Raw genomic sequence first — 57671 nt, 5'->3', positions numbered from 1 at the left:
TGTACCGTACCACGGAGGTCCGGGTGGAGCAGGGCCCGGGCGGCACGCTGCCCATGCTCATGGCCGACGGCGAGGAGATCTGCCGGGCGCCCGCCACGATCCGCCTCCTGCCCAAGGCGTTGAGGCTGGTCATATGATCTTAGAGAACTTCGTGGACCGCTACCGGACGCGTGGCATCGTCCTTGACGACTTCCAGTTGGATGCGATCGAGGCGCTCGAGTCCCGGGACGTACTGGTCAGCGCTCCGACGGGCGCGGGCAAGACCGTGGTGGCCGAGTACGCGGTGGAACTCGCGCTGGCCCGCTCGAAGCGCTGCATCTACACCGCGCCGATCAAGGCCCTATCCAACCAGAAGTACCGCGACCTGGCGGGCGAGATCGGCGAAGACTACGTCGGCCTGCTCACCGGCGATCAGACAATCAACCGCGACGCCCCGATCCTGGTGGTCACCACCGAGGTGCTACGTAACATGCTCTTCCAGCGCGATGAGATCGTGGCCGACATCGGCTACGTGGTGCTGGACGAGGTGCATTACCTCAGCGACGAGTTCCGCGGCCCGGTCTGGGAGGAGATCATCCTCCAGTTGCCCGCCCACGCCCGCCTCGTCTCCCTTTCCGCCACGATTTCGAACGTGGAGGAGTTCGCTAGCTGGCTACGCTCGGTGCGCGGGGTCACGGAGGTGGTGGTCTCCCGGGAGCGCCCGGTGCCGCTCGTGCAGCACGTGGCGATTTCGCGCCGGCTCGAGCCTCTGTTCGCGGGTGGTGAGATCAACCAGCGCCTCGTTCAGGCCGACGCCTCGCTTTCTTCCGGCCGACGACGCCGCCCCACCAGCTTCGCCCGCCGTAAGCGGGTGCTGAACCAGCTCCAGGACGCTGACCTACTGCCCGCGATCGAGTTCATCTTCTCTCGCAAGGGTTGTGACCGCGCGGTGGGGGAGCTCCTCGATTCGGGGATCACCCTCAATTCGGCTATGCAGCAACGCGAGGTGCGGGCGCGGTTGCGCGAGCTGCGCGCGGACCTCAGCGAGGAAGACCAGCGCGCGGTCCGCTTTGGGTTTTGGGCCAAGGCGATGACGCGGGGCTTTTGCGCTCACCACGCCGGCATGTTCCCGGCCCTCAAGGAGCTGGCGGAGGACCTCATGGAGGATGGCCTGCTCAAGCTCGTCTACGCCACGGGCACGCTCGCTCTCGGCATCGACATGCCGGTGCGCACGGTGGTCCTCGAGGAACTCCAGCGTTGGAACGGTGCCGACTTCGTGCCCCTCACCGCTACCGAATACACCCAGCTCATCGGGCGAGCCGGCCGGCGCGGGAAGGACAAGGTGGGCCACGCCGTCGTCATGCACACCGACGAGCTCGACATCCAGGAGCTCGCCGACGTCGGCTCGGGGCGCGTGGAGCCGCTCCAGTCGGCGTTCTTTCCCTCCTATAACTCGGTGGTCAATCTCCTCGCTTTTCATCCGTACGAGGACGCGCGGGCGATTATGGGCACCTCGTTCGCGCAATACCAGCGCAACGCTGAGCTGGGCGAGGTGCGCGGCCGGATTGCGCGCGTTCGCGCCCGGCTCGAGGAGGTCGAGGCCGAGCTCGCGGGGGAATGCCGGGACGGGAGCCTGCCCGACTACCTGCGCCTGCGGCGCACGGCCAAGCGCGCTAGCAAGGCCGAGCGCAAGCGCGCCAAACGCGAGTACCGCAAGCACATCGCGGATTCGTGGGACGTGGCCGCCACCGGCCGGCTGTACGCCTTCGCGCGCGGCGGGGAGCTGGACTACGGTGTAGTGCTGTCGGTGGGGCCGAAGTTGCGGCTCGTGGACCTCAACGGCGACATGGCGTGGCTGCGTGAGGAGGAGCTGTCCTCCGAGCTGCGCGACCTGGGCACGATTCCCATGCCCTTCGGACTGTCCCCGAGGAAGGTCGAGGTCAGGACCGATATTGCGGACGCGATGTGGGAGGCCGTTGGGGAGCGGATTGAGCTGGGCACCGACCGGGATCTCACCGGCTCGTGGGACCGCTTCGCCGTCACTTCCTCCGACGAGCTTGACGCCCACCCCGTCCACCACTGCCCGGACCTGACCGAGCACATTCGCACGGGCAGCGAGTTCACCTCGCTGCTGGACAACCTCGAGCAGCTCGAGGCGGACTCGGAGGCCTACGACGATTCGGTGGCCAAGGAGTTCGACGCCACCGCCGGCGTGCTCGCCCGGCTCGGCTACCTCCAGCCCGGGGCCGAGGGGCTCCGCACCGGGATGGTCAAGCTCGCGACCGGCGCTGCCATGCTGCGCGGGATCCACAACGAGGCCGACCTCCTCATTGTCCAGAGCCTTGCCGAGGCCGCTTTCGCCGAGCTCACGCCGGAGGAGTTCGCAGGCGCGTGTTCGGCCTTCCTGTGCGACCGACGGCTCGGGACCGATCGACCCACAGGCGGGGCGCTGCGCGCATCCTGGCAAGCGATCGAGCGTAACGTTGAGTTCCTGCACCGCGTGGAGGAGAGCTTCGGCATCGTCCGCACCCCGGAGCCGTTCTCGGGCGGCATCGACGCCTTCGCCGCGTGGGCCAGCAGGGCCGACCTGGAGTCTGTGCTCGCCATGGGCAACCTGGTGGTGGGGGACTTCATCTCCGCCAACCGGCGCCTCATTGACTTGCTCGGTCAGATCGAGCAGGTCGCGCCCGCGGAGGATCTGCGCGACCTGGCGGGCCAGGCGGTCAGGCTCATACGCCGCTGGCAGTGGCTCTAGCGGAGCTTCGAGCCGGGGCCACCGCCATCGTCGAGCGTAGTGAGCGAGCTCATGGCGGGTGAGCGGGCGATTCGGCAAACCGAGTTGCCGGCCGGCTCGAGCCGCCCTACCCTGTAAGGAGCAGGAAGGTGTCAGTGCAGGCCCTGTTCGATAGAAAACGATCCCCGATCGGTCCGAGGAACAGCGGCCTGCACTTTATTATGTCGTAAGATCTGAACGTGATCGGAATCCTTTTCGCAGTTCTTGGCGGCGTGGCACTGTGGTTTGCCACCTCCTCCGGGCTGTGGATCCTGGGATTCTTCTCGATCTCGCTGCTGTGGCTGGCCGTCCGGGGCAGAGGAGTGGCCGTCGGGTTTGGCCTTGGCTGGTTGTGGGGCATCGCCTTCTTCCTGCCGCTTGTTCGGTGGGCGGCCGTCTCCACTGGGCTTGTTGCGGCGCAGGTTGCGCTCGCCGCGGTCGAGGGCCTGTACCTCGGCGTCGTGGGGGCAATGTGGGCGCTGCTGGCGAAAGAGGAGAGGCTCGCACGACCCTGGTTGCGCGCCCTGGCGGCGGCCGCCGTTTTCCTCGCGGTCGAACAGATCCGGGGAATGTGGCCCTACGGCGGCCTGCCATGGGGAACCCTCGCCTTCACGTTCACGAACTCGCCGCTGGTCAACTACGCCCCCTATGGCTCCACGGCGCTGGTGGGGGCGGTCGCCGTCGTCGTCGGTGTGATTGCTGCGATGTTGCTGCGAATGAGCTACCTCCAGGCCGCGACCTCGGCGGTGGTGGTGCTCGCGCTCGTCATCGCACCGGTGGTCTTCCCGGTGGGGGCGCGCTCGTCGGGGAGCCTCAACGTGGCCGTGGTCCAGGGCAACGTGCCGCCCGCTGGCACGGATAACCGGGCGCTAGTGGTGACCGAGAATCACGTGCGCGCCACGCGCGAGCTGGTCGAATCCGCCGAAACGACGCCCGACCTGATCCTGTGGCCCGAATCTTCTTCCGACCGCGACATCCGTGCCGACGACGCGGCGGGTAGCCTCGTCTTTGACATGGTGGCCGACCTCGGCATCCCGCTCGTCATGGGTACGCAGGAGTATGTGGAGGGCGGGCGCTACAACGACGTTTTGGTCATTTCCCCGGACGGGATCGTGGGCCGCTACTCGAAGCAGCACCCCGTCCCGTTCGGCGAATACATCCCGCACCGCGAGCTTATCCGTAGTTTTACGGACGTCGTGGACCAGGTCGTCACCGACATGCTTGCGGGCACGGGGGAGGCGCGCGTGAATGTGCCCTCGCTTGGCGTGAAGGTGGCGGTGCCGATCTGCTTCGAGGTGGCCTACACGCAGATCGTGGCGGAGGCCGTGCGGGGGAGTCATTTGCTCGTCATTCCTACGAACAACGCCTCCTTCGGCACGAGCGAGCTGTCCGCCCAGCAGTTCGCGATGACCACCTTCCGCGCGGTGGAGACCGGGCGCACGGCGATCCAGGTATCGACGTCGGGCATTACGGGCGTGGCGGACCCGCGCGGTGTGGTCTATGAGACGGACCTGTTCACGCGGGACGCGCGGGTGGTCAAGGTGGCGCTGCACGAGCAGACGACGTTCGCTACTCGCACGGCCGAGCAGCGCGCGATCCTCGTCTTCGTGCTCGGCGCGTTGGGCGCTATCCTAGCGATAGGAATGTCGAGGCAAGGACGGTCATGAAGGTAGTCATCTGTATCCCCACCTACAACGAGCGCGAGTCGCTTCCGGGCCTCCTGGATCGCACGCGCGCGGCGGTTCCGGAGGCGGACATCCTCGTCATCGACGACAGCTCGCCGGACGGCACGGGCGCCTACGCCGACGAGCGGGCGAAGGCCGACCCGCAGATCCACGTCATGCATCGCACGGCCAAGGAGGGCCTCGGCAGGGCCTACCTGGCCGGTTTTGAGTGGGCGATCGAGCACGGGTACAGCCACGTGTGCGAGATGGACGCCGACGGCTCACACAGGCCCGAACAGCTACCCGACCTCCTTGCGCGAGCCGACAAATCGGACAAGCCCGAGCTGGTGATCGGCTCGAGGTGGACCGACGGTGGGGAAGTGGTGAACTGGCCCAAGCATCGGGAAGTGCTCTCCCGGGCCGGAAATCTCTACATCAAGATGTGGCTCAACCTGCCGGCAAAGGATGCCACCGCCGGGTTCCGTGTCTATCGCGCCGACGCCCTCAAGCGGCTCGACTTTGCGGCCGTGGAGTCCAGGGGGTACTTCTTCCAGGTGGACATGACATTGAAGATGGCCGACGTCGGCGCGCGCATCGCGGAGGTGCCGATCTCGTTCGTCGAGCGCGAGGCCGGCACGTCGAAGATGAGCGGCAACATCATCCAGGAAGCTTTCCTGCGCGCCACGAAGCTCGGCATGGAGCGACGCGGCGCGCAGCTGAAGGCACTTCGGCGCAGGGTCTAAGCAGACCGAGCGCTAGCGGATTAGTGCAGGCGCTTGTACAGCTTGCCCTGACGAAGAAGCTCCAGGCGCTCGTCGAGCAACACCTGCAGTTCCTCAACCGAGCGGCGCTCGAGGAGCATGTCCCAGTGGGTGCGCTGCGGCTTGGCCGGCTTCTCGTCATCCTCGCCGTCAGCTCCGCCGATGAGCTCGGCGCGCTTGCCACACTTGCATTCCCACACGGCGGGCGCCTCGGCGTCCTCGGCGAAGGTGACGGTGAAAGTATGCCCGTCCTCGCAACGGTAGCTTTCTTCGCGGCGCGCCACGAAGGCGACTCCGGCGTCGGACTCGAGCGAGTGTGCGCCGATCTTCATGCCGCGCAGTGAACGTTCTGCCATGTGTCTCTCCTTCGTTTACGTCTATTCTAATGCCGACGTGCGGCCGCCCATTCCGGGCTGGCGGAAGGGGCGAGATAGCGCGGAAAGCGGCGGTTCGAGATCTGTCGCAAATCCTAGCGCCAATCCGATAATGTACATTATGTCAAAATAGCGGAGAGAAGCTCATAAAGCGTGCGGTTCTGCTTTTCTGATGTTCGCGACCCTACTCGGGGCCACTCTCCCGCGCTGAAGCTCTGGCCAGCTTTGATCGGAACGGCTTTCGCGGAAACTCCGGCTGGCGCACCGACGCCCCTGGTTGAGGTTCTCGCTTCTTAGATCGCGTTACGCTTGGCGGCACGACGTGCGGCGAGCTCGTCAATCGGCTCGTCCTGCGCGCGCTCGGTGGGAAGCTCGGACAGCTCGCCCTCAACTTCGCGCCACACCTTGCCCACGGCGATGCCGAACACGCCCTGGCCGCCCTGGATGAGGTCGATGACCTCGTCGTTCGACGTGCACAGGTAAACGGACGCACCGTCGCTCATGAGCGTCACAGCCGAAAGATCCTCCACCCCGTACTCGGTGAGCTGGGCAATCGCCACGCGGATCTGCTGGAGGGACACGCCCGTATCGAGCAGGCGCTTAACCACCTTGAGCACCAGGACGTCACGAAAGGCATACAGGCGCTGGGAGCCAGAACCCTTCGCCGACCGGATCGAGGGCGAGACCAGGCCAATGCGATCCCAGTAGTCGAGCTGACGGTAGGTGATGCCCAGCGCGCGGCACACGGCCGGCCCGCGGTAGCCGGTCTCCGTGTCAAGATCCGGCAACTGGCCCCCAAAGAGCATTCCCTGTGCGAGCTGCGGGTGTGCGCCATGTGCGGTTGCGTCACTCACGTCAGCCTCCTTCGAATTGTTACTCCTAGCGTAAACCGGAAGTGGGGCGATCTCAACGAAGCTGGTTGAAACACGCACGGCGTGTCTTTGTGCCGTGTCTCAAGTTCAACTTGAAGGTTTGCTCCCCCTACCTCAGCTGGACATCGATGTTCTCCGTCAACAGCGCCCGGTACAGATTCGTCAGCATCGTGGCCAGTTCCGCCGACTCGTTAACCACCCGCTCCTTGGCCAGCGGCGTGTTGCGCGCCCGCTCGGTTGCAAGATGGCTGGCCACGTTGGCGGCGTGGGCGTGGGCGGAATTCTTCACCTGGCGAAGGCTGCGCAGGTCCATCCCAGCCTCCCCCAGCATCTTCGAATACCGCACGATGTCCACGGCGTGCGCTGTGAGCCGGCCGCGGGCGTCGGGAATGATCATGCCGGCATCCACCAGCTGTTCGATTTCGGACAGCGCCGTGCCGGTCAGGGCTGCGAGCTCCTCCTTGCGGATGCGGATGCCCGGTGTGGGGCGCACGTCCGGCTCAGAACTCAGCGCACGCAGCTTGCCCGGGTGCTCCTGGGTGGCCCTCCCGGAGTCGAGTTGGGCGAGCATCTCCTTGATCTGCGGCAACGGCACGTAGCGGTCGCGCTGCTCGACCAGGATGAAGCGCAGGCGCTCCACGTCGGCAAGCGAAAAAATGCGCTGATTGGAGTCCGTGCGGTACGGGTCAATCAGCCCCTGCGACTCGAAGTAGCGGATCTTCGAGGCCGCGAGAAACGGGAACTCCTGGCGCAGGTGCGAGGTGACCTCACCGATCTTCAGCGTGGGTTCGTGCGACAGATCGTGTGGCCAGGAGCTGGGAAGAGACTCCTCCCCCGCGCGCCGTGGCAGGGGGTTCATTCTGCCTGCCGGGACGCGTAGAAGGTCAGCTGGAACTTGCCGATGCGCACCTCGTCGCCGTCGTTCAGCTTGGCCTCCTCCACCTGCTGGAGGTTGACGTACGTACCGTTGAGCGAGCCGATGTCGCGCACGTAGAAATCGCGCCCGTTACGCAGGAAGAAGGCGTGCTTACGCGACACCGTGACGTCATCAAGGAAGATGTCCGACTTCGGGTGACGCCCCACCGTGGTCGAGTCCGCATTGAGCAGGAAGCGGGCCCCGGCGTTTGCGCCGGTTTGCGCGATGAGCAGAGCGGAGGTGGGCGGCAGCGCGTTGATCGTGGCAGAATCCTCCGGGTCGAGCCCCCGCACCACGGGTGCAGCCTCCACGGCGTCGTTGATCGCCGTAAAACGCGACGTCGACGTGGGGTCAATCCCCTGCGGGTTTACCTCGAAATCTGCCATCACTTCCCCTTCCATTATTCACTCAACTTTATCTCACCGGTGCAGGCGTGTCATGGCTGGTCGGCAACTGGGCACTAGCTCACGCCGCCTGCGCGCGTAGCATCCGCAGGTGCTCGTCGCGGCAGTCGAGGATGACCTTGCGCAGCGCCCCGGGCGCCTCCGGGTTGGCCTCCAGCCACGCGCCTGCCGCCACGACGTCCGGGTGCTCCTCCGGGCTCGCCGCCTCGCCCAGGTCACCCATCGGGTAAAGGCCATAGATGATGCGCTCGGCGATCTCCTGCGAGCGCGAGGACCAGATCTCAGTCAGCTGAGCGAAGTAATCCCCGATTGCGACCGCCTTCTCCTCGGCGCGTAACGGCTGGCCCAGGCCGTCAATGAGGGCCTGGACGTGGTCGTTCGACAGCCCGCCGGCCAACACCTTGGCCAGCGTCTCCGCAGCGGCCCCCGGCATCGACGCACACGCACACATATGTTCCACGACGTCAGCCGCCGTGCCAGTGTTCTCAAGCTCGGCATCCAGCTCGTCCCGGCTTGCGTTCCCGGTGGCTGCCCGAGCGGTGAGGTACATCCAGCGCAGGTCCTGATCCGTGGTCTGCTCGAGCAGGCTCACGAGGGCGTCGTCCCGGCTCGGCAGTGACTGCCCGGCTCGTGCCGCGGCGCGGGACCAGATGAGTCGGGTGTCGTCGTCGCCGGAAATATTGGCCACGGCGTCGTCGAAGAAGCGCTCGAGCTCGGCCTCGCGCGCCTCCGCCGTCGTGTAGGAGCGCAGGGCGGCAATAGAGTTGAGCGTGCGCGCGGCGAGCAGGCTCGAGCTGGTGCCCTCGGCCGAGCGGGCGGTGAAGCGGGCGTAATCGGCGGCGGGGAGTAGGCCATCGCGGACCATCTCCCACAGCGCGGAGCTGACCACCGACTGGGCGAGCGGCTCGTCGAGCTCGTGGGCGAGCGCGGAGGCGAGTGAGCGCTCGTCGAAGGAAATCTTGATGTAGGAAAGGGCAGAGTCGTTGGGCAGGATGAGGTCCGCGTCCGGACCGATCTCATCCCAGGCCACGGTCACCTGGTCAGTGAGCTCGACGTCAGTGGCGCCCGTGCGGGCCAGCCGGTCGCCGTCGAGCCTCCAGCCGGACACGCGCAGGTGATGCGGGCGGGTGATCGGCGCGCCGTTAGGATCGGTGCCAACCTGGCGAAGCGTGACGCCGCCGGGCCCACGCTCGATCGTCACCGAGGACACCCTGGCGGTCTCCAGCCACTGCCTCGCCCACGCGCGCACGTCCTTGCCCGACGCCGCCTCGAGCGCCTCGAGCAGGTCGGCGAGGGTTGCGTTAGCAAAAGCCTTGTCCTTGAACAGCTGGGCGGCGCCGGCGAAGAACTCCTTCTCCCCCACCCACGCCACGAGCTGGCGCAGCACGGCCGCGCCCTTGGCGTAGGTGATGCCGTCAAAGGCCTGGTCGGCGGCCTCGAGGTCCACGATGTCAGCCACGATCGGGTGCGTGGTCGGGTACTGGTCGTTGCGCAGTGCCCAGGACACGCGCGCCCCGGCGAAATTCTCCCACGCCTCCGTGTACTGGGTGGCCGCCACCATACTCCAGGCACCCATGAACTCGGCGAAGGACTCCTTCAGCCACAGGTCGTCCCACCACACGGGCGTGACCAGGTCTCCAAACCACATGTGGCTCATCTCGTGCAAGATCGTGTTGGCGCGGCCGGCGCGCTGAGATCGGGTGGACTGGCCGCGGTAGATGTAGGCGTCCTCGGAGAAGGTGACGCATCCCGGGTTTTCCATCGCGCCCAGGTTGTATTCGGGCACGAAGACCGAATCGTACTTGCCCCACGGGTAGGGGAAGTTGAAGACCTTCGGCAGCAAGGCCAGGCCCTGCTTGGTCACGGTTGAGATGTCCTCCAGGTCGAAGTGTTCCTTGAGTGAGTCGCGGCAGTAAAAGCCGAGCGTGATCTTCTGCCCATCTACCTCTGCGACGTCAGTGAAGGCGTGGTAGGGGCCACCGATGAACGCCGTGAGGTAGGTCGACATACGCTTTGTGGTGGCAAACTGCGTGCGGCTCGTGGCCTCGCCCCGGCTGTTCGTGCCCGCATCGGCGCTTTTCGTGGCCTCGCCGTTCGAGAGCACCACCCACGTGGCAGGCGCCGTGATCGAAATCGTGAACGTGGCCTTGAGGTCGGGCTGTTCAAAGTTCGGGAAGACGCGGCGAGCGTCAGCGGGCTCGAACTGGGTGTACAGGTAGGTCTGGCCGTCCACAGGGTCACGGAAGCGGTGCAGCCCCTCCCCCGTGGTCGAATACGTGCCGCGGCCTGCAACCTCCACCACGTGCCGTCCCTGCGGAATCTCCACGGACACGCGCGCGCCATCGAACGTAAACGGCACCGCGGCGTCGTCGATACTGACGCTGGAGACCTCGACGCCAATGAAGTCGAGGAAAGTCGAGGCGCTCTCCCCCGCCGTCAGCTCGATGCGGGAGACCACGCCGAACGTGGCGGTGTCGGCGGTTGCCTCGGAGACGTCGAGGTCGATGGTGTAGCCGTCCAAGCTCAACAGCTCGGCACGGCGGCGGGCTTCTTCACGCTTCAGATTCTCAGTCACTGCTCAATTCTCACCCCTGCACATGGTACTGACAAGTCCGCGCGGCGCGCTGACCGGCTAGTCTAGGGCTATGAACCTTGACTATGTGCTTGTACGCCGTCCCTCTCCCCTCATGGCGCGTGGCCAGCTGACCCACCTTCAGCCCACGGCGATGAGTTACGAACTCGCGCTCAAACAGTGGCAGGACTACTGCGAGGTGCTCTCCCGCTACACCGACGTGGTGGAGGTAGAGCCGACGCCCGAGCTGCCGGACTCAATCTTCGTGGAGGACACCGTCTTCACCTACGGTAACGTGGCCGTACGCACGAACATGCACCCCACGCGCATCGCCGAACAGGACAGCCTGGTCGCCGTGCTCGAGGGGCGCGGATTCAACGTCGTCGACCTGCCGGCCGAGGCCCGACTCGAGGGCGGCGACGTGCTGAAGTTCGGCGGCAAGGTGTGGGTGGGCCTGTCCACGCGCACAAACGACGCCGGGCTGGCGGCCCTGCGGGAGATCCTCGTGCCCCAGGGTGTGGAGGTCGTGGGCGTGCCGGTCGAGCACGCGCTGCACCTGAAGTCGTGCCTGACCGCGCTGCCGGACGGCACCTTCATCTCTCACAAGGGCTACGCGCCGCCCGCCGAGTACTTCCCCGGGCTGCGCTACGTTCCCGAGTTCCTCGGCACGCAGGTGGTGCTGCTCGGCGGGGACAGCCTGCTGATCTCAGCCTCCGCACCAAAGACCGCCGACTACCTGCGCGGGCTCGGCTACGACGTGGTTGAGTGCGAACTGACCGAGATTGAGAAGATGGAAGGATCGTGCACCTGCCTGTCCGTGCGAATCCGGCAGTAGTCAGGCACTGTGGTGAGCCGCACCACCTCGGCCCAGATTTGGTAAAATGGCTGAGCTTTCGGCTAAGATCTATACGTCCAACGCGACACGGGCTATAGCGCAGTTTGGTAGCGCACTTGACTGGGGGTCAAGGGGTCGTGGGTTCAAATCCCGCTAGCCCGACCAGTAGCCCCGGCGCACAGCGCCGGGGCTTTTGTTTTCCCAGGGGGCGGGGCCGAAACCCGATATTTGCGGCACAATTTCGACTTCATTTGCACATATATTCAGACCTGGCTCAGATCGTCCCGCAGATTCTGGCCTACCATGACGTATGTGTGAACAACAGTTAGGTGGCAGCTCGCCGTCGCGAGCTGCCACCTACACGATCCAGTGAATGAAAATTCGGCGTGGCCATCTGGCCTGTCGGCGACTTGGCCTAGTCACCCATCGCCGTGCCGACCTCCCGGGCCGCTTCGATCCACTCGTGATCAGTGGGGACGTACTTGACCTTGCCGGCCACCGACTCGAGGTCCACCAACTCGGTGCCGTGCCCACGGTCGGCCACCATCACGTTAAAGTGACCCTCGGCGACCGCAGCCGCGCCCGCCACACCGAGGCGGGTGCCGAGCAGGCGATCCGCTCCGTTCGGGGTGCCACCGCGCTGGACGTGGCCGAGGATCGTCACACGCGCCTCCAGGCCCGTCAGCGCCTCGAGCTCCTGGGCGAGTGCGAGTGAGGTGCCTCGGTGCGAGCTCTCGATCGCCTTCACCGACTGCTTCGCGATCGCCTTCGCCTCCGGCGTGGAAGCATCCTTGACGAGGGCACGCGCGTACTCGAGCTGCCTGGCCTCCTCGATCGGCATGGCGCCCTCAGCGACGGCGACCACCGAGAAGCTCAGACCGTTCGCCCGGCGTCGTTCGATCTTCGCGGCGATCGCCTCCACCGAGTACGGGATTTCTGGAATAAGGATGACGTCGGCGCCGCCGGCGATACCCGCGCCGAGCGCGAGCCAGCCCGCGCGGTGGCCCATGAGTTCCACCACGATGATGCGGTGATGCGAGTGAGCCGTGGAATGTAGGCGGTCAATCGCCTCGGTGGCGATCTCGAGCGCCGTGGAGAAGCCGAAGGAAGAATCCGTGTAAAGGATGTCGTTGTCGATCGTCTTCGGCAGGTGAATGACGTTGAGCCCGGCCTCGGCAAGCCGGTGAGCGTTCTTCGCCGTTCCACCGCCGCCGAGGCAGACGAGCGCGTCGAGCCCGGCGGCGTCGTAGTTGTTCACGATGGTAGGGATCATGTCCTTGCGCTCGCCGTCGACCATCATGCGGTGGACCTTGTCACGCGAGGTGCCAAGGATCGTGCCGCCCGTGGTGAGGATGCCCGAGAGCTCCTTGGCCTCAAGCTCCACGTAGCGGTTCTCCGCGAGCCCGCGCATGCCATCGCGGAAACCGACGAGATCCCAGCCGTAGTTGCTGATCGCGGCCTTGCCAAAGCCTCGGATCGCCGCGTTCAAACCGGGCGCGTCGCCGCCCGCGGTCAAGATTCCAATTCTCTTAGTCATACCTCAATTATGGCCCATGGCCGCACAACATGTGGGCGATCAGTCCGCGTGAGCGGGCGCCCACACCCGCGCCAGGCTACTTCCGCTGGCGCCGCTCGCGCACCCGCACCGAAATCTCCACGGGCGAACCGAGGAAATCGAAGGTCTCGCGCAGGCGGCGTTCGATGAAGCGCCGGTAGCCATGGTCGAGGAATCCCGTGGTGAAGAGCACGAAGCGTGGCGGCTGGGCCGCCACCTGGGTGGCGAACAGGATGCGCGGTTGGCGTCCGCCCCGGACGGGGTGCGGGTTCGCGGCCACCAGCTCCCCGAGCGTCGAATTAAGCTTGGAGGTGGTAACGCGCTTGTCCCACGAATCGAGCGCCTTCACCATCGCGCGTGTCAGCCGGTTCGTATGCCAGCCCGTCTTGGCGGAGATGTTGATGCGCTCCACCCACGGCATCTGCACAAGCTCGCGCTCGATGTCGCGGTCAAGCTGGGCCCGCCGGTCGTCGTCCACCAGGTCCCACTTGTTGCACACGAGCACCATGGCGCGCCCGGCGTCGATCACCTGCTGCATGATGCGCACATCCTGCTCGGTCAGCTCCTGCGAGGCGTCGATAAGCATGAGCGCGAGTTCGGCCTTGTCGATCGCGCGCTGCGTGCGGAGCGAAGCGTAGTAGTCGGCCCCGGACTGCATGTGCACACGACGCCGAATGCCCGCGGTGTCCACGAAGGTCCAGGTACGTCCGTCGAGCTCCACGATCTCGTCCACAGGGTCGCGCGTGGTGCCCGCCAGGTCGTCGACCACCACGCGGTTCTCCCCCGCCAGCTGGTTGAGCAGGGAGGACTTGCCGACGTTCGGCTTGCCCACCAGTGCCACGCTGCGCGGCCCCTTGCCCGGCCGCTCCCGGCGCACGCCCGACACCTTCGGCAGGACGCGCATCGCCTCGTCCAGCAGCTCCCCCGATCCGCGCCCGTGCAGGGCCGAGACCGGGAACGGCTCCCCCAGCCCGAGCGACCACAGGTAGGCCACGTCCGCCTCTTGCGCGGGCGAATCGACCTTGTTTGCGGCGAGCACGGTGGGCTTGCCGGAGCGGCGGATGAGTTCGACGATCCGCTCGTCGTCGTCGGTCACTCCCACGTTCGCGTCGACGACCAGCATGACGGCATCGGCCTCCCGGATCGCGATCTCGGACTGGTCGGCCACCGAGCGGTCGATGCCGGTCACGTCGATCTCCCACCCGCCGGTGTCGACCACCGTAAAGGCGCGCCCGTTCCATTCGGCGTCGTAGTACACCCGGTCGCGCGTCACCCCGGGGGTGTCTTGCACGACAGCGACCCTGCGGCCCACCACACGGTTGACCAGGGTTGACTTGCCCACGTTCGGTCGGCCGACGATGGCGAGCACCGGGTTCGTCGGCGCGGGCTCGGCTGGCGCCAACTGCGGGTCGAGGTCGAGCAGCGTGGCGTCGTCTTCCTCGAGTTGGTAGTCCTCTAGGGTGGAGCGCATGAGCTCGTAGTGGACGTCCTCAGTCACGGTAACCCTCCGGGATCAGTGCGATGACGGCGGCCACGACCTCGTCAATGCCCAGGGCTGACGAATCGATGGTGGTCACCCCGTCCTCGGCCACGGTGAAGTTGATGACCGTGGAGTCGTCGCGGTCGCGGCGCAACACCTCGTCACGCGTGGCGGCGATGGCGGCCTGGTCCGCGGCCCCAAGGTTTTCCTTGGCACGACGAGCGAGGCGCGCCTCCTCCGACGCCGTCAGCAACACCCGCACGGGTGCGTCCGCGGCCACGACGGTGGTGATGTCGCGCCCCTCGGCCACGATCCCCCGGCCCTGCGAATGGCCGGACGCCGTGGTCTCCTCGGCGATGATCGCCTGCTGCATGCGCACCATCTCGGCTCGTACGCCGAGGTTGACCGCCAGCTTCGAGACCACCTTCGCCACCTCCGAGGTGCGGATAGCGGCTGTGATGTCATGATCGGCACACATGAAGCGCTGGTTGTCTGGGTCCAGGTCAATCGACAGCGGCATAGACTGGGTGGCGGCGAGCACGGAGTCGGCGTCGTCGAGGTCGATCCCCTCGTGCATGGCCCACCATGTGGCCGCGCGGTACATCGCGCCCGTGTCGAGGTAGGACAGCCCGAGTTCGCGGGCCACGCGCTTGGCCACCGTGGACTTGCCCGAGCCCGATGGCCCGTCGATGGCGATTACCAACGGCTTGGGGCTTTCACTTCTCACCACTTGCCATCCCTTCTGTTCCAGGCCGCGCTCCAGGGGTAGACCCTGATGCGGGTTGACCTTGACGATGACCCGGCCCACCTGTTGGCGTGCCGAGTGCTCCATCTCCAGGTCCTCAATGTTAATTCCGAGTTCGCCGATCTCCGCAAACAGCCGTCCGAGCATGCCCGGCTGATCCGGGATGAGGACGATGACCTCGGCGTAGGACGTGCGTGCCCCGCCGTGCTTGCCTGGGATACGGGCGACGCCCTTGTTGCCGTCAGCGATCACGGAGGAGATGCGGTCCAGCCCCGATTCGCGGTCGAGTGTGACAACCAGCGCGCCCAGCCGGGCCGAAATGCCGCGCAACACATTGGCGATCTCGGTGCGGTTGCCGTTGATGATCGAGGTCCACAACAGCGGGTCCGATTCGGCGATGCGTGTGACGTCACGCAGGCCCTGCCCGGCCAAATCGAGGGCTTCGGCGGGCGCGTCGCGCAGGGCCGCGGCCACGAGCGAACTCATGAGCTGGGGCATGTGGGACACGAGCGCAACCGCGTGGTCGTGTTCGGCGGCGCTGAGCATCGACACGGAAGCGCCCATGTCCACCGCGAGCGTGCGGATGGTGCCCACCGCCGCCTGCGACGTGCGCTCGTTCGGGGTGAGCACCCACGGGCGGCCTACAAACAGGTCGGCGTCCGCGGCGATCGCCCCCGAGCGCTCCTTGCCCGCCATCGGGTGCGAGCCCACCCAGCGCTCAAATCCGGGGTGCCGCTCCAGCGCCGCGGCGATCTTGTCCTTCACCGACGCCACGTCCGTCACCACCGCGTCCGGGAAGCGTTCCAGCGCGCTCGCCACGGCCCCGGCTGTCACGTCCGGCGGAATGGCGACGACGACGATCGACGGCGCGGACACCGGCTCCAGTGTGCCGGCCCCCAGGTCGCGCGCGAGGGCGGCGGCCACCGGCGAGGCGTCCTCGATGTGAACCTCCACCCCGGCCCGCCGCAGGCGTAGCGCGATCGACGTGCCGAGCAGGCCGGTGCCGATCACCAGCACCGGCGAGGCAGTCAGGACCGTGTCGTTCACAGATCCACCATGCTCATGAGCGCGCCGAGCTCGGTGCCGGCCACCTGGCGCACCTGGCCCGGCTTGAGACGCCCGATGGTGATGTTGGCGAACTGCGTGCGCACCAGGTCAATCACCGGGAAGCCCACCTCGTCCATGATCCGGCGCACGATGTGGTTGCGCCCCGAGTGCAGGGTCAGCTCCACGATCGAGTGCTTCTTGCCCGCCTCCCGCAACACAAAACGGTCAACCTTGACCGGGCCGTCGTCCAGGGTGATCCCCTTCTCCAGCACCTTGGTCAGGCCGCGCGGCACCGTGCCCTCCACGCGGGCCACGTACGTCTTCGGCACCTCGTAGGAGGGATGGGTGAGGCGGTGGGCGAGCTCGCCGTCGTTGGTCAAAAGAATGATGCCCTCCGTGTCGGCGTCGAGGCGCCCCACGTGGTAGAGCCGCTCGGTGCGGTCTTCAATGTAGTCCGCAAGCGTGGACCGGCCCTGGTCGTCGCTCATTGTGGATACGACGCCGCGCTCCTTGTAGCACACGAGCGTCACCTTTGTCTCGTCCAGCTGCACACGGTTGCCGTCCACGTGAATGATCGCATCGGGGCGCACGCGGATGCCGAGCTGCTGGACGACGTAACCGTTAACCGTCACCCTGCCCTGGGTGATGAGCTCTTCGCAGGCGCGGCGCGACCCGATGCCGGCGTGTGCAAGCACCTTTTGCAGGCGCTCACCGCTGGAGTCGTGCAGGTCCTGTGTGCGCGTCATCGTAGCTCCTTTTCGACCTCGTCGAGGTCGGCGTCGTCGGGAAGGTAGGGTGCCAAGGGGGCGAGGTCGTCGAGCGAGTTCATGCCCATCTTCTCAAGAAAAAGCGCGGTGGTAGAATACAGGCTCGCGCCCGTTGCCGCCGTGGTTCCCACCTGCTCGACCAGCCCCCTGGTGACCAAAGTTCGAACAACAGAGTCTACCTCAACACCACGGATTGAAGCGATTTGTGCCCGCGTACACGGCTGGCGGTAGGCGATGACGGCCAGCGTCTCAAGTGCCTGGGCCGACAATCGGGAGGACTGGCCCGAGGTGACGAAACCGGCCACGATCTCGCTGTAGCGCGGGTGGGAGTAGAAGCGCCACCCGCCACCCGCCTCGCGCAGCTCGAATCCGCGCTGGTCATCGGCGTATTGGCGGACCATGGCGTGCAGGAGGGCCTCGGTCTCAGCCTCGGGCAGGTCGATCGCGGCGGCCAGGTTCGCCACCGGCACAGGCTCGGGCGCCACCATCAAAATCGCCTCGAGGGCCCCGCGCTGAAGGTCACTCATCGCTTTCCTCACTCTCCTTCTTCCACGACGCCGTTGACCCGCTTACGTCCGCAGCCGGGCCGGGCGTCGTCGTTCCCGCCTGCACCGGCGTGGCCGTACGCGTGACGAAGAGCGTGGCCAACGGGCCGTCCTGCTCGACGTCGACCTCCCCGCCGCGCAGCATCTCAAGCACCGCGAGGAAGCGTGAGACGACGGTTGCCACCGAATGCGCCTGCCGGCACAGCTCGGTAAACGACACCCGGTCCCCCGCAACCAGGGTCTGGCGCAGGTAGTCCACCTGGGTCTCCACCGGAACGAGCGGGTCGTGCAGGTGGTCGAACGTGACCTCGTCGGGCGTGCGCGTGAAGACCCGCGCCGCGAGCAACGCCAGGTCCTCCACCCCGATCCGCAACTCGACCTCGGGCAGAAGACTGCGCAAGCCCTCCTCCATCGGCACGTCGCGCCCGTGGGCAAGCGACTGTACGGCGAGGGTGGCGGCCATGTGCGCGGCCACGTCCTTGTATGCCTTGTATTGGAGGAGCTTGGCAAAGAGCAGGTCCCGGGCGCTGAGAATCTCCAGGTCCTCATCCTCCTCGACCTCCTCCTGCGGTAGCAACCGCGCCGCTTTCATGTCCAGCAAAGTGGCCGCGACCACCACGAACTGGGACATCTGCGACAGGTCGGCATCCTGGGCGCGCACGAACGCCAAGAACTCGTCCGTGACCTCGGCAAGCGCCACCTCGGTCACGTCGAGCTTCTTACGCGAAATCAGCGACAGGAGGACCTCAAAGGGCCCCGAAAAGATGTCGAGATCGACTGCGAATCCATCGGAGCTGAAGAGATCCTCGCCCGCGCTCACTAGGGGGCGCCGCCGCGGGAAATCAGTTCGCGGGCAAGGCAGCGGTATGCCTGGGCGCCCTTCGACTTCGGGTCGTAGCTGGTGATCGGCTCGGCCGCCACCGTGGCATCGGGGAAGCGGACCGTGCGCGGGATCTGGGTCTCGAACACCCGGTCCCCGAACTGCTGGCGGATCGTGGAGATAACCTCGCGGGCGTGCAGCGTGCGGGTGTCGACCATGGTGAGCAGCACGCCGTCGATCGACAGCTGCGGGTTGAGCCGGTCTTGCACGCGCTCGATCTGGTCGATAAGAAGCGCCACGCCGCGCATGGCGAAGAACTCCGCCTCCAGCGGGATCATCACGCCGTGAGCGGCCGTCAGCGCGTTGATAGTGAGCAGGCCGAGGGAAGGCTGGCAGTCGACAATAATAATGTCGTAGTCATTGACCACCGGGCGCAACACGCGAAGGAGCGACTGCTCGCGCGCCACCTCGTTAATGAGCTGAATCTCAGCCGCCGACAGCTCGATGTTCGAAGGCACGATGTCGAGGTTTTCGGTAGAGGTGTGGTGAATAATCCGCGTGATATCAGGCTTGGCGGAGAGCATCTCGTCGTACAAGGTCCGCTCCAGGCTCATCGCGTTGATGCCCACGCCCGCCGATGCCGCCCCCTGCGGGTCGAAGTCCACGATCAGCACCTTGCGCCCATATTCGGCCAGTGCCGCGGCGAGGTTGATCGAGGTGGTCGTCTTGCCCACGCCGCCCTTCTGGTTGCACATGGCGATAATGCGGGCAGGGCCGTGGGAATCCAGATCGCCGGGTAGCGGGAAGTCGCGGTCCGGATCTAGTTCGTCGAGGAGATCAGTCTGTACAGGAGTCACGGCACTAATCTACCTGATGTCGGTAACTTCTTAAGCCTGCAAGGCGCGAGGGTGGGAACTGGCATACGTCTCACGCATGGTCTGCGTGGTGACCTTCGTGTAGATCTGCGTGGTGGTCACCGACGAATGCCCCAGCATCTCCTGTACGATCCGCACGTCCGCCCCGCCCTGGAGCAGGTGCGTGGCAAACGAGTGGCGGAAGGTGTGCAGGGAGACACCCTCGATCCCTGCGCGCTCGGCTATCGCTTGGATCGCCGTCCAGGCCAGCTGCCGGGTCAGCGGCTTTCCGCGGGTGTTGAGGAATAACGACGCCGTCCCACTCCCCTTCGCGGCCAGCGCGGGCCTGCCCCGCACCAGGTAGGCCTGAAGCGCATCGATCGCGTACTGGCCGAGCGGGAGGATGCGCTCCTTTCGGCCCTTGCCGAACAGGCGTATTGTGGCCGAATCGAGGTCGATGTCGTCGGCGGTGAGCCCCACCGCCTCCGTGATGCGCGCGCCCGTGCCGTAGAGGATTTCGACCAGGGCGCGATCGCGCAGGGCGAGCGGACCGTCCCAAAACGACGCGGCCTCGATGAGGGCGCCCATCTGCTCGACCGTGATCGCCTTGGGCAGGCGTTGACCGATCTTCGGCGGGCGCAGATCGACGGTGGGGTCGGTGGACGTGCGGTCCTCGAGGTAAAGAAAGTGGTGCAGGCGCCGGATCGCCGTCACCATGCGGGCTACCGAGGAGGTGGCGAAGACCGTGCCCGCTGCGCCGCCGCGCAGGTAGTCGACGAAGCTGGCCGCGTCTTCGTCGGACACGCCGGCAAAGCTAGTGACGCCGCGCGAGCGGAGGTGGTCCACATAGTGCGCGATATCTCGCCGATAGGCTGCCAGGGTGTTTGCCGAGAGCGAGCGCTCCACGCCTAAATGGGCGAGGAATTGGGCGATATCGCGCGCAAAAGGGTCGTCATGCACTTTAGCGCGTTTGTCCACGTCTTACGCTCCCTTTGTGAGATGACCGCGTAGACTTTACTATAACCGCTCATCCGTACCCTAAACGAAGGAGTTTTTCATGACGTTCGAATGGAGCGACCTCGATCAGAAGGCCGTTGACACCGGCCGCGTGCTGGCTGCCGACGCCGTCCAGAATGTTGGCAACGGCCACCCGGGTACGGCCATGTCGCTGGCGCCCGCGGCCTACCTGCTCTTCCAGAAGGTCATGAAGAATGACCCGGCAGATGATTCCTGGCTCGGCCGCGATCGTTTCGTCCTGTCCGCCGGCCACTCCTCGCTCACCCAGTACGTACAGCTCTTCCTGGCCGGTTACGGACTGGAGATGGAGGACCTCGAGGCACTGCGCACCGAAGGCTCCCTCACCCCCGGTCACCCCGAATACGGCCACACCAAGGGCGTGGAGATCACCACTGGCCCGCTTGGCCAGGGTCTGGCCTCCGCGGTCGGCATGGCGATGGCCTCCCGCCGCGCGCACGGCCTGTTTGACCCGAAATCGCCGGCCGGAGAATCGGTGTTCGACCACTTCGTTTACGTCATTGCCGGCGATGGCTGCCTGCAGGAGGGCGTGACCTCCGAGGCGTCATCTGTTGCGGGCACCCAGAACCTGGGCAACCTTATCGTCATTTATGATGACAACCGCATCTCGATTGAGGACGACACGTCGATCGCTTTTTCGGAGGACGTGCTCGGGCGCTACGAGGCCTACGGCTGGCACACCCAGCACGTGAGCTGGCTGGGTGAGGGCGAGTACCGCGAGGACGTGGAAGCGCTCTACGAGGCGATCGAAGAGGCCAAGAAGGTCACCGACAAGCCCTCGATCATCAAGCTGTCCACCATCATTGCCTGGCCTGCCCCCACCAAGCAGGGCACCGGCGCCTCGCACGGCTCGGCCCTTGGTGAAGAGGAGATTCGCCAGACCAAGGAGATCCTGGGCCTTGACCCAGATAAGACCTTCTTCATCGATCCCGAGGTGCTCGAGCACACCCGCGCCCAGGCCAAGGCCAGAGCTGCGGAGGCTCGCGCCGCGTGGGAGCCGAAGTTCGAGCAGTGGGCCAAGGACAACCCGGAGGGCAAGAAGTTGCTTGACCGTGTGCTCGCCCGCGAACTACCCAAGGGCTACGCGGACGCCTTCCCCACCTTCGAGGCGGGCAAGGCCGTGGCCACCCGTGCGGCCTCCGGCGTGGTGCTCAACGCGATCAAGGACACGCTACCCGAACTGTGGGGCGGCTCCGCTGATCTTGCGGGGTCGAACAACACGATCATGAAGGGCGAGCCGTCCTTCTTCCCCGAGGAGCGCTCCTCGGCGATGTTCCCGGGCAACAAGTACGGGCGTAACCTGCACTTCGGCATCCGCGAGCACGGCATGGGCTCGATCGTCAACGGCATCGCGCTCGATGGCCTGACCCGCCCGTACGGCGCCACCTTCTTCGTATTCGCCGATTACATGCGCCCGGCCGTACGTCTGGCCGCGCTCATGAAGACCCCCTCGACGTTCGTCTGGACCCACGACTCGGTGGGTGTGGGCGAGGACGGCCCCACCCACCAGCCGATCGAGCACCTGTGGGCCTACCGTGCAATCCCGGGCCTCGACATCGTGCGCCCGGCGGACGCGAACGAGACGTCCTACGCCTGGCGTGGAATCCTCGAGCGCTCCGACCGCCCGGCGGGCCTCATCCTCTCCCGCCAGAACCTGCCGGTTCCCGCGCGCGGCGAGGGCGAAGTGGCCTCGGCCGAGGGCGTGCTCAAGGGCGGTTACGTGCTGGCGGATGCCGAGAAGGTCGACGTCGTTATCATCGCCACCGGCTCGGAGGTCTCCGTGGCTCTCGAGGCTCGCGAGGAGCTGGCCAAGGAGGGCATCGGAGCGCGCGTCGTCTCGATGCCGTGTCTGGAGTGGTTCGCCGAGCAGCCGGAGGACTACCGCGAGTCGGTCCTGCCCTCGGACGTTAAGGCGCGCGTGTCTGTCGAGGCGGGTTCCACGCTCGGCTGGCGCGCTTACGTGGGTGACGCTGGCCACATGGTCGGCATCGACCACTTCGGCGAGTCCGCTTCGGGTGACCTGCTGATGAAGAAGTACGGCATGACCGCGGAGAACGTGGTCAAGGCCGCCAAAGAATCCATCGCCGCTGCCAAGTAGGAGGCAACGTGTCTAATCTTGCAAAGCTGTCCGAGCTGGGCGTGTCCATCTGGCTCGACGACCTGTCCCGCTCCAGGCTCGATTCGGGCAACCTCGAGGACCTCATCCGCAACTACAACGTTGTGGGCGTGACCACCAACCCGTCCATCTTCCAGGCGGCGATCTCCGGGTCGGACGCCTACCGGGAGGACGTGGCGCGGCTCGCGGAGGCGGGTAAGACCGCCGAGGAGATCATCACCGAGCTCACCACCGACGACGTGCGGCGGGCGTGCGACCTGTTCGCCCCCACGTTCGAGGCGAGCAGGGGCTATGACGGGCGCGTCTCGATCGAGGTCGACCCCCGCCTGGCCCACAACCCCAACCCCACGTTCGCCCAGGCCAAGGAGTTGTGGGCGAAGGTTGACCGCCCGAACGTCATGATTAAGATCCCGGCAACGAAGGCGGGCCTGCCCGCGATTCGCGACGCGATCGCCGAGGGGCTGTCGGTCAATGTCACGCTCATCTTCTCAGTCGAGCGCTACGAGGAGGTCATCGACGCGTACTTGAGCGGTCTCGAGGCAGCCCGCGCCGCGGGCAAGGACCTGTCGACCATCCATTCCGTCGCCTCCTTCTTCGTCTCCCGCGTGGATACGGAAATCGATGCGCGCCTGGAGAAAATCGGCGGCCAGTCTTCGCTCGACATGCGCGGTAAGGCAGGAATCGCGAACGCGCGCAACGCGTATGCGGCCTTCCTCAAGCACTTCGAGTCGGAGCGCTTCCGCGACCTGGAGGACGAGGGCGCCAACTTGCAGCGGCCGCTGTGGGCGTCGACTGGCGTGAAGAACCCCGACTACTCCCCCACCATGTACGTGGACCAGCTCGCCACCACCCACGTGGTTAACACCATGCCGGAGGCGACCCTGTGGGCCACGAAGGATGGCGCGCAGCTCGACGCCGACACGGTGCGTCCGAACTTGGACGCGGCGTCGAACACGATGAAGCATTTGACCCTCCTTGGCATCGACGTCCCCGGCGTCGCCGCCAAGCTCGAGGAGGAAGGCGTGGAGAAGTTCGAGACCGCGTGGGAGGAACTCATCGACACGGTCACCGACGCGATGAACGCGAACTAGGGGTAAAGTAAGGAAGGCAGGGTTGCCCGCTCGGGCGACCCTGCCTCACTTTATGGAGGTGCTACATGCACGAGTGGACGAACCCGCTCCTGTCCGACGGCGACACCCGGCTCCTACGGGTGGCCAGCCCGTGCGGATTGGTGCTTTTCGGCATTACGGGCGACCTGTCAAAGAACAAGATCCTGCCCGCCATCTACGACCTGTCGCATCGTGACCTGCTACCGGCGTCGTTCACGCTGGTGGGGGTGGCGCGCCCGAAGGCCTCCATCCCAGACCTCGCCACCTGGGTGGAGGATGCGATCCGCGCGGGCACGAAGACGGGGATTGACGAGACGGCGCTGCGTCAGCTCATGGCCGGTTTCCGGGTGGTGCAGGGCGATTATGATTCGCCGGAAACCTTCGCCAGGCTTAAGTCCGAGCTCGAGGCGGCGAACGTGGAGCGTGGCACGGGCGGCAACTATGCTTTCTACCTCGCCATTCCCCCGGCGCTGTTCCCCCAAGTCCTCACCGAGCTTAAGGACGCCGGGCTGGCCAGCCAGGAGGAGGGGTGGCGGCGCGTCGTCGTCGAAAAGCCCTTTGGTAGCGATCTGGCGAGCGCCCAGGAGCTGGATCGGATCGTCACCGGCGTTTTTGACGAGTCTTCGATTTTCCGCATCGACCACTACCTGGGTAAGGAGACGGTGCAAAACATCCTCGCCCTGCGCTTTGCCAACGAGCTGTTCGAGCCGATCTGGAACAACGCTCACGTGGACCACGTCCAGATCACCATGGCTGAGGACATCGGGATCGGATCGCGCGCGGGTTATTACGAGGGCGTGGGCGCGGCTCGTGATGTCATCCAAAACCACCTCCTCCAACTGCTGGCGCTGGTGGCGATGGAGGAGCCAACGTCGTTCGAGGCGGACGCCCTACGCCGCGAGAAGGAGAAGGTCCTCAAGGCCACCCACCTCATTGGCGGCCCTGACACGTCCTCGGTGTTCGCCCAGTACGCCTCGGGCTGGCAGGGCGGGGAGCGCGTGCGCTCCTACCTCGAAGAAGACGGGGTGGCTGCCAACTCGCGCACCGACACCTACGCAGCCCTCCGGCTCGGGATCGACACGCGCCGCTGGGCCGGCGTGCCCTTCTACCTGCGGGCCGGCAAACGGCTCGGCCGGCGCGTGACCGAGGTGGCGCTCGAGTTCCGCCGCCCGCCCTTCCTGCCGTTCACCAAGGAGCAGATGGCGGGTATGGGCGCGAACACGCTGGTCATCCGCATCCAGCCCGACGAGGGCGTCACCTTCCGCTTCGCCTCCAAAGTGCCGGGCGCCCAAATGCTGCTGCGCGACGTGACGATGGACTTCGGCTACGGCCACGCCTTCACCGAGTACGCCCCCGAGGCCTACGAGCGCCTCATCCTCGACGTCCTGCTCGGCGACCCGCCGCTCTTCCCCCGCCAGACCGAGGTAGAGCTCGGCTGGAAGCTCGTGGACGAGGTCACCGGCTACTGGGATGCCACGGATCGCCCCATCGAAACGTACGAGCCCGGATCGTGGGGGCCGCTCGGCTCGGACGCGATGCTCGGCCAGGACGGTAACGCCTGGCGCAGGCCCTAGGAGGAATGATGAAGAAGATTTCACACACCACGTCGGCCCGCCTGGCCCGCCGCCTCAACGAGCTGCGCGGCGAGGGCACGTACGCGCTTGGCAAGGTCTTGAACCTCATCGCGGTGGTCGTCGACGACGACGGCGTCCGCGCGGTTGTCGACTCCGCCCTCGCTGTGGCCGAGGCCCACCCACTGCGCATCATCGTCGTCCTGCCCGATGCCACCGACGACGGCGATGCCCGCCTCGACGCCGAGATCCTCGGCAACGAGGACGTGGGCCCGGCGGAAGTGGTCATCCTTCGCCCCTTCAACGGTGCGGGCACTAGCAGGGTGTCGCTCGTGACCCCGCTCCTGCTCCCCGACGCGCCCGTCTTCACCTGGTGGGTGCAGGAGGCGCCCACCTGCCCCACGGATAGGACCCTGGGTCAGATCGCGTCCCGGCGTATCACGAACGCGAATGCGGCGGACAACCCGCTCGGGGCGCTCAAGGAGCTGGCCGCCAAGCGCGAGGCCGGGGACACTGACATCAACTGGGCGGGCATCACCATCTGGCGTTCCCAGCTGGCCGCGCTCCTCAACGAAGGCCCCCACGAGGACGTGGAGCACGCCGAGGTCGGGGGCAACACGGGCCGGGTGGGTTCGCACATGCTCGCGGCCTGGCTGCGCCTGCGCCTGGGCGTGCCCGTCGAGCTCACGCACACGGATACGCCCGGTATCGAGTACGCGATCCTCCACCGGCCCTCGGGCCCGCTGTCGATCAGCCGGCCTAGCCACGGCGACATCGCCGTGCTTGGCCGCCCTGGCAGGTCCGACCTCCAGATCTCCATGCCCATGCGCTCCCTGCAGTCTCAGCTGATCGAAGAGTTGCGCACCGTGGGTGAGGATTCGGAGTTCGCGGTGGTGCTCGCGGCGATCGCCGAGGACTAGAGGCCAGCATCCGTCCGGGTGCTGGCCGTCCGGGTGCTGGGAGGGATTTGAATGTACTGGACGTTTTCGGGGCGATCTCCTCATATACGAAGATCGCCCCGGATTCGTCCAAAGTATTTTAATCGCCGGCTCACCTCTGACTCGCGGCACGAAAAACGCGCCCGGGAAAGGGCGCGTTCTTGAGCTTTCCTCGGTCTAGCCCTGGAACTTCGTGATGAGGCCAATCAGCACGATCGACGTCACCCACACCAGCGCCACACCCACCGTGATGCGGTTCAGGTTGCGCTCAGCCACGCCCGAGGAACGCATCGAGGTGGAGATGCCACCGCCGAACACGTCAGACACACCGCCGCCACGGCCCTTGTGCAACAGAATCGAGCCGATAAGGAGGAGGCTCGAAAGCACGAGCACAATGATGCAAAGAATAAGGAGAACGTTCACGATATTCTCTTTCGGTCGGGACCGGCGCCTGGCGCCACATACCGTACCAGTGTATAGCACGGGAGGGGAACAGCGTGAATGCCGCTCCCCTCCCGGGTGTGAGTCCTATCGCTTAGACGAGGAAGGTCACGATCTTCGCGAACTCCGTGGCATCAAGCGAAGCGCCGCCCACGAGCGCGCCGTCCACATCCGGCTGAGCCATGATGTCCTTGACGTTGGAAGACTTCACCGAGCCGCCGTACTGGATACGAACGGCCTGCGCCGTGGCGTCGTCGTAAAGTTCGCCCACCTTGACGCGGATCGCGCCGCAGACTTCCTGGGCGTCCTCCGGGGTGGCGACCTCACCGGTGCCAATGGCCCAAATGGGCTCGTAAGCGATGACCGACTTGGCCACCTCCTCAGCGGTGAGACCCGCGAGCATCTCCTCGATCTGGCCGAGCACGAAGTCGACCTGGTTGCCGGCCTTGCGCACGTCCAGCGCCTCGCCGCAACACATGATCGGGGTCATGCCCGCATCCAGGACCTTCTTGGCCTTCTTGCCCACGAGCTCGGAGGTCTCACCGTGGTACTCGCGGCGCTCCGAGTGGCCAACCACCACGTAGGTGCAGCCGAGCTTGGTGAGCATGCCGGTGGAGATTTCGCCAGTGAAGGCGCCCTTTTCGTGGATCGACACGTCCTGCGCGCCGTACCCGATCTCAAACTCCTCCGACTCGACGAGGGTCTGCACCGAGCGAATGTCGGTGAAGGGGACGATCACGGCCGCCTCGGTGGTGGCGTAATCGTGCTTGAGATCCTTGAGGGTGAGGGCAAGCTTCTGAACCAGGGAGATCGCCTCGAGGTGATCGAGGTTCATCTTCCAGTTGCCTGCCATAAGCGGGGTGCGGGTCATTTAGTCCTCCAAAACTGCAATGCCGGGAAGCTCCTTGCCCTCGAGGTACTCGAGGGAGGCGCCGCCGCCGGTGGAAATGTGATTGAACTTGGCCTCGTCGAAGCCGAGGGTGCGAACCGCGGCCGCGGAATCGCCACCGCCGACGATCGTGAAGCCCTCAGCCTTCTCCATCGCCTCGGCGATGGCCTTCGTGCCGTTGGCGAACGCCGGGAACTCGAACACGCCCATGGGGCCGTTCCACACGATCGTCTTCGAATCGGCGATCGCGGCGGCATAGCCCTCACGGGTCTTCGGGCCGATGTCCAGGCCCATCTCGTCAGCCGGCATCTCGCCGGTGTCGTAGATGGAGGCCGGGGCGTCAGCGTTGAACTCCGGAGCGGTCACGTTATCAACCGGGACGAGGATCTCGACGCCGGCCTCACGAGCCTTCTTCAGGTACTCGCCAGCCTTCTCCACGAAGTCCTCCTCGAGGAGGGAGGTGCCCACCTCGTTGCCCTTCGCCTTGAGGAAGGTGTAGGCCATGCCGCCGCCGATGAGCAGACGATCGGCCTTGTCGAGCAGGTTGTCGATCACGCCGAGCTTATCCGAAACCTTCGAGCCGCCCAGGATCACCGTGTAGGGGCGAGCCGGGTCCTTCGTGGCCTTCGACAGGGAGTCGATCTCCTTGAAGACGAGCTCGCCGGCAGCGCTCGGCAGCTTCTTCGCGATGTCGTAAACCGAGGCCTGCTTGCGGTGAACAACGCCGAAGCCGTCGGACACGAAGGCGTCAGCCAGCGCCGCGTACTCGGAGGCAAGCTCCTCGCGCTCCGCATCCACCTTCGAGGTCTCGCGAGCATCGAAGCGGACGTTCTCCAGCAGGACGACGTCGCCGTTTGCCATATCGGCGGTCAGCGCCTTCGCGGACTCGCCAACCGTGTCCTCAGCCAGCTTCACGTCCTTGCCCAGCAGCTCCGACAGGCGGGCGGCCACGGGCGCCAGCGAGAAGTCGGGGTTGACCTCGCCCTTCGGGCGGCCCAGGTGCGCCGAGACAATGACCTTGGCGCCCGCGTCAATGAGGCGGGTGAGGGTGGGCAGGGCGGCGCGAATACGGCCGTCGTCCGTGATGTTCTTTTCCTTGTCCAGCGGGACGTTAAAGTCCGAGCGGACAAAAACCTTCTTGCCGGCGAGATCGCCGAGCGAATCGATGGTCCTCATGAATTCTCCTTTTCTGATCGGGCGCGCGCGAGCACTAAGACGCGCGGGCGCCCGGAGGAAGACATTTTCTGTAAAAGTGCCCGCACATGTCGCGCATGTGCGGGCACTCTACTTGGCGACGCGCTTAGAGCGACTTGCCGACAAGAACGGCGAGGTCAACGAGACGGTTCGAGTAACCCCACTCGTTGTCGTACCAAGAAACAACCTTGACCTGGTTGCCGATGACCTTGGTCAGGCCGGCATCGAAGATCGAGGAGTGAGGATCGGTCTCGATGTCCTTCGAGACGATCGGATCCTCGGTGTACTTCAGGATGCCCTTGAGCTCGCCCTCAGCAGCCTTCTTGATGGCGGCGTTGATCTCCTCAACGGTGAGCTCGCGCTCGGCCTCGAAGGTGAGATCGGTAGCGGAGCCGGTCGGAACCGGGACGCGCAGAGCGTAGCCGTCGAACTTGCCCTTGAGCTCGGGCAGGACCAGGGCAACAGCCTTGGCAGCACCGGTGGAGGTGGGGATGATCGACAGGGCAGCGGCGCGGGCGCGGCGCAGATCCTTGTGCGGGCCATCCATGAGGTTCTGGTCAGCCGTGTAGGCGTGAACCGTGGTCATGAGGCCCTTGACAATACCGAACTCTTCGTTCAGAACCTTTGCCATCGGAGCGAGGCAGTTGGTGGTGCAGGAAGCGTTGGAGATGATGTTGTGCTTGGCGGGATCGTAATCGCCGTGGTTCACGCCCATGACGATCGTGATGTCCTCGTTCTTCGCCGGGGCGGAGATGAGGACCTTCTTGGCGCCAGCCTCAAGGTGCTTCTTGGCGTCATCCGCGTTGGTGAAACGGCCGGTCGACTCAATGACGATGTCAACACCGAGCTCGCCCCACGGGAGGTTCGCCGGATCGCGCTCCTCGAAAGCCTTAATGACGCGGTCGCCAACCTTGATCTCTTCGTCCGTGTAGGTGACCTCCTCTTCAAGGGCACCGAGGATCGAATCGTACTTCAGCAGGTGAGCGAGGGTCTTGTTATCGGTCAGATCGTTGACCGCAACGATCTCGATGTCCGCACCCTGCGCAAGAGCTGCACGCGTGAAATTACGGCCGATACGGCCAAATCCGTTGATTCCAACCTTAATGGTCACTCTTGTCCTCCTTGTGTGGACGCACCACACGTTGTGAATGGATTAGCGGGAAGTTCCCGCAACGATCGCTGGACGCGCGTCTCGCGTGGCCGCTCACGTTTCGTAAAGATTCTACAACGAATCGCGCAAGGCCCGCAGGGACCTAAGCCGTTTCTTCACACATAGCTGACAAGCTCGACGCGCCCTGCCCGCGTGTGAAAAGGACGCCGCTACAGCCGATGCTGGACGTCGGAGACGGCATCCATCGTGTCAGGGATTCCGAGCTCGGCCGCCCGCTTGTCGGCCATCGTGTTGAGCCGGCGCAGGCGCCCGGCCACCGCGTCCTTCGTAGCCGGCGGGTTGAGCCGCCCACCCAGCATGTTGAGCGAATCCTCCGGGTACTGCATGCGGAACTTGCCCACCTCGCGCAGGTTGTCGGGCACCTCCTCCCCCAGGATTTCGAAGGCACGCTTGACACGGATGACAGCGACGACGGCCGCGTCGGCCGACCTGCGCATGTTCGCATCGTCAAAGTTGGCCAGACGGTTGGCCTGGCCATGGACCTCGCGCTCGGTACGCAGATCCTCCCACAGCAACACCCCGTCGTTTGATCCCATGCGACTGAGCATGTCCGAGATCGCATCCCCCTCGCGGATGTCCACCCGGTAGGCGCCGCGGGCCTCGCGCGCCCGGTAGGGGCTCTCCAAACGACGGGCGAGCCCGCCGATCCCGTAAGCAGCCTCCAGGGAGGGGCAGGTCAGCTCAAGCGCCGCATTCCGGCCAGGCTCCATGAGGGACCCGCGCGCGAGGAACGCCCCGCGCCAGGCAGCCGCCGCGTCGGCCTTTGACCCACCCACGATCTGCGCCGGCAGCCCGCGCACAGGCCGTCCCAGCGTGTCGAGCAATCCGAGCCTGCGCGCGATTCGCTCGCCGTTCTTCGTAATCCGCACGACGTACGTGTTGCCCGCCCGCCCGGAGTTCTTCACCACCACGAGGTCCGCATCAACGGAGAACACCGCCTTGATGAGCTCGCACATGTGCCGGGCCGCGCCCGGGTGATCGAGCTCAGCCTGGAGCGTGACCACGCCGTCGTTAATCTGGAGCCCGCCGGCAAATCGGAACATCACCGAAACCTCGGCGGTCATCGACGACGCCGTCCGCGGAAACACCGCGGACAGTTCGTCCTTCAAGGTGACGGTCAACGGCGGCATGATTCCTCCCAAGATGTGTGCGGGACATCCATTATACGTAAAGGCTTTTACCAGCGCGGACTTGAGCCGAGCAACTCGCGCAGGGCCGAGGCGAGGAAAAGCACGTCGTGGCGCGCGGGATCACTGCGATCCGCGAGCGGCCGGGCCAGGATCTCCGCCCCGCACTCCTCCGCCTCCCGCGACAGCTTGCCCCAGTGAGTACCGGGGCCGTCGTCGATAACAATCCGGTCAAGCGCCAGGCTCGGGGCGTGCTCGTGGAAGGAGCGCACGTGATCGGCGGGTGAGAGCGTACGCGTCTCGTCGTCGGGAACAAGGTTGATGAGCAGTGCACGTTTGGCCGGGGTGGCCGCCAGCGCCTCGTACAGCTCCGGTACGAGCAAGTGCGGGATGACGGAGGTGAACCAGGAGCCGGGGCCGAAAATCACCCAGTCGGCGTCGTGAATCGCCGCGATCGCCTCGGGCACCGCGGGCGGGTTTTCCGGGATGAGGCGCACCTGCTTGATCTCCGCCTTGCACGTGGCCACCCCCACCTGGCCAAAGATCGTGTGCGGACCGGAATCGTCGCACACGTCTGCCTCAATGCGCAGCGGCGTGGACGACATCGGCAACACCGTACCCGCGGCATCGAGCAGCCGCCCCACAAGATCCAGCCCCTTGACCTGGTCCCCCAGCAGATCCCACACGCCCGTGATGAGGAGGTTGCCGAGCGAATGGCCGTTGAGCGGGCCCTCGGAGGTGAACCGGTACTGCATGACGTCACGCCAGGTCAGCGCCCACTCGCCGTCGTCGCACAGGGCCGACAGCGCCATGCGCAAATCGCCGGGTGGGAGGATGTCGAACTCTTCGCGCAGCCGGCCGGAGCTGCCGCCGTCGTCGGCCACGGTCACGATCGCCGTGATGTTGCGCGTGAGCAGGCGCAACGCGCTGAGCGTGGCGAACAGGCCGTGTCCCCCGCCCAGCGCTACCACCTTCGCGCCGCGCGCCCCGCTGGTCATTCGCGCCCCAAGTCTCGATGGAAAACCCGCACGGAATGCCCCCGCGCGCGCATGAGCTCGGCCAGCCGCTCCGTCATCGCCACCGAGCGGTGCTTACCGCCCGTGCACCCGATCGCGATCGTCACATACGGCTTGAGCTCGTGCTTGTAGCCCTCGAGGATCGGATCGATGAGGTTGGCGTATCCTCCGATGAACTCCTCCGCGCCATCGATGCTGAGCACGAAGTTGGACACAGGCTCGTCCTTGCCCGTCAGGTGCCGTAGCTCGGAGACCCAATACGGGTTGGGCAGGAAGCGCACGTCCGCCACGTGGTCGGCGTCCATCGGCAGGCCGTACTTGAAGCCGAAGGACATGATCGTCAGGTGCGGATCGTCCTCCCCGGCCTCCTGCATGTTCTGTCGGATCTTGCGCGCCAAGTCATGGACCGTGAGCGACGAGGTATCAATCAACATGTCGGCGCGCGTGCGCAACTGGGCGAGCACCTCGCGCTCGAGGCGAATCCCGTCAAGCAGGCGCCCGTCCCCCTGCAGCGGGTGCGGCCGGCGCACGGACTCGTACCGGCGCACCAGAACCTCGTCCGAGGCGTCAAGGAACATGATCCGGTAATCCTGCCTGCGCTCCTGCAGCTGATCGAGCACCTCCACCAACTCCCGGAAGTACTCACGCGAACGCACATCAACGACCGCGGCCAGCCGGCGCACCGCCTGCCCGTCCACCGGCGAGATGAGACCCGCCAGCGCGCTCAGCAGGCGCGGGGGCAGGTTGTCGACGACGTACCAACCGATATCCTCAAGCGTGGCAGCCGCGCGCGACCGGCCCGCCCCGGACATGCCCGTGATAATGAGGATTTCGGGGATATCCGCGGCAGGAAGGCTCACCTCGCGGTCAAGCTCGGGTACCAGGCGCGGGATCTTGCCCGTGTCATTAATGTCATCGTGGGAGATCGTCATAACACTATCGTGCCAGTTTTCACTCCGACTTTCCTGAAAAGTGAGCGACGATCGCGGCGGCCATCGCCGGCCCAATACCCGGCACGGCCTGCAGGTCCTCCGCACTTGCCGCCTTGATCCGAGCCACGGACTTCAACTGCTTGAGCAACGCCGCCTGCTTCACCGGCCCCAGACCCGGGATCTCATCCATGGCCGAGCGCGTCATCGACGCCGAGCGCCGCTTGCGATGGAACGTAATGGCGAAACGGTGTGACTCATCGCGCAGGTGCTGGAGCAGCCGCAGCGCCGGGGACGTACGCGACAGGATAATGGGGAACTCCTCCCCCGGCACCCAGATCTCCTCCAGGCGCTTAGCCAGCCCGATCACGGTCACGTCCGCGCCCAGCTCGTCAACCACCCGCTGGGCGGCGTTCACCTGCGGCAGGCCGCCGTCGACGACGATGAGGTCCGGCCGGTACGCAAAGCGCGGCTTGGGCTCGGGGGACACGACTTCGTTGGCCTCGGCTTCGGGTGCGTCAAGCTCCCCGGGCGCACCCGGCTCCGGCGCGGGTGCTACGAGCCGCTTGAGGCGGCGGCGCAACACTTCATCCATCGCCGCCGTATCATCACGCGCCCCCAGCCCGTCCTCGCCGCGCACCACGAAATGCCGGTAGTCGGCCTTCTTCGCCAGCCCGTCCTCAAACACGACCATCGAGCCGACCTGGTGCGTGCCCTGCGTGTGCGAGATGTCGTAGCCCTCGATACGTAGCGGCGCGCGGGGCAGGTCAAGCCCCACACGCAACTCCTCGAGCGCCTGGGAGCGCTCCGTGATGTCGCCCGCCCGGGCCAACTTGTGACGCTGGAGCGCCTGCGCCGCATTCGTCTTCACCGTCTCCATCAGCTGCGCCTTCGGCCCGCGCTGCGGGGTCTTGATCGCCACCTTCGCCCCGCGCAGCTCGGTCAGCCACGAGGCGATCGTGGCGGCGTCGTCGGGCATGGTGGGCACCCAGATCTCGCGCGGGAGGGCCGATGCGGCCGTGTGGTCGACGTCGTCCACAGACCTGGCGCGCGACTTCGCCTTCCCGCCCGTGTGCTCGCCGTACACCTGCACCAGCAGGTGGTTCACCAGGCCCTCGGCTCCCTCGTCCTCGATCGCGGAGATCCAGCCGCGCTGGCCGCGAATCCGCCCGCCGCGCACGTAAAACACCTGCACCGAGGCCTCCAGCTCGTCAAACACGAGCCCAAAGACATCGGCGTCCACGTCCGCATCCAGCACCACGGTGTTGCGCTCGGCCACCACCTCGAGTGCCCGCACGTCGTCGCGCAACCGGGCCGCGCGCTCGAAGTCAAGATCGGCGGAGGCCGCCGCCATCTCCTTCTTCTTCTGCGAGATGAGGTCCTCCCCCGTGCCGTCAAGGAAGCGCACCATCTGCCGCGCGATGTCCCGGTGCTCGTCGCCGCTCACCCGCCCCACGCACGGGGCCGAACACTTGCCGATGTAGCCCAGCAGGCACGGGCGTCCCGAGCGCTCTGCCCCGCGAAACACGCCCGCCGAACACGAACGTATCGGGAACACGCGCAAGAGCTGGTCGAGCGAATCGCGCACCGCCCACACCTTCGTATACGGCCCGTAGTAGCGGTTCCCACGCCGGTGAGCGTTACGGGTGACCATCACCCGCGGGAACTCCTCGCTCATCGTGATCGCCAGGTACGGGTAGGACTTGTCGTCGCGGTACATGACGTTGAAGCGCGGCGTGAACTCCTTGATCCACGAATACTCCAGCGTCAGCGCCTCGATCTCGGAGGCGACCACCACCCACTGCACCCGCACCGCCGTGAACACCATCTGGCGCGTGCGCGGGTGGAGCAACGCCGGATCCTGGAAGTAGTTCTGCAGGCGCTGGCGCAGGTTCTTGGCCTTGCCCACGTAGATGACCCGTTCGTCATCGTCGATAAAACGATAGACGCCCGGGACCCTGGGAATATCGCCCGTCTTCGGGCGATAGCTTTCCGGATTGGCCATCTACAAGGTTCCCGCCTTATCCAAGATCGGCTTGAGGTAGTGGCCCGTGTGCGAGTCGGCCACCATGGCCACCTGTTCCGGCGTGCCCTCGGCGACGACGAGCCCGCCGCCCTTGCCGCCCTCCGGCCCCAGGTCGATCACCCAGTCGGCCGACTTGATGACGTCAAGGTTGTGTTCGATGACGATGATCGTATTGCCCTTATCCGCCAGCTCTTGCAGCACGCCGAGCAGCTTGCGCACGTCCTCAAAGTGCAAGCCGGTGGTCGGCTCGTCGAGCATGTAGACCGTGCGGCCCGTGGAGCGCCGGTGGAGTTCGGAGGCAAGCTTGACCCGCTGGGCCTCGCCTCCCGAGAGCGTGGTGGCCGGCTGGCCGAGCTTGATGTAGCCCAGACCCACGTTCTCCAGCACTTCGAGGTACTTGGTGATGCGGGTGACCGAGCCGAAGAACTCGCGCGCCTGCGAGATGGTCATGTCGAGCACCTCGGCCACGTTCTTGCCCTTGTAGTGCACCTCCAGGGTCTCGCGGTTGTAGCGCGTGCCGTGGCACACCTCGCACGGCACGTACACGTCAGGCAGGAAGTTCATCTCGATCTTCAGCGTGCCGTCCCCGGAGCAGGACTCGCAGCGCCCGCCCTTGACGTTGAAGGAGAAGCGCCCGGGCCCGTACCCGCGCACCTTCGCCTCCTCCGTCTCGGCAAACAGCTTGCGGATCGGGTCCCACATGCCGGTGTACGTGGCCGGGTTCGAGCGCGGGGTGCGCCCGATCGGCGACTGGTCCACGTGAACCACCTTGTCCAACTCCGCCAGGCCCTTGACCTTGCCGTGCTTGCCGGGCAACGTCTGGGCGCGGTTAAGCTTGTTGGCCAGCACCCGGTACAAGATCGTGTTAACGAGTGAGGACTTGCCCGATCCGGACACGCCCGTCACCGCCGTCATGACGCCGATCGGGAACTTCACGTCGATGCCGCGCAGGTTGTTCTCCCGCGCGCCCGTCACCTCGATCTGCTTGGTCTTGTACACGCGACGCCGGCTCGTGGGCACCGCGATCTCCCGCGCGCCCTTGAGGTAGGCGCCCGTCAGCGACTCCTCGCAGTCCACGATTCCAGCCGGCTCGCCCGAATAGACGATGTGGCCGCCGTGCTCGCCGGCGCGCGGGCCGATGTCCACCACCCAGTCCGCCGCCCGGATCGTGTCCTCATCATGTTCGACGACGACGAGCGTGTTACCCAGATCCCGCAGGCGTAGCAGGGCGGAGAGCAGCTTCTCATTGTCGCGCTGGTGCAGGCCGATCGACGGCTCGTCGAGTACATAGAGCACGCCCACCAACCCCGCGCCGATTTGGGTGGCCAGGCGGATACGCTGGGCCTCACCACCTGAGAGCGATCCCGCGGAGCGTGACATCGTGAGGTAGTCCAGGCCCACGTTGACCAGGAAGGTGAGCCGGGCCAGGATCTCCTTAAGGACGGCGTCGGCGATCTTGCGCTCGCGCTGCCCGAGCTCGATGTGCGACAGGTAGTCGAGCGCGTCCACGATCGACAGCTCGGTCAGCTCAAAGATGTTGAGCTCCCCCACCCGCACCGCGAGCACCTCGGGGCGAAGGCGCGCTCCCCCGCACACCTCGCACGTGACCTCGCGCATGAAGCCCTCGTACCGTTCGCGCGACCACTCCGAGCTGGTCTCATCGTGCTTGCGTTTGACGAAGTGCAACACGCCCTCGAAGCCCGTGGAGTACACCTTCTCCCGGCCCCAGCGGTTGCGGTAGGTCATCTTGACCTTGTAATCCAGACCGTGCAAGATCGCGTCCCGCGCCTCGCCCGACAGGTCCTTCCACCGCGTGTTGAGGTCGAATCCGAGCTGCTCGCCCAGGCCCTCGAGCTGGCGCATATGGTAGTCGCGAGCCGGGCCGGACGCCGTCGTGGTCCACGGAATGATCGCACCCTCTTCCAGCGTCATGTCCTCATCCGCAATCACCAGGTCTTCCGAAACCTGCACAGTGTAGCCGATGCCATCGCACGCCGGGCACGAGCCGTAGGGGGCGTTGAAGGAGAACGTGCGCGGCTCGATCTCCTCGATCTCCAGCACGTGGTCATTCGGGCAGGAGCGGTACTCGGAGAACTTCCGCTCGCGCTCCGGATCGTCCGCATCCCGGTCCACGAACTCGACGATGAGCCGCCCGTCGGCCAGCCGCAGCGCGGTCTCCACCGAGTCATTGAGGCGCGAACGCATGCCCTCGCGAATCGCGAGCCGGTCCACCACCACGTCGATGTTGTGCTTCTTCGTCTTGGCCAGCGTGGGCGGATCGGTGAGCCGCACCTGCTGTCCATCCACCCGCGCGCGCGAATACCCGTCCGCGCTCAGCGTGCGGAACACGTCCGCGTGCTCACCCTTGCGGCCGCGAATGACCGGCGCGAGGATCTGGAAGCGCGTGCCCTCATCCAACTGCAGCAGGCGATCGACGATCTTCTCCGCGCTCTGCGCCTCAATCTTCTCCCCGCACACCGGACAATACTGTGTGCCCGCGCGCGCGTACAGCAGACGCAGGTAGTCGTAGACCTCCGTAATCGTGCCCACCGTGGAGCGCGGGTTGCGGTTGGTGGATTTTTGGTCGATCGACACCGCGGGCGACAGGCCCTCAATGAAATCCACATCCGGCTTGTCCATCTGCCCGAGGAACTGGCGTGCGTACGCCGACAGCGACTCGACATAGCGGCGCTGGCCCTCGGCAAAAATCGTGTCGAACGCCAGGGAGGACTTCCCCGAGCCGGACAGGCCCGTGAACACCACCATCTTGTCGCGTGGAATCTCCAACGAGACGTTCTTCAGGTTGTGTTCGCGGGCGCCTTGAATGCGAATGTCGTCATGCACGACCTCAGTCTAAACAATGCCTCCGACACAATCGAACGCTTGTTTGACGTTTTTGCCACAGCCCGCCCCTTGACCACTCCACTAGAATGAGCGCATGGCAATTTACGCGATTCGATACACCTACGTCAGCGATACCGAGGCGCTCGCCGCCGTGCGCCCCAAGCACCGCGAGTTCCTCAAGTCCCTTTTCGACGACGGCGTGCTCCTCGCCTCCGGCCCCCTCGAGGGCAACCGTGCGCTCATCATTGTGGAGGCCGACGACGCCGTCGCCGCACTCGCGCTCGTCGATGCGGACCCGTTCAACCAGGCTTCCCTCATCACCGACCGCGAAGCCCTCGAGTGGACCCAAGTTTATGGCCCTTGGGCTTAAGCGTTTCCTTCGTCCTGACTTCCTCCTGACGGGCATCATCACCGCCCTCATTTTGGGCCTGGTGGTGCCCGTCCCGGAACGCCACATCTCCTGGCTCTCGGAGCTGGCCGATATCGGTGTGGGCATGGTCTTCCTTGTCTACGGCATGCGCCTGCGCACCAGCGAGGTCATCGAGGGCATGCGCAACATCAAGTTGCAGGTGTCCGTGCTCGTGGCCACCTACGTTATCTTCCCGCTCGTTGGTCTGGCCATGTATTACACGCTGGGCGGGATCATCGGGGCGTCCTTCGCCACGGGCCTGCTCTACCTCAGCCTGTTGCCCTCGACCGTACAGTCCTCGGTGACCTTCGTGTCGATCGCGCGCGGTGACATCGGGGCGGCAGTGTGTTCCGCGACCGTGTCCAACATCCTGGGCATGTTCCTCTCCCCGCTCCTCGTATTGCTCTTCATGAACCTCGAGGACGCCCACACCGGCGGCATCGAATCCGTGCTCCTCAAGCTTCTGCTGCCGTTCATCATTGGCCAGCTACTCCAGCCGCGCCTGGGCGACTGGATGCGCGCCCACCGCAACATCACCAAGTACACGGACAACTGCGCCATCATCCTCGTGGTCTTCGTGGCGGTGCTCAAGGCCACGGCCGACAACGCCTGGAGCTCGGTCACGCTCGGCGGCTTCATCGTGCTCTTTATCGTCCTCAGCGCCATGCTCGCCATCATGCTGGCAGTGACCTGGTACGGCGGCAAGCCCCTGCACTTCAAGCGCCCCCAGCGCATCGTGCTACTGATGTGCGGCTCGAAGAAGTCGCTCGCCACCGGCCTTCCCATGGCCAAGGCGCTCTTCGACCCGGCAATCGTGGGTGCCGTGGTCGTGCCCGTCATCATCTTCCACCAGATCCAGCTGATGGTGTGTGCGATGATCGCGCGCCGGCTCGGCGACCAGGCGGAGGCGGAGGAAGCCGCGGCGTCGTCGTCGTGAAGCGCTTAGCCCTCGGCGCGCTCGGCCTGCTCGGGCTCGCCAATACTCGGCTTGCGGCGCTCACGCGGCTCGATGCTAGCCGCCTTGACCGCCGGGGTCTCCTGGCCCGCGTACTTGCGCGAGCCGATCAGGGAGGCGACCACGGTGATAAGGATCGTCCCCAGGATCACGCCCACCGACACGCCGATCGTAGGCTCGGGGATCGCGGTCAGAATGTCGTAGCCATGAAACGCGTGCACGAGTAGCTTGAGTGCAATGAAGCCGAGGATGACAGCCAGGCCGTAGTGGAGGTAAATGAGGCGTTCAAGCAGCCCGTCCACCAGGAAGAACAGCTGGCGCAACCCGAGCAGGGCGAACGCATTCGCCGAGAAGACGATGAACGGCTCGCGGGTGAGGCCGAAAATTGCGGGGATCGAATCGAGCGCGAACATGAGGTCGATCGTGCCCACCGTGATGATGCACAGCATGAGCGGCGTGATCCACGTCTTGCCACTGCGGCGGACCAACAGGCGGTCGCCCACGTAGCCGTCAGTCACGTTCGCCACCCGAGCAACCATCCGGGTGACAAGAGTCGGCTCATAGCCCTCCTCGCCCGCGTCGTCATGCGCCTTGCGCTTGCGGCCCTCCTGAATCCCGTCAATCACCTGCTTGATCGCCGTGTACAGCATCCACGCCCCGAAGATGAAGAACACCCAGATAAAACTCTCAATGAGCTTGGCGCCAATAAGGATGAAGATGAGGCGCAACACGAGCGCGATGATGATGCCATACAGCAACACCTTCTGCTGATAAATGCGCGGCACCTGGAAGGAAGCGATGATGATAATGAAGACGAAAATGTTGTCCAGCGACAGGGAGTATTCGGTGAGGTAACCCGCGAAAAACTCGGTGGCAAACGTGCCGCCGTGACGCAGGTAGGTCAAGACGCCGAACACGAGCGCGAGCGACACGTAGAACGCAGTCCACCGCGCGGCCTCCCCCAGGGTGGGCTCATGCGCACGGCGCACGTGCCCAAACAGGTCCACCGCAATGAGTCCCACCACGATCACGCCGAGCAGCACCCACTCCCACGGAGCCACATGCATCTGAGATGCGACGGGTGCGGTGTAAATGAGCGTTGAAGCCAACACGGTATGCCTTTCCGGTACGAACGATCAGGTACCGGAGGTCTCTTCCCGCCTGACGAATCAGGCCGCGGCCCGGGCGTGACGCCGTACTGACGAACCGTTATTGAGTGGGAGTACTCCCCTCCGTCTCAGTCGATCCTAGCGTACGCGGCCCGCCCGGCGAACGCTGCGCCCGCGTGGGGTGGACAACACCCGGGGCCTACGCCTTCTCGATCTGGCGCAGTTCCTTCTTCACATCCAGGATCTCGTCACGCAGCCGGGCCGCCAGCTCGAACTGCAACTGCTCAGCGGCCGCGTGCATCTGCTCGGTGAGGTCCTCAAGCAGCTGGTGGATCTCCCGCCCGTCCTTCGGCAGGCGCTCGGAGATCGAGGCCTCCTTGCGGTAGCCACCCTCGAGCAGGGTTTCGGTGTCCACGTCTTCGCGCGCGAGCATGTCGGTGACGTCCGAGATTCTCTTCCGCAGCGGCGCCGGGTCGATCCCGTGCTCGGTGTTGTAGGCGATCTGCTTTTCCCGACGCCGGTTCGTCTCGTCAATCGCCTCCTTCATGTTCGGCGTGATCGTGTCGGCATACATGTGCACCTGCCCCGACACGTTACGCGCGGCGCGCCCGATCGTCTGGATGAGCGAGGTGGTGGAGCGCAAGAATCCCTGCTTGTCGGCGTCGAGAATCGCCACGAGGGAGACCTCGGGCAGGTCGAGGCCCTCGCGCAGGAGGTTGATCCCCACAAGCACGTCGAACTTGCCCAGTCGCAGCTCGCGCAGGAGCTCGACGCGGCGCAGCGTGTCGACGTCAGAGTGGAGGTATTCGACCTTGATGCCGCGCTCGGCCATGTAGTCGGTGAGGTCCTCGGCCATCTTCTTCGTCAGCGTGGTGACGAGCACGCGCTCGTCACGCGCCGTTCGGATGCGGACCTCCTCCAGCAGGTCGTCAATCTGGCCCTTCGTGGGCTTGACGATGATTTCCGGGTCCACCAGGCCAGTGGGGCGAATAATCTGCTCCACCCAGCCATCCGACTTCTCCAGCTCGTACTTGCCGGGGGTGGCCGACAGGTAGACGGTCTGCCCGATGCGCTCCAAGAACTCATCCCACTTCAGCGGCCGGTTGTCCATCGCCGAGGGGAGCCGGAAGCCGTAATCGACCAGCGTGCGCTTGCGCGACATATCGCCCTCGTACATCGCCCCGATCTGCGGCACGGTCACATGCGATTCGTCGATGACCAGCACGAAGTCCTCCGGGAAAAAGTCCAGGAGCGTGTTTGGCGGGGTGCCCGGGCCGCGGCCGTCGATGTGGCGCGAGTAGTTCTCGATCCCCGCGCACGATCCCAGGTTGCGCATCATTTCCAGGTCGAAGGTGGTGCGCATCTCCAGGCGCTGGGCCTCGAGCAACTTGCCCTGCTCGCGCAAAACCTCCAGCCGCTCGTCGAGCTCCTCCTTGATCGAAGCCATCGCACGCTCCATGCGCTCCGGGCCCGCCACGTAATGGGAGGCGGGGAAGATGTGTGCGTGGTCGGTTTCGCGGATGACGTGGCCGGTGAGCGGGTGAAGCAGAGAGATCGAGTCGACCTCGTCGCCAAAAAACTCGATGCGCACGGCCAGCTCCTCGTAGACGGGGATGATCTCCACCGTGTCCCCACGCACGCGGAACGTGCCGCGCGTGAACGCCATGTCGTTGCGCGTGTATTGCATCTGAATGAACTGCTTGAGCAGCTGATCGCGATCTAGCTGATCGCCCACCTTCAACTGGACCATCCGGTCCACGTACTCCTGCGGGGTGCCGAGACCGTAGATGCAGGACACGGAGGCGACCACCACCACGTCCCGCCTGGTCAGCAACGAGTTCGTGGCTGAGTGGCGCAGTCGTTCCACCTCGTCGTTAATCGAGGAATCCTTCTCGATGAACGTGTCCGACTGCGGCACGTAGGCTTCGGGCTGGTAGTAGTCGTAGTAGGAGACGAAGTACTCCACCGCGTTGTTCGGCAACAGCTCGCGGAACTCCGCGGCCATCTGCGCCGCCAGGGTCTTGTTCGGCTCGAGGATGAGGGTGGGGCGCTGAATCTGTTCGATCAGCCACGCCGTGGTGGCCGACTTACCCGTTCCCGTGGCGCCGAGCAGAACTACGTCCGATTCACCATTGTTGATCCGCTCGGCCAGCTCCTTGATCGCTTGCGGCTGATCGCCCGAGGGCGTGTACTCGGAAATGACTTCAAACGGAGCATCCTGGCGGACGATATCGGTGATAGGTCGCATGCCCTCAGGGTAGCGCCTTCCTCCGACAATTAATATTGGCCACCTGACAGGTTCGCCCGTAGGTCAAGGGCGGGGTTGGCCAGACGCCACGACGAGCCCTGCCAGACCCAGCCAGCGCGCAACATCGCCTCCTCGCTGCCGGTGACTGCGAGCCCTGCCTCCGCGCGCGGGCGCACCCCGTGGTAGCGCAGGCGGTCGAGCTGCAGGCCGACGTCGTCGTTGACGGCGAGCGCCGGGTCCCACGGCCGCGCCGGGCTCCAGGTGCCCGAGCGTAGATTCTCGGCAAAAGGTAGCACCCAGCCCTCCCACGCGGCCATAGCAGCTGACTCCAGGCTCGCCTCGTCGGATTCGTTGACGATGACGAGGTCGCTGATGTCGGCCCGCTCCTCGTCGCTGGACTGAGCGGCGATGCGGGCGCGGGCGTCGGCCTCGGACATGCCGCGGGTGAGCAGCAGGCGCTCGGCGCGCACCTCCGGCGCCGCCGCGATGGAGACGTTGGCAACCATCTCGAACTCACGGCCGTAGCCAGCGAGCAACGGGATATCATAGACGATCACTCCGTCCGGATCTTCACGACGAGCCCCCGCGATCTGCTCGTCCACGCTCGCCCAGATCGCGGGGTGCGTGATGTCGTCAAGGGCCTGGCGTTCGGCCGGGTCGGCGAAGACGATGTCGGCCAAGGCCTGCCGGTTGAGCGCGCCGCCATCCAGCACGCGCTCCCCCCAACGATCGGCGATCTGCGCGAGCGCCGGGCTGCCCGGTTCGAGGATAGCGCGCGCCGTGCGGTCGGCGTCGATGACGCGCGCTCCAAGCCCCGCCCAGATGGTAGCCACGTGCGACTTGCCCGACCCGATCCCGCCGGTGAGCGCAAGCGTCAGCATGGTTATTCCCCCGCGATCTCGAGCAGTAAGTCCACCAAGGCCGCACCGTCGTCAAGGGAGAAGTGCTCCTGCGGTGGCAGGTGGAGGAAGCCAGCGCGGGCCGAATTCTGGATCGCCGTGAACATCACCGTGTTGCACACGTACAGCCCCGCGCTGCGCGACTCCTCAAGCGGGAAGCCGGCTTCGCGGGCCCGGGTGATCATCTCCTTGAACGGCAGCGTAGTCTCCAGCGCGAGCGGAGCGCCGGCGTCGACCTCCTCCCCCGTAGCGATAAAGCCGGAGTTATCAGCAACCCGGGCATCCCGACGGTTCATCGCGAAGCGCTCGATCGTGGGAACCGTGCGGTCGGCCGCGAGGCCAAGGGCAATGTGGACGTCGAAAGCGCCGAGCTCGGCCACGCGGGCGCGGGCGGCACCGTACTCAACCGGCAGGATCTCGACCGTCAGCTCGTCCGCGCGCTGCCACTCCTCCCGCACGAGCCGCGCCACGTGCTCAGTGGGATTGAAGGAATTCGTGTGAAATGGCCCGAAGGCGGTGAGCAAGATTCGCATGCACCCAGCTTACGTGCCGCGCAAACAAAAACTGGGGAGCACCCCACGGTGCTCCCCAGCCAGTTGCTCTAGCTTGTCAGCTGATGCTTAGTTGCCCGTCAGCTTCTCGCGCAGAGCGGCGAGCGCCTCATCGGACGCAAGCGTGCCAGCGGAGTCATTACCGGACGAGAACGAAGTCGGAGCGGCCTCGGCCGGAGCGGAAGAATCGCCCGCGGCAGCGGCCTCGGCGTCGGCCTCCATGTGAGCCATGACCTGCTTCTTGTGAGCAATCCAGCGCTCCTCGGCCTTCGCGTACTCGGCCTCCCAGGCAGCCTGGTTCTCCTCGTAGCCCTCGAGCCACTCGTTCGCCTCGGGGTCGAAGCCCTCCGGGTACTTGTAGTTGCCCTCCTCGTCGTACTCGGCAGTCATGCCGTACAGCGACGGATCGAAGTCCTCCGAGTGCGGGTCCACGCCCTCGTTCGCCTGCTTGAGCGACAGGGAGATGCGACGACGCTCAAGATCGATGTCGATGACCTTGACGAAGACCTCGTCTCCCACCTTGGCAACCTGCTCCGGCAGGTCGATGTGGCGCTGCGCCAGCTCCGAAATGTGAACCAGGCCCTCGATGCCGTCCTCCACGCGAACGAACGCACCGAACGGGACCAGCTTGGTCACGCGGCCAGGAACAACCTGACCGATGTGGTGGGTGCGGGCGAAGGTCTGCCACGGATCTTCCTGGGTGGCCTTGAGCGACAGGGAGACGCGCTCGCGGTCCATGTCCACATCCAGCACCTCGACCGTGACCGGGGTGCCGACCTCGACAACCTCGGACGGGTGGTCGATGTGCTTCCAGGACAGCTCGGAGACGTGCACGAGGCCGTCCACGCCGCCCAGGTCAACGAACGCACCGAAGTTAACGATCGAGGACACGACGCCCTCACGAACCTGGCCCTTCTGCAGGGTGTCGAGGAAGTGCGCGCGGATCTCGGACTGGCTCTGCTCCAGCCAGGAGCGGCGGGAAAGAACAACGTTGTTGCGGTTCTTGTCCAGCTCAATGATCTTCGCCTGGAGCTCACGGCCGATGTAGGGCTGCAGGTCGCGCACGCGACGCATCTCCACGAGCGAGGCCGGGAGGAAGCCGCGCAGGCCGATGTCGAGGATGAGGCCGCCCTTGACGACCTCGATGACCGTGCCGGTCACGACGCCGTCGGCTTCCTTGATCTCCTCGATCTTGTCCCACGCACGCTCGTACTGCGCACGCTTCTTCGACAGGAGAAGACGACCCTCCTTGTCCTCCTTCTGGAGAACGAGAGCCTCGATCTGGTCACCAACTTCGACAACATCATCGGGATCGATGTCGTGCTTGATGGAAAGTTCCTTGGAGGGGATAACACCCTCGGTCTTGTAGCCGATGTCGAGCAGGACCTCATCCCGATCGACCTTGACTACGGTTCCTTCAACGATGTCGCCATCGTTGAAGTACTTGATGGTTTCGTCGACAGCGGCGATGAGATCTTCTTCGGTGCCGATGTCGTTGATTGCGACCTCAGTGGAGGTCTGGTTGTTAGTTGTCATAGAGTTGGTGACTCCGGATTATATGATTGTTACGGACATGGTGCCGGGCGGCACCACCTGCCAAGTTTACGGGGAAAAACCGCCGTGATTCAAGCGGACTTGCGGGCCTAAATGCCGAATTGACCACAGCGTCAGTGGGCCGCGTCGCGCCAGTTGCGCCCCACCCCCACGCTCACCGACAGCGGCACCGAGAGCTCCGCCGCCTTCGCCATCTCCTCGCGCACGATCTGCTCCACCTGCTCGGCCTCGGAGGCCTTGACCTCGAGCACGAGTTCGTCATGTACCTGGAGCAAGACGCGCGAGGCCAGGCCCGCGCTTGCGAGCGCCTCGTGGACGGCGACCATCGCGAACTTGATGATGTCCGCCGCCGACCCCTGGATGGGGGCGTTCAGTGCCATGCGTTCGGCCGCCTCGCGCACCTGCCGGTTAGGGTTGTCCAGCCCCGGCAGGTAACGACGCCGCCCCCAGATCGTGGACGTGTAGCCGTCCTTGCGCGCCTGGGAGACGACGGCGGTGAGGTACTGGCGCACCTTGCCAAATCGGGCGTCGTAATCCTTCATGAGCGCCTCGGCCTCTGGCACGGTGATGTGAAGCTGCTGGGAGAGCCCGTAGGAGGACAGGCCGTAGGCGAGCCCGTAGCTCATCGCCTTGATCTTCGAGCGCTGCTCGCCCGTGACCGACTCCTGCGGCACGCCGAACACGCGCGAGGCCACGAAGCTGTGCAGGTCCGTGCCCTGGCGGAAGGCGTCGATGAGGTCCGCGTCCCCCGACAGGTGCGCCATGAGGCGCATCTCGATCTGGGAATAATCGGCCGTCATCACGTAGTCATAGCCCTCACCCGGCACGAAGACGCCGCGGATCTGGCGGCCCTCCTCCGTGCGGGCGTGGATGTTCTGCAAGTTCGGATCCGTGGAGGACAGTCGGCCGGTGGCCGCCACGGTCTGTTGGTAGGTGGTGTGGATCCGGCCCGACATCACAGAGCGCTGCAGGCCCTCCACCGATTGGCGCAGCTTGAGCGCATCCCGGTGCTCGAGCAGGCCGGCCAGGAACTCCTGGGCGGACAGCGCCACGTCATCCTCCCGGTGGGCGATCTTCGCCAGGAGCTCAGCCAGCGCGTCCGCGTTCGTGGTATAGCCAGACTTCGTCTTCTTCGTCACCGGCAGCTTCATGCGCTCAAAGAGCACCTCTTGCAGTTGCTTGGGGCTGGAGAGGTTGACCGAGTCATCGCCGATGGCCTCATGCGCCTTGCGGGCTGCGTCCTCCACGCGCGTGTTGAAGGCGTGGTAGAGCGATTCAAGCAGGTCCTCATCCACCGCTATGCCCACGCTCTCCATCTCGAACAACACCTTGGCCACCGACAGCTCCAGCGCCATGAGCGCGCCCTCCGGATCTGCCTTACGCAGGTCCTGATCGAAGGCGTCGCGCAGATCGAGCAGCACGCCCGCGCGCTGGGCCGTGGCTGAGTGGACAATCGCGCCATCCGCACCGATACCCAGCGTGTCATCTTCAGCCGCGGCGATATCCACGGCCAGGTAACGCTGGGCGAGGTCGGTCAAGTCATACGCACGCTGGTCCGGGTGGAGCAGGTAGGCGCCGATCTCCGTATCCCCGACAACGCCGGCCAGGCTCACCCCCACGCCCTTCCACGCGTGGGCCAGGCCCTTCGTGCCGTGCCCCACCTTGGGCTGATCCGCGTCCTCAAGGAAGGCCACGAGCGCCTCCTCGTCCGCCGCGTCGAGCCCGGCCCGGTCCCCGTAGTACACGTGGTGATCGGCAGAGGCCACCGCGTAGCCTGCCACATCGCCCCGCATGGGGCGCCGGTCCCCGTCAATCTCAATACCCCACGGGCCCTCGTGCCCGGCCAAAAACTCTTCAAACGGCACGCTGCCCGCCGCGACCAGCGTGGCCTCCACCGCAGGCTCGGACGCCACCGCTTCCTCCCCGCCGCGCATCGGCAGCTCGCGCAACACCCGCTCGCGCAGGCGCGTGAAGTCAAGCGTGTCGAACAGTTCGTGCATCTCCTCGCGAGCAACGCCCACCGGGCGCAACTCGTCAAAGTCCTCCACAATCGGCAGGTCCCGCACCAGGGTGTTGAGCGCGCGGTTACGGCGCACCATCTCCACGTTCTCCCGCAGGTTCGCCCCCGTCTTGCCACCGATCTCATCGGCGTGCTCGAGCAGGTTCTCCAGGCCCCCGTAGTGGTTGAGCCACTTCGCCGCAGTCTTCGCACCCCACAGCGGCACGCCCGGGATGTTATCGGCTCCCTCCCCCACCAGCGCCGCCAGATCCGAATACAGCTCCGGCTTCACGCCCGCCTTCGCCTCGATCCCCGCCGGATCGAGCACCGCCATCTGCGAGCGTGGCATCGGGTAGACCAGCGTGATCGCGTCATCCACCAGCTGGTACGTATCCTTATCACCGGAGGAGATAAAGACCTTCATCCCCCGCTCTTCGCCGCGCGTGGCCAGGGTTGCCACGATGTCATCGGCCTCGAAGTCCTCCACCGTCAGCCACGCCACGCCCAGCACGTCCAGCACCTGCTGGATCACCGAGATCTGGCCCTTGAACTCCTGCGGGGTCTCGGCACGCCCGCCCTTGTACTCCGCGTACTGGCGCGTGCGGAACGTACCGCCCGGCAGGTCAAAAGCCACCGCCACGTGCGTGGGCTGGTAGTCACCAACCAGCTTGAGCAAGGTGGAAGTAAAGCCGTGCACGGCGTTCGTGTACTGGCCCTGCGCCGTCAAAAAGGAATCGGCGGGCAGCGCGAAGAACGAGCGGAATGCCAGCGAGTGGCCATCGAGCAGAAGCAGAGTTTCTTGATTCACGCCACCAGCCTATCGCGGACCACCGACAAACATGACGGTTCACCCTGCGCGCCCTTGCTACGCTGGCACCATGACCACACTCGACAAGACCCTCGCCATCACAGTCGAGGCCCACACAGCCGATATCTGCACCGTCTCCATGCCCACCGCCCACGCTCACCAGCCCTACGGCGTCGTGCACGGGGGCATCAACGGGGTGCTGGTCGAGCACGCTGGATCACTCCTCGCGCTCACGAACGCCCCCGAAGGCAAGATCGCGGTGGGCACCGAGCTGTCCGTCTCGCACGTGGCGCCCAACGCCACCGCCCTGGTGCGTGCCACGGCGCGCGTCCTCAAAGTAACGCGCTCGTCCGTCATCACCTCGGTGATCGTCTCGGACGAGCGCGGGGAGATGACCTCCGCCGGGCGGCTCACTTGCGTGTTTATCAGCGCCTAGGCTACTTCTGGCCCACCTGCTCGACGACGGCGTCCGCAACCTCGCGCATGGTCAGGCGCCGATCCATCGACGTCTTCTGGATCCACCTAAACGCCTCCGGCTCCGTCAGGCCCATCTTCTCCTGGAGCAGGCCCTTGGCCTGGTCCACGCGCTTGCGGGTCTCAAACTTATCCGTCAGCGAGGACACCTCGCTCTCCAGCGAGGCGATCTCCTGCGAACGCGAGAGCGCGATCTCGACCGCCGGGATGAGGTGTTCCGGGGTGAAGGGCTTGACCACGTAGGCCATCGCACCCGCGTCGCGCGCCCGCTCCACAAGCTCGCGCTGGGAGAATGCCGTGAGCATGACGATCGCAATCTGCTGCTCGGACAGGATCTTCTCCGCCGCAGTCAGTCCGTCCATGCCGGGCATCTTCACGTCCATGACGATGAGGTCCGGGTTGTACTCGGCTGCTAGCTCAACAGCCTCATCCCCCGAGGCACCCTCGGCCACCACCGTGTAGCCGGCATCCTGCAGGGTCTCTACAATGTCCAGGCGAATGAGGGTCTCATCTTCAACCACGAGCACCCGCACAGTTGCAGGATCCGTGTCCGCCTCAATCTTCTCCACCCGGCGCCCGGCTACTTCCTCATTCACGACTTCCTCCGATCTCTTCCCGCTCGCCGCGGCTCACACCAATCTTACAAAGTGGCAGGCGACGGCGCGTGCATTTACCCTAAGTGCTCCCGGCGGGACTCGAACCCGCATGCCTTTCGGCGCTGCATTTTGAGTGCAGTGTGTCTGCCAATTCCACCACAGGAGCGTGCGACCTCACCTTACAGCAAGGCCGCTTCATCCCCGCAAAATGCGGAGATTCGTCACATCGCCGAGGCGAAGGTCTCCCCCATCTTGTGCACCCGGATCGTGTTCGTGGAGCCCACCTTGCCGGCGGGCATGCCCGACACGACGACGACCCGGTCCCCGTCCACCGCGTAGCCGCGGTCGCGCAGGGCGTGGTCGACCTGCTCGATCATGTGGTCGGTGTCCTCCACCTCGGGCACGATGATCGTCTGGGTTCCCCACGTGAGCGCCAGCTGCTGGCGGATGTCATTGTTCGGGGTGAAGACCAGCAGCGGGATGCGGGCGCGCAGGCGGGCCATGCGCCGCGCTGTCTGGCCCGAAGAGGTAAATACCGCCAGGTACTTCACGCCAAGCGCCTCGCCGATGTCCATCGCCGATCGGGTGATGACGCCGTTGCGGGTGCGGTGAAGGTTGCCGATCGTAGGGATCGACTCCAGCCCGTGCTCTTCGGTGTACTGGATGATGGAGGCCATCGTCTGCACGCACACAATCGGGTACTTGCCCACCGAGGTCTCGCCCGAGAGCATGACCGCGTCCGCGCCGTCGAGGATCGCGTTCGCGCAGTCCGAGGTCTCGGCGCGCGTGGGCGTGGGGGCGGTGATCATCGACTCGAGCACCTGGGTGGCCACGATCACCGGCTTGGCGTTGCGGCGCGCGATGTTGATGGCGCGCTTTTGCACGATCGGCACCTGCTGGAGCGGGAGCTCCACGCCCAGGTCGCCACGAGCGACCATGATGCCGTCAAACGCGGTGACGATCTCCTCTAGAGCGGTGACCGCCTGCGGCTTTTCGATCTTCGCAATGACCGGGATGCGGCGGCCGACCATGTCCATGACCTGGTGGACGTCCTTCACGTCCTCCGCCGAGCGCACGAAGGACAGCGCGCAGATGTCCGCGCCGTAATTCAGCGCCCACTCCAGGTCCACCTTGTCCTTCTCCGACAACGCGGGGACGGACACGGCCACACCGGGGAGGTTGACGCCCTTGTTGTTCGACACGGTTCCGCCGATAACCACCTCGGTGGTGACCTCCGGGCCATCCACCGACACGACTCGCACCTGGACTTTGCCGTCGTCGATCAGAATGAGATCGCCCGGGCTGCAGTCACCCGGCAGGCCCTTGAACGTGGTGGAGACCAGGTCCTTATCACCCGGCACGTCCTCCGTGGTGATCGTGAAAATATCGCCCTGCTCGAGGAGGACGGGACCCGATTCGAACGTGCCGAGGCGGATCTTCGGACCCTGCAGGTCAACGAGGATCGCAACAGCCGCCCCGAGTTCGTCCGCCGCCTCGCGCACCATGTCGATTCGCTGCTCGTGCTCGGCGTGCGTGCCGTGAGAGGCGTTAATGCGGGCGACGTTCATGCCCGCCTTGACGAGTTCGACTATTCGCTCTTTGGTGTCGGTGGCTGGACCTAACGTACAAACAATTTTTGCTCTGCGCATGGCCTCCATCCTACCCGATTAAGCTCGCCTTCGAAGAGCCGAGGCTAGTCGTGTTCGGCGGGCGAGGTGGATGCGGGTCCGACGACGCCGTCCGCCCCGGTCTCCTCGGACGCGGGCTCGCTGCCTTCCGCCTCCTCGCCGGCGGACTCCACCTGTTCGGGCGCGCGGCCGGGCAAATGGATATCGCCCAGCTCGGGCCGGGTACGGTGGAGCTTGGTGAGCACGAGGAAGCCAAGGATGGCGGCCGCGAGCACGATGAGCGACGTCCACACGTTCAGCCGCAGGCCCGCAACGATCTGAGCCGTGTCGATCCGCATGTTCTCGATCCACATCCGGCCGAGCACGTAGAGGATGACATACATGAGGGTGGTCTGCCCGCCCTTGAAGCGGAACTTCTTCTCCAGGGCGATAAGGATCCCCGCCATCGCCACGCACCAAATCGCCTCGTAGAGGAAGGTGGGATGGAAGAGCGTTCCCGAGGTGTAGCCGGCGGGCAGGTGGGCGTCGTCGATACGCAGGCCCCACGGCAACTCGGTGGGTCCACCGAAGAGCTCCTGGTTGAAATAGTTGCCGAACCGGCCAATCGCCTGGGCGATGAGCACGCCAGGGGCCACGGCGTCGGCGAACGGAGCAAAGCGCAGGCCGCGCCGATGGAGCGCGATGAAGCCGCCGATCGCGCCCGCGGCGATGCCACCCCAGATGCCGAGCCCGCCCTCCCAGACGCGCAGGGCCTTGAGCAGGTCGCCGTTAGGGCCGAAGTACGGATCGGGGGTGGTGATGACGTGGTAGATGCGCGCGCCCACGATGCCAAAGAGCACCATCCACACGGCCACGTCGATCGAGACCTCCTCCGGGCCGCCCCAGCGCACATAGCGCCGGTCGGCCAGTTTCCAGGCGACGATGATGCCCGTGAGGATGGCGAGGGCGTAGAAGTGGATGGTCAGCGGCCCGAGCGGGATCGCGCTGATCGACGGTGAGGGGATGGCAGTCAGCACTAGCGGCTCCTGGGGGTGTGGGCTCCGGCGGCGATGTCCGCCGTGATGGCCGAGACGGCGCGCAGACTCGCCGCGCGGTCGCCGTCGTTATCGATGAGGGCACGGATGATAGCCGAACCGACGATGACGCCGTCGGCGAACTGGGCCACCTCCACGGCCTGGTCGTGGGTGGAGACCCCGATACCGACGCAGACGTTCTTCGCGCCCGCGGCACGCGTGCGCGCGACCAGCGACTCCGTGTCGGAGGACAGGGTTGCGCGCGGGCCCGTGACGCCCATGCGCGAGGCAGCGTAGACGAAACCGCGCGCGGCTTCGGCGTTGACCCGCAGCCGTTGGTCGGTGCACGAGGGTGCCACGAGGAAGATGCGCTCGAGGTCGTATTTATCGGAGGCCTCGATCCACTCCCCACACTCCTCGACGATGATGTCGGGGATGATCATGCCGGCGCCGCCGGCGTTGGCCAGGTCGCGCGCGAAGTTGTCCACGCCGTAGTGGAAGACGGGGTTGTAGTAGGACATGACGACGGCCGCCGCGCCCGCGTCCGCCACGGTCTCGACCATCTTGAACACATCCGCGCGCTTGAGGCCGCGCTCGAGCGCCTTCGTACCCGACTCCTGGATGATCGGCCCGTCCATCGTGGGATCGGAGTATGGGAAGCCGACCTCGATGATGTCAGCGCCGGCGTCGACAACGGCGCGCGCGACGTCAAGCGAAAAATCCACGTCTGGGTATCCCGCCGACAGGTAGGCCACGAACGCGCCGTGGCCAGCCTCGCGCGCCTGCTCAATCTTTTGTGCCGAGTACATCATTCGTTCTCCTTGGCCAGGTCAAAGTACGTCATCGCCGTTTCCATGTCCTTATCCCCGCGCCCCGAGAGCGAGACGGCGATCGTGATCTTCTCACCCTTCTCGGCCGCCTCCTTGCCGAGCTTCATCGCAACCGCGAGCCCGTGGGCGGATTCGATGGCGGGGATGATGCCCTCGGTGCGGGCCAGACCACGGAAGGCATCCATCGCCTCGGCGTCGTTGATGGGCCAGTACTCGGCGCGGCCGGTCTGGGCGAGCCAGGCGTGTTCGGGGCCCACCCCTGGGTAGTCAAGGCCCGCCGAGATCGAGGTGGAATCGATCGTCTGCCCGTCCTCATCCTGAAGCACGTACGTCTTCGAGCCGTGCAGCACGCCTACGTCGCCCTGCGTGATGGAGGCCGCGTGGCGCCCGGTCGCCATGCCCTCGCCCCCGGCCTCGCCGCCGATAATGCGGACCGTGGGGTCGTCAAGAAAGGCGTTGAACATGCCAATCGCGTTTGACCCGCCGCCGATGCAGGCGACGACGGCGTCCGGCAGCTCACCCGTGAGCTCCAGGATCTGGGCGCGGGCCTCCTCGCCGATGATCTTCTGCAGGTCGCGCACGAGCGTGGGGAACGGGTGCGGGCCGGCGGCGGTTCCGAAGATGTAGTTGGTCGAATCGATGTTCGTCACCCAGTCACGGAAGGCCTCGTTGATCGCATCTCGGAGAGTGCGCGAGCCGTTGTCGACAGCCACGACCTTCGCCCCCAACAGTTCCATGCGGGCCACGTTGAGGGACTGGCGGCGGGCGTCCTTGGCCCCCATGTAAATCGTGCACTCGAGGTCGAGCAGCGCGGCCGCAGTCGCGGTGGCCACCCCGTGCTGGCCGGCGCCCGTCTCCGCGATCACGCGCTTCTTGCCAAGCGCGCGGGTGAGGAGGGCCTGGCCGAGCACGTTGTTAATCTTGTGGCTACCCGTGTGGTTCAAGTCCTCGCGCTTCAAGATAATGCGCGCGCCGCCGCAGTATTGGGCACCGAAGCGCGGGGCCTCGGTGATGATTGACGGCCTGCCCGAGTAGGTGCGGTGCAGGTGGTCGAGCTCGGCGATAAAGTCCGGGTCCACCTTGAGGGCGAGCCAGGCCTGCTCGAGCTCGGTCAGCGCCTTCACCAGCGCCTCGGGGATGTAACGGCCCCCGAATTCGTCAAAGTAGGGTCCCTGTACCTCAGCTAGTCGCATTGTTCACCTCTTAAATCGAAAAAAGAGAGGGGTGCTGGCCGGCGGCCACCATGTCCCGTACCGTCCGCAGCGGGTGCCCGTTGGTCACGAGTACCTCGCCCATCAACACCGCGTCGGCGCCCGAGCGGGCGTAGTTCAGCATGTCCTGAGCGGAGGCCACCCCGGATTCGGCCACGCGGATCACCGAATCGGGCACCACGTCGACCACCTCGTCGAACGTTCGCATGTTGACCTCGAGCGTCTTCAAGTTCCGGGCGTTGATGCCGATCACCTGCGCCCCGGCGTCGAGCGCGCGCAGGGCCTCGGTGCGGCTATGGGCCTCGACGAGCGCCGTCATGCCCAGGGAGTGCACGCGCTCGATGAGCGAGGTCAGCACCGTGTCCTCGAGGGCCGCGACGATGATGAGCGCCAGGTCGGCCCCGTGCGCGCGGGCCTCCCACACCTGGTAGGGCGTGACAATGAAGTCTTTGCGCAGCACCGGGATCTCCACCCGGGCTCGCACGGCGTCCAGATCCGCGAGCGTCCCGTTGAATCGCCGTTCCTCGGTCAGCACCGAGATCACGGCCGCGCCGCCCTCCTCGTACAGGCCGGCAAGATAGGCCGGGTCCGGGATGTCGGCCAGTTCTCCCTTTGACGGCGACTTGCGTTTGACCTCCGCGATGACCTGCACGGAGCGGTGATCGTGGGGCTTGAGGGCAGAGATGGCGTTGCGCGCGCTTGGCATCTTCGCCGCGCGCTCCTTCAGCTCGTCCAGGCTGACGGCGGCCTCGCGCCTGGCGAGGTCGATGCGCACGCCAGCAATGATGTCATCGAGCACTGTCATGGTTCGTCCTTCCCCTTGACTTCACTCTACCGGCGCTCACGCCGTGTACGAAAAGGGAGTCTCACAGCCCCTCGATGTGGTCGGGGATGGCAACCGGCAGCTCTCCCCCGGCCAGGAAGCACGTGCGCTCCCCCGTGTGGCAGGCTGCACCACGCTGGTGCACGCGCACCAGCAGCGTGTCGCCGTCGCAATCCACAGCCACCGATTTGACCAGCTGGATCGCGCCCGACGTGTCGCCCTTACGCCAGTATTCCTGGCGGGAGCGCGACCAAAACCAGACCCGCCCGGTGATGAGCGTGCGCTCGAGGGCCAGGTCGTTCATGTAGCCGAGCATGAGGACCTCGCCCGTGGCCTCTTCCTGGATGATGGCCGGGACCAGGCCCTGACCGTCGAACTTCACGCGTTCGATCACAGGCGCACCTCGATGCCTGCGGCGTCCAGGGCCTCCTTGACCTCGCGGACGGTGAGCGCTCCGAAGTGGAAGACGGATGCGGCCAGGACGGCGTCGGCGCCCGCCTGCGCGGCCTCTACGAAGTGCTGCGCGGTTCCCGCCCCGCCCGAGGCGATGAGCGGGACGGCGACAGCGGCGCGCACCTTCTCAATCAGCTCCAGGTCGAAACCGTCGGTGGTGCCGTCCGCGTCCATCGAGTTGAGCAGGATCTCCCCCGCGCCGAGCTCGGCCGTGCGCATGGCCCACTCCACGGCGTCCACCCCGGCGCTGCGCGTGCCACCGTGCGTGGTGACCTCGAAGCCGGAGGGCATGCTGGCGGCCCGCCGCGCGTCGACCGACAAGGTGATGACCTGGTTGCCGAACTGGCTGGCGACCTCTGTCAGCAGCTCGGGGCGGGCGAGCGCGGCGGTGTTGATCCCCACCTTGTCCGCGCCGGCCTCGAGCAGCGCGCGCACGTCCTCCACGGACCGGACGCCCCCGCCTACCGTCAGCGGCACGAACACGTCGGCGGCCGTCTTCTTCACGACGTCGATCATGGTCCCACGCTCTTCGACCGACGCCGAGACATCGAGGAAGGTGACCTCGTCGGCGCCCATCTGGCTGTACCGGCTCGCGAGCTCCACCGGGTCCCCGGCGTCCTTCAGGTTTTCAAAATTCACGCCCTTGACCACTCGCCCGTGCGAGACGTCCAGGCACGGAATGACCCTGATTGCAACCCCCATGCCACTCCTTTCGTTGCCGTCTATCGTAACGCGATTTAGGATGTGAGCCGTGAACGACCACCCAGCGAACACCGCCGCCCGCGCCTGCATTGTGGCCGAACAGATCGGGCCAGGGCGGTGCCTGGTAGGCATCGACGGGCGCTCCGGCTCGGGCAAAACCACCCTCGCCCGCGCGCTCGCGGTCCTTCTCGAGCGGCGCGTCGAAATCATCGAAGTTGAGCTCTTCATCGGCGGCTGGGACGCACTCACCTCCGACATCGGGCGCGTAGCCGAGCTCGCCCGGGACCTCCGCCGCGGCCACGCTACCGCCCGGGCATGGGACTGGCACGAGGGCCGCTGGGGACGAAACGTGTGGATCCCGCAGACCGGCGAGGCCGACGTCGTGATCATCACCGGATGCGGCGCCACGTCCGCGCCCGTACGCGAGCACCTCGACCTCACCGTCTGGATTGAGGCCCCCGAAGCCGTGCGCCGGGAACGTGTGCGCGCTCGCGACCCCTACGACTGGTCAGCGCACTGGGACACCTGGGCGCGCCAGGAGGAGGCCCTACTCGCGCAGTTCCCCTCGAACGCGCGCAACGACCTCATTCTGCGGTGATCATTCATCCGTAATCTTGGCCAGCACGTCGATGACGATCGCCACGTCCGCGTCCCCCTGCGCCATCTCCGCCGGGATTCCCAGCGCCAGGCGCGAGCCCACCCGGGCGTCCTTGAGCCCGTCCCGAAGGCCGTCGAAGACATCGTCGACGGGCATGACCACCGGGCGCGGCGCGTCCCACGTGTTTTCAATGACGGCGCCGTCGACCGAGATCAGCAGGTAGTTGACGACGACCGTGTCGCCGGCCTCCACCTGCTCCCCGCCACCCCGGATGATCGCCGCAGAGGTCAGCGCGCTCACCTCGCCTCCGCCAGCGACGACGACGGGACGGCCGGCCTCGTCCGTGCTGACGCCGGGCAGGCCTCCGCCCGCCTGGAGGTCGCCCGGTTCGCCGGGCAGGACGGTGGGAAGGATGTCGATAACCGAGATGATGCCCGCCCGCGGGGTCTCGGGCTCGATGAGCACGATGCGGCTGCCCTCGGCTTCGCCGATCACGTAGCCGGCATAGTAGCCCAGCGACTCCGAGCCGGTCGCGCCCGTGTAATAGCGCGAACCGGTCTCCGTGGTCAGCCCATCCTCGCGCAGGTAGAACGTGCTCACCCGGGCAAGAACCTGGCCGCCCTCCTCGATCGTGCGACCCGTGCCAGCGATGTCGACACTCGAGAAGGCGTCCGCCAGCCCCTCATCCGTTGAAAAACTCGCGTTGCCGTTCACGATCACCGCCACCGAGGCGCCGAACGAGCCGGCCACCTCCACCGAGATCGGTTCGCGCGCCAACGCGATCCGATACTGGGCGCTGGCAACGGCGAAGCCCATCGTGAGTCCCAGAATGACGCCGAAGATCGCCAGCCCGACGCGCTGCCACCTACTCACCGATGATCTCCATCAGCTCCTCAACCTCGGCGCTAACCGGGTTGAACGGGTCCTTGAGAAGGACCTGGTGGGCGCCCGCGTCCTCGAGCAGGCGGATGTTCATCCAGTCGACCATGTAATCGCGCCGGTGCTCCATGGCGAGCGCCACGAAGTCCCCACGCACCTTCGCCCGGGTCGTCTGCGGTGGGATACCCATCGCCTGGGCGATCGTGTCGTCAGAGATAAGCTTCTTCAGCCCGCCGCTGGCCTCGAGCTTGTGGCGCAGGCCGGCGCCCGTGATGTCGTGCCAGGCCAGGTCGAGGCGCTGCACCCGCGCGTCGTCAAGGCCGGTGCCCAGGCGCTCGGCCAGGCGGCCCAACAGCTTGCGCTTGGCAATCCAGTCGATCTCGGTGGAAAGCGAGTCGTGGTCGCCGCGATCGAGGGCGTCGAGCGTGCGGCCCCACAGGTCAAAGACGTAGGCGCGCAGCGGATCGAGGCCCATCCAGCCGTTGGCCTCGAAGTGGGCGCGCACGAGGTCATGGACCTCGCGCTGGATGTCGATCGCGCGCATCGTGGTGCCGTCGGCCAGC

The 57671-nt window shown here is 65.8% G+C and carries 51 protein-coding genes and 2 tRNA genes (2 of these 53 cut by a window edge); 14 read left to right on the top strand and 39 right to left on the bottom strand.

Features of this window, described 5'->3' with window-relative positions; all coding sequences use genetic code 11:
* The 4 genes from HMPREF3174_RS01145 to HMPREF3174_RS01130 form a co-directional block, all read left to right on the top strand.
* Positions 1 to 137, top strand: partial view of a diacylglycerol/lipid kinase family protein gene (locus tag HMPREF3174_RS01145; RefSeq protein ID WP_070445155.1) — the 3' portion only. The gene continues 763 nt to the left of window position 1, outside the view; 137 of the gene's 900 nt are visible here — the last part of the coding sequence; its start codon lies off the left edge, out of view; it ends in the stop codon at positions 135 to 137.
* Complete coding sequence (locus tag HMPREF3174_RS01140) at positions 134 to 2734, top strand: DEAD/DEAH box helicase (RefSeq protein WP_070447449.1); 2601 nt, start codon at positions 134 to 136, stop codon at positions 2732 to 2734. The genes HMPREF3174_RS01145 and HMPREF3174_RS01140 overlap by 4 nt, the downstream gene beginning before the upstream one ends.
* A 218-nt stretch (positions 2735 to 2952) precedes the next feature.
* A complete protein-coding gene (gene lnt / locus HMPREF3174_RS01135; protein ID WP_068538301.1) occupies positions 2953 to 4419 on the top strand; it encodes an apolipoprotein N-acyltransferase in 1467 nt (488 codons plus the stop codon).
* Positions 4416 to 5159: a polyprenol monophosphomannose synthase gene (locus HMPREF3174_RS01130; RefSeq protein WP_068538300.1), complete on the top strand. Its 744-nt coding sequence runs from the start codon at positions 4416 to 4418 to the stop codon at positions 5157 to 5159. Before lnt ends, HMPREF3174_RS01130 begins: the two co-directional genes overlap by 4 nt.
* Positions 5160 to 5179: 20 nt before the next feature.
* Here the strand turns inward: HMPREF3174_RS01130 and HMPREF3174_RS01125 are convergent, their stop codons facing one another.
* The 5 genes from HMPREF3174_RS01125 to pepN form a co-directional block, all read right to left on the bottom strand.
* Positions 5180 to 5533 carry an RNA polymerase-binding protein RbpA gene (locus HMPREF3174_RS01125; RefSeq protein ID WP_062612484.1) on the bottom strand — a complete coding sequence of 118 codons (354 nt, stop codon included), beginning with the start codon at positions 5531 to 5533 and terminating at the stop codon, positions 5180 to 5182.
* Positions 5534 to 5844: 311 nt separating this feature from the next.
* On the bottom strand, positions 5845 to 6357 hold the full coding sequence (locus HMPREF3174_RS01120) for a MerR family transcriptional regulator (protein ID WP_062612486.1): 513 nt from the start codon (positions 6355 to 6357) through the stop codon (positions 5845 to 5847).
* Between the two features lie 175 nt (positions 6358 to 6532).
* On the bottom strand, positions 6533 to 7282 hold the full coding sequence (locus HMPREF3174_RS01115) for a transcriptional regulator FtsR (protein WP_068538299.1): 750 nt from the start codon (positions 7280 to 7282) through the stop codon (positions 6533 to 6535).
* Positions 7279 to 7725, bottom strand: a complete 447-nt coding sequence (locus HMPREF3174_RS01110; protein WP_062612701.1) for an FHA domain-containing protein — start codon at positions 7723 to 7725, stop codon at positions 7279 to 7281. Before HMPREF3174_RS01110 ends, HMPREF3174_RS01115 begins: the two co-directional genes overlap by 4 nt.
* A 79-nt stretch (positions 7726 to 7804) precedes the next feature.
* Entirely contained in the window at positions 7805 to 10318 is a 2514-nt protein-coding gene (gene pepN, locus HMPREF3174_RS01105; RefSeq protein ID WP_062612489.1) for an aminopeptidase N, read from the bottom strand.
* A gap of 70 nt (positions 10319 to 10388) precedes the next feature.
* Between pepN and HMPREF3174_RS01100 the strand changes: the two genes are divergently transcribed.
* Both HMPREF3174_RS01100 and HMPREF3174_RS01095 read left to right on the top strand, forming a co-directional pair.
* Positions 10389 to 11150, top strand: a complete 762-nt coding sequence (locus HMPREF3174_RS01100; RefSeq protein WP_070447447.1) for a dimethylarginine dimethylaminohydrolase family protein — start codon at positions 10389 to 10391, stop codon at positions 11148 to 11150.
* Positions 11151 to 11238: 88 nt separating this feature from the next.
* A tRNA-Pro gene (locus HMPREF3174_RS01095) sits at positions 11239 to 11315 on the top strand.
* Between the two features lie 250 nt (positions 11316 to 11565).
* Here HMPREF3174_RS01095 and HMPREF3174_RS01090 read toward each other — a convergent pair.
* From HMPREF3174_RS01090 to HMPREF3174_RS01055, 8 genes are all read right to left on the bottom strand, one after another.
* The gene (locus tag HMPREF3174_RS01090; RefSeq protein WP_068538297.1) at positions 11566 to 12687 is read right to left on the bottom strand and encodes a 6-phosphofructokinase; all 1122 of its coding nucleotides are present in this window, start codon (positions 12685 to 12687) and stop codon (positions 11566 to 11568) included.
* 76 nt (positions 12688 to 12763) lie between these two features.
* Entirely contained in the window at positions 12764 to 14176 is a 1413-nt protein-coding gene (gene der, locus HMPREF3174_RS01085; protein ID WP_070447566.1) for a ribosome biogenesis GTPase Der, read from the bottom strand.
* A gap of 19 nt (positions 14177 to 14195) precedes the next feature.
* Entirely contained in the window at positions 14196 to 15977 is a 1782-nt protein-coding gene (locus tag HMPREF3174_RS09630) for a prephenate dehydrogenase (protein WP_068538296.1), read from the bottom strand.
* Positions 15974 to 16723, bottom strand: coding sequence for a pseudouridine synthase (locus tag HMPREF3174_RS01075; RefSeq protein WP_062612495.1), 750 nt, complete (start codon positions 16721 to 16723; stop codon positions 15974 to 15976). Before HMPREF3174_RS01075 ends, HMPREF3174_RS09630 begins: the two co-directional genes overlap by 4 nt.
* Positions 16720 to 17271, bottom strand: a complete 552-nt coding sequence (gene scpB / locus HMPREF3174_RS01070) for an SMC-Scp complex subunit ScpB (protein ID WP_062612497.1) — start codon at positions 17269 to 17271, stop codon at positions 16720 to 16722. The genes HMPREF3174_RS01075 and scpB overlap by 4 nt, the downstream gene beginning before the upstream one ends.
* A complete protein-coding gene (locus HMPREF3174_RS01065) occupies positions 17264 to 18109 on the bottom strand; it encodes a segregation and condensation protein A (protein WP_070445173.1) in 846 nt (281 codons plus the stop codon). The genes scpB and HMPREF3174_RS01065 overlap by 8 nt, the downstream gene beginning before the upstream one ends.
* A complete protein-coding gene (locus HMPREF3174_RS01060; RefSeq protein WP_070445176.1) occupies positions 18109 to 18966 on the bottom strand; it encodes a ParA family protein in 858 nt (285 codons plus the stop codon). Before HMPREF3174_RS01060 ends, HMPREF3174_RS01065 begins: the two co-directional genes overlap by 1 nt.
* A 30-nt stretch (positions 18967 to 18996) precedes the next feature.
* Complete coding sequence (locus HMPREF3174_RS01055) at positions 18997 to 19923, bottom strand: site-specific tyrosine recombinase XerD (protein ID WP_083297638.1); 927 nt, start codon at positions 19921 to 19923, stop codon at positions 18997 to 18999.
* A gap of 97 nt (positions 19924 to 20020) precedes the next feature.
* Between HMPREF3174_RS01055 and tkt the strand changes: the two genes are divergently transcribed.
* The 4 genes from tkt (at position 20021) to HMPREF3174_RS01035 (ending at position 25714) form a co-directional block, all read left to right on the top strand.
* A complete protein-coding gene (tkt, locus tag HMPREF3174_RS01050) occupies positions 20021 to 22096 on the top strand; it encodes a transketolase (RefSeq protein ID WP_070447444.1) in 2076 nt (691 codons plus the stop codon).
* An 8-nt stretch (positions 22097 to 22104) separates the two neighbouring features.
* Positions 22105 to 23205: a transaldolase gene (tal, locus tag HMPREF3174_RS01045; RefSeq protein WP_148132138.1), complete on the top strand. Its 1101-nt coding sequence runs from the start codon at positions 22105 to 22107 to the stop codon at positions 23203 to 23205.
* Between the two features lie 65 nt (positions 23206 to 23270).
* The gene (gene zwf, locus HMPREF3174_RS01040; RefSeq protein WP_070447441.1) at positions 23271 to 24797 is read left to right on the top strand and encodes a glucose-6-phosphate dehydrogenase; all 1527 of its coding nucleotides are present in this window, start codon (positions 23271 to 23273) and stop codon (positions 24795 to 24797) included.
* 5 nt (positions 24798 to 24802) lie between these two features.
* The gene (locus tag HMPREF3174_RS01035; RefSeq protein ID WP_062612509.1) at positions 24803 to 25714 is read left to right on the top strand and encodes a glucose-6-phosphate dehydrogenase assembly protein OpcA; all 912 of its coding nucleotides are present in this window, start codon (positions 24803 to 24805) and stop codon (positions 25712 to 25714) included.
* 195 nt (positions 25715 to 25909) lie between these two features.
* Here HMPREF3174_RS01035 and secG read toward each other — a convergent pair whose 3' ends face one another.
* The 9 genes from secG to uvrA form a co-directional block, all read right to left on the bottom strand.
* Entirely contained in the window at positions 25910 to 26155 is a 246-nt protein-coding gene (gene secG / locus HMPREF3174_RS01030; RefSeq protein ID WP_062612511.1) for a preprotein translocase subunit SecG, read from the bottom strand.
* Between the two features lie 112 nt (positions 26156 to 26267).
* Complete coding sequence (gene tpiA / locus HMPREF3174_RS01025; RefSeq protein ID WP_070445184.1) at positions 26268 to 27044, bottom strand: triose-phosphate isomerase; 777 nt, start codon at positions 27042 to 27044, stop codon at positions 26268 to 26270.
* Positions 27045 to 28238: a phosphoglycerate kinase gene (pgk, locus tag HMPREF3174_RS01020; RefSeq protein ID WP_068538290.1), complete on the bottom strand. Its 1194-nt coding sequence runs from the start codon at positions 28236 to 28238 to the stop codon at positions 27045 to 27047.
* A 124-nt stretch (positions 28239 to 28362) separates the two neighbouring features.
* Positions 28363 to 29367, bottom strand: coding sequence for a type I glyceraldehyde-3-phosphate dehydrogenase (gap, locus tag HMPREF3174_RS01015; protein ID WP_062612517.1), 1005 nt, complete (start codon positions 29365 to 29367; stop codon positions 28363 to 28365).
* Positions 29368 to 29576: 209 nt separating this feature from the next.
* The gene (gene whiA, locus HMPREF3174_RS01010) at positions 29577 to 30557 is read right to left on the bottom strand and encodes a DNA-binding protein WhiA (protein ID WP_062612519.1); all 981 of its coding nucleotides are present in this window, start codon (positions 30555 to 30557) and stop codon (positions 29577 to 29579) included.
* 47 nt (positions 30558 to 30604) lie between these two features.
* A complete protein-coding gene (gene yvcK / locus HMPREF3174_RS01005; RefSeq protein ID WP_068538289.1) occupies positions 30605 to 31552 on the bottom strand; it encodes a gluconeogenesis factor YvcK family protein in 948 nt (315 codons plus the stop codon).
* The gene (gene rapZ / locus HMPREF3174_RS01000; protein ID WP_062612523.1) at positions 31549 to 32502 is read right to left on the bottom strand and encodes an RNase adapter RapZ; all 954 of its coding nucleotides are present in this window, start codon (positions 32500 to 32502) and stop codon (positions 31549 to 31551) included. Before rapZ ends, yvcK begins: the two co-directional genes overlap by 4 nt.
* Before the next feature lie 19 nt (positions 32503 to 32521).
* Positions 32522 to 34504, bottom strand: coding sequence for an excinuclease ABC subunit UvrC (uvrC, locus tag HMPREF3174_RS00995; protein WP_070447438.1), 1983 nt, complete (start codon positions 34502 to 34504; stop codon positions 32522 to 32524).
* Complete coding sequence (gene uvrA, locus HMPREF3174_RS00990; protein ID WP_062612528.1) at positions 34505 to 37369, bottom strand: excinuclease ABC subunit UvrA; 2865 nt, start codon at positions 37367 to 37369, stop codon at positions 34505 to 34507. It lies immediately after the preceding gene.
* A 94-nt stretch (positions 37370 to 37463) separates the two neighbouring features.
* Here uvrA and HMPREF3174_RS00985 point away from each other — a divergent pair, with 94 nt between their 5' ends.
* Both HMPREF3174_RS00985 and HMPREF3174_RS00980 read left to right on the top strand, forming a co-directional pair.
* Positions 37464 to 37739 carry a YciI family protein gene (locus HMPREF3174_RS00985; protein WP_062612532.1) on the top strand — a complete coding sequence of 92 codons (276 nt, stop codon included), beginning with the start codon at positions 37464 to 37466 and terminating at the stop codon, positions 37737 to 37739.
* Positions 37723 to 38715, top strand: a complete 993-nt coding sequence (locus HMPREF3174_RS00980; RefSeq protein ID WP_062612535.1) for a bile acid:sodium symporter family protein — start codon at positions 37723 to 37725, stop codon at positions 38713 to 38715. Before HMPREF3174_RS00985 ends, HMPREF3174_RS00980 begins: the two co-directional genes overlap by 17 nt.
* A gap of 5 nt (positions 38716 to 38720) precedes the next feature.
* Here the strand turns inward: HMPREF3174_RS00980 and HMPREF3174_RS00975 are convergent, their stop codons facing one another.
* The 6 genes from HMPREF3174_RS00975 to polA form a co-directional block, all read right to left on the bottom strand.
* Positions 38721 to 39800, bottom strand: a complete 1080-nt coding sequence (locus HMPREF3174_RS00975) for a TerC family protein (protein WP_082661085.1) — start codon at positions 39798 to 39800, stop codon at positions 38721 to 38723.
* Positions 39801 to 40041: 241 nt separating this feature from the next.
* Positions 40042 to 42090 carry an excinuclease ABC subunit UvrB gene (gene uvrB, locus HMPREF3174_RS00970; RefSeq protein WP_062612537.1) on the bottom strand — a complete coding sequence of 683 codons (2049 nt, stop codon included), beginning with the start codon at positions 42088 to 42090 and terminating at the stop codon, positions 40042 to 40044.
* A 29-nt stretch (positions 42091 to 42119) separates the two neighbouring features.
* A complete protein-coding gene (gene coaE, locus HMPREF3174_RS00965; protein WP_070447435.1) occupies positions 42120 to 42971 on the bottom strand; it encodes a dephospho-CoA kinase in 852 nt (283 codons plus the stop codon).
* Between the two features lie 2 nt (positions 42972 to 42973).
* Positions 42974 to 43522, bottom strand: coding sequence for a pyroglutamyl-peptidase I (locus HMPREF3174_RS00960; RefSeq protein ID WP_062612541.1), 549 nt, complete (start codon positions 43520 to 43522; stop codon positions 42974 to 42976).
* 87 nt (positions 43523 to 43609) lie between these two features.
* Positions 43610 to 45076, bottom strand: coding sequence for a 30S ribosomal protein S1 (gene rpsA / locus HMPREF3174_RS00955; protein ID WP_062612544.1), 1467 nt, complete (start codon positions 45074 to 45076; stop codon positions 43610 to 43612).
* A 131-nt stretch (positions 45077 to 45207) separates the two neighbouring features.
* The gene (polA, locus tag HMPREF3174_RS00950; protein ID WP_062612548.1) at positions 45208 to 47901 is read right to left on the bottom strand and encodes a DNA polymerase I; all 2694 of its coding nucleotides are present in this window, start codon (positions 47899 to 47901) and stop codon (positions 45208 to 45210) included.
* A gap of 70 nt (positions 47902 to 47971) precedes the next feature.
* Here polA and HMPREF3174_RS00945 point away from each other — a divergent pair, with 70 nt between their 5' ends.
* The gene (locus HMPREF3174_RS00945) at positions 47972 to 48337 is read left to right on the top strand and encodes a PaaI family thioesterase (protein WP_070447432.1); all 366 of its coding nucleotides are present in this window, start codon (positions 47972 to 47974) and stop codon (positions 48335 to 48337) included.
* A 1-nt stretch (position 48338) separates the two neighbouring features.
* Here HMPREF3174_RS00945 and HMPREF3174_RS00940 read toward each other — a convergent pair whose 3' ends face one another.
* The 9 genes from HMPREF3174_RS00940 to hisF form a co-directional block, all read right to left on the bottom strand.
* Positions 48339 to 48935, bottom strand: a complete 597-nt coding sequence (locus tag HMPREF3174_RS00940; protein ID WP_068538511.1) for an ANTAR domain-containing response regulator — start codon at positions 48933 to 48935, stop codon at positions 48339 to 48341.
* Positions 48936 to 49055: 120 nt separating this feature from the next.
* Positions 49056 to 49137 (bottom strand) — tRNA-Leu (locus tag HMPREF3174_RS00935).
* 55 nt (positions 49138 to 49192) lie between these two features.
* Positions 49193 to 50620, bottom strand: coding sequence for a pyruvate kinase (pyk, locus tag HMPREF3174_RS00930; protein ID WP_062612553.1), 1428 nt, complete (start codon positions 50618 to 50620; stop codon positions 49193 to 49195).
* 44 nt (positions 50621 to 50664) lie between these two features.
* On the bottom strand, positions 50665 to 51615 hold the full coding sequence (gene lgt / locus HMPREF3174_RS00925; RefSeq protein ID WP_062612555.1) for a prolipoprotein diacylglyceryl transferase: 951 nt from the start codon (positions 51613 to 51615) through the stop codon (positions 50665 to 50667).
* Entirely contained in the window at positions 51615 to 52424 is an 810-nt protein-coding gene (gene trpA, locus HMPREF3174_RS00920) for a tryptophan synthase subunit alpha (protein ID WP_070447429.1), read from the bottom strand. The genes lgt and trpA overlap by 1 nt, the downstream gene beginning before the upstream one ends.
* On the bottom strand, positions 52421 to 53635 hold the full coding sequence (gene trpB, locus HMPREF3174_RS00915) for a tryptophan synthase subunit beta (RefSeq protein ID WP_062612559.1): 1215 nt from the start codon (positions 53633 to 53635) through the stop codon (positions 52421 to 52423). Before trpB ends, trpA begins: the two co-directional genes overlap by 4 nt.
* 10 nt (positions 53636 to 53645) lie before the next feature.
* Positions 53646 to 54458: an indole-3-glycerol phosphate synthase TrpC gene (gene trpC, locus HMPREF3174_RS00910; RefSeq protein ID WP_070445195.1), complete on the bottom strand. Its 813-nt coding sequence runs from the start codon at positions 54456 to 54458 to the stop codon at positions 53646 to 53648.
* Positions 54459 to 54519: 61 nt separating this feature from the next.
* Positions 54520 to 54870: a phosphoribosyl-AMP cyclohydrolase gene (hisI, locus tag HMPREF3174_RS00905; protein WP_062612565.1), complete on the bottom strand. Its 351-nt coding sequence runs from the start codon at positions 54868 to 54870 to the stop codon at positions 54520 to 54522.
* The gene (gene hisF, locus HMPREF3174_RS00900; RefSeq protein ID WP_070447421.1) at positions 54867 to 55631 is read right to left on the bottom strand and encodes an imidazole glycerol phosphate synthase subunit HisF; all 765 of its coding nucleotides are present in this window, start codon (positions 55629 to 55631) and stop codon (positions 54867 to 54869) included. Before hisF ends, hisI begins: the two co-directional genes overlap by 4 nt.
* Before the next feature lie 49 nt (positions 55632 to 55680).
* On the opposite strand from hisF, the gene HMPREF3174_RS00895 reads away from it, so the two are divergent.
* A complete protein-coding gene (locus HMPREF3174_RS00895; protein WP_062612569.1) occupies positions 55681 to 56229 on the top strand; it encodes an AAA family ATPase in 549 nt (182 codons plus the stop codon).
* On the opposite strand, the gene HMPREF3174_RS00890 is transcribed toward HMPREF3174_RS00895, so the two are convergent.
* Both HMPREF3174_RS00890 and pafA read right to left on the bottom strand, forming a co-directional pair.
* On the bottom strand, positions 56230 to 57102 hold the full coding sequence (locus HMPREF3174_RS00890; protein WP_062612570.1) for an FKBP-type peptidyl-prolyl cis-trans isomerase: 873 nt from the start codon (positions 57100 to 57102) through the stop codon (positions 56230 to 56232).
* On the bottom strand, positions 57095 to 57671 hold the end of the coding sequence (gene pafA, locus HMPREF3174_RS00885; protein ID WP_244899206.1) for a Pup--protein ligase. The gene runs 794 nt beyond the window's last position; 577 of the gene's 1371 nt are visible here — the last part of the coding sequence; its start codon lies beyond the right edge, outside the window; the stop codon is at positions 57095 to 57097. Before pafA ends, HMPREF3174_RS00890 begins: the two co-directional genes overlap by 8 nt.

This window comes from Trueperella sp. HMSC08H06, assembly GCF_001808465.1.
Classification (GTDB): Bacteria; Actinomycetota; Actinomycetes; order Actinomycetales; family Actinomycetaceae; genus Trueperella; species Trueperella bernardiae.
Note: the sequence above shows the minus strand (reverse complement) of the source record. Positions and strands in the feature narration are given on the sequence as shown.

Bases quoted from the DNA above. Each gene is read 5' to 3' on its own strand.
- HMPREF3174_RS01090 (WP_068538297.1), bottom strand. From the start codon at position 12,687: ATGACTAAGAGAATTGGAATCTTGACCGCGGGCGGCGACGCGCCCGGT.
- HMPREF3174_RS01130 (WP_068538300.1), top strand. From the start codon at position 4,416: ATGAAGGTAGTCATCTGTATCCCCACCTACAACGAGCGCGAGTCGCTT.
- HMPREF3174_RS01110 (WP_062612701.1), bottom strand. From the start codon at position 7,725: ATGGCAGATTTCGAGGTAAACCCGCAGGGGATTGACCCCACGTCGACG.
- uvrC (WP_070447438.1), bottom strand. From the start codon at position 34,504: ATGGCCAATCCGGAAAGCTATCGCCCGAAGACGGGCGATATTCCCAGG.
- trpA (WP_070447429.1), bottom strand. From the start codon at position 52,424: ATGATGTACTCGGCACAAAAGATTGAGCAGGCGCGCGAGGCTGGCCAC.
- rapZ (WP_062612523.1), bottom strand. From the start codon at position 32,502: ATGACGATCTCCCACGATGACATTAATGACACGGGCAAGATCCCGCGC.
- yvcK (WP_068538289.1), bottom strand. From the start codon at position 31,552: ATGACCAGCGGGGCGCGCGGCGCGAAGGTGGTAGCGCTGGGCGGGGGA.
- HMPREF3174_RS00975 (WP_082661085.1), bottom strand. From the start codon at position 39,800: ATGCATGTGGCTCCGTGGGAGTGGGTGCTGCTCGGCGTGATCGTGGTG.
- pgk (WP_068538290.1), bottom strand. From the start codon at position 28,238: ATGAGGACCATCGATTCGCTCGGCGATCTCGCCGGCAAGAAGGTTTTT.
- HMPREF3174_RS01140 (WP_070447449.1), top strand. From the start codon at position 134: ATGATCTTAGAGAACTTCGTGGACCGCTACCGGACGCGTGGCATCGTC.
- HMPREF3174_RS00960 (WP_062612541.1), bottom strand. From the start codon at position 43,522: ATGCGAATCTTGCTCACCGCCTTCGGGCCATTTCACACGAATTCCTTC.
- HMPREF3174_RS01100 (WP_070447447.1), top strand. From the start codon at position 10,389: ATGAACCTTGACTATGTGCTTGTACGCCGTCCCTCTCCCCTCATGGCG.
- tkt (WP_070447444.1), top strand. From the start codon at position 20,021: ATGACGTTCGAATGGAGCGACCTCGATCAGAAGGCCGTTGACACCGGC.
- HMPREF3174_RS00985 (WP_062612532.1), top strand. From the start codon at position 37,464: ATGGCAATTTACGCGATTCGATACACCTACGTCAGCGATACCGAGGCG.
- zwf (WP_070447441.1), top strand. From the start codon at position 23,271: ATGCACGAGTGGACGAACCCGCTCCTGTCCGACGGCGACACCCGGCTC.
- der (WP_070447566.1), bottom strand. From the start codon at position 14,176: ATGCGCTCCACCCTAGAGGACTACCAACTCGAGGAAGACGACGCCACG.
- scpB (WP_062612497.1), bottom strand. From the start codon at position 17,271: ATGAGTGACCTTCAGCGCGGGGCCCTCGAGGCGATTTTGATGGTGGCG.
- HMPREF3174_RS00945 (WP_070447432.1), top strand. From the start codon at position 47,972: ATGACCACACTCGACAAGACCCTCGCCATCACAGTCGAGGCCCACACA.
- trpB (WP_062612559.1), bottom strand. From the start codon at position 53,635: ATGCGACTAGCTGAGGTACAGGGACCCTACTTTGACGAATTCGGGGGC.
- whiA (WP_062612519.1), bottom strand. From the start codon at position 30,557: ATGCCGCCGTTGACCGTCACCTTGAAGGACGAACTGTCCGCGGTGTTT.
- coaE (WP_070447435.1), bottom strand. From the start codon at position 42,971: ATGCTGACGCTTGCGCTCACCGGCGGGATCGGGTCGGGCAAGTCGCAC.
- HMPREF3174_RS01115 (WP_068538299.1), bottom strand. From the start codon at position 7,282: ATGAACCCCCTGCCACGGCGCGCGGGGGAGGAGTCTCTTCCCAGCTCC.
- tpiA (WP_070445184.1), bottom strand. From the start codon at position 27,044: ATGACCCGCACCCCGCTTATGGCAGGCAACTGGAAGATGAACCTCGAT.
- HMPREF3174_RS01035 (WP_062612509.1), top strand. From the start codon at position 24,803: ATGATGAAGAAGATTTCACACACCACGTCGGCCCGCCTGGCCCGCCGC.
- pyk (WP_062612553.1), bottom strand. From the start codon at position 50,620: ATGCGCAGAGCAAAAATTGTTTGTACGTTAGGTCCAGCCACCGACACC.
- trpC (WP_070445195.1), bottom strand. From the start codon at position 54,458: ATGACAGTGCTCGATGACATCATTGCTGGCGTGCGCATCGACCTCGCC.
- HMPREF3174_RS00980 (WP_062612535.1), top strand. From the start codon at position 37,723: ATGGCCCTTGGGCTTAAGCGTTTCCTTCGTCCTGACTTCCTCCTGACG.
- rpsA (WP_062612544.1), bottom strand. From the start codon at position 45,076: ATGACAACTAACAACCAGACCTCCACTGAGGTCGCAATCAACGACATC.
- HMPREF3174_RS01120 (WP_062612486.1), bottom strand. From the start codon at position 6,357: ATGCTCTTTGGGGGCCAGTTGCCGGATCTTGACACGGAGACCGGCTAC.
- HMPREF3174_RS01125 (WP_062612484.1), bottom strand. From the start codon at position 5,533: ATGGCAGAACGTTCACTGCGCGGCATGAAGATCGGCGCACACTCGCTC.
- hisF (WP_070447421.1), bottom strand. From the start codon at position 55,631: ATGGGGGTTGCAATCAGGGTCATTCCGTGCCTGGACGTCTCGCACGGG.
- HMPREF3174_RS01075 (WP_062612495.1), bottom strand. From the start codon at position 16,723: ATGACGCGCACACAGGACCTGCACGACTCCAGCGGTGAGCGCCTGCAA.
- uvrB (WP_062612537.1), bottom strand. From the start codon at position 42,090: ATGCGACCTATCACCGATATCGTCCGCCAGGATGCTCCGTTTGAAGTC.